This window comes from Niabella drilacis (genome assembly GCF_900101395.1).
Taxonomy (GTDB): Bacteria; Bacteroidota; Bacteroidia; order Chitinophagales; family Chitinophagaceae; genus Niabella; species Niabella drilacis.
Map to the genome: position 1 here is coordinate 1 of NZ_FMZO01000025.1, position 57,671 is coordinate 57,671.

Here is a 57,671-nt window from a genome sequence, read left to right on the forward strand (position 1 = left end):
TAGAATTATATACCCTCAAACGCTGTGTAAACATCATAGTGGAATTGGCAGGCAAGATCTCAAGTTCTATTGTAGCTATTGTACCCAACAGGTCTTTTGCCAGAAACCACAAGTTTAAACGAAAAAATCGCTTTAGTCCCATGTACAAATAAAGCACAATCAGCTGCTGAAAACAGGATCCGCTTTGCCAGAAAAGCCAGAAACCTTAAGGATCAGGCTCATGGTTGTACTATGCCCATTACCTACAATAGTAGCAACCATCGCAGATGCCTGTCTCCCTGGAAGGACGATCCTGGATACAGACTTTTCTTATTTTAATAGCATTGGTGTCCTCACAAACCACCAGTAATTACGCATTTTAATAAAATTGATTCCGGTTCATTATCAGATGTAAAAAACCAGTGGCCGGCTGTTAAGGACCTGCTCCGGGTGTAACGTTCAATGTTTCAGTTGGGGCGGTTTTATGCCTGACACTGGTTTCCCCTTTTGCTATTTCAAATACTGTTCCGAGGGTTCGGGACTCAAATCTGATTGATGGCTTTAAAACGCCGCCGGTTTCAGATTTAAACCAGCCCGCTCATCAAGGCCAAAAACCAGGTTCATATTTTGCACAGCCTGTCCGCAGGCTCCTTTCAGCAGGTTGTCCGCTGCAGAATGGACTACCAGTTTAGTACCTACTTTTTCCAGTTGGATCACCGCCTTATTGGTGTTTACGATCTGTTTCAGGAAAATGGGTGTACGGCTTACCACGGTAAAAGGATGCCCGTTGTAAAAGTCCTCAAATAAAAAATAGAGTTCTTCCAGTGACAGATCGGTTGTTATGGTGGAGCTGATGAAAATGCCGCGGGTAAAGTCGCCCCGCCAGGGCACAAAGCTTAAGTCAATCTCTGTTCCCGGTTGCAGCTGATCCAGCGATTCGCCGATCTCTCCCAGGTGCTGATGGGTAAGCGTTTTATAGGCCTGGATATTATTGGCCCTCCAGCTGAAATGTGATGTTGCTGCAAGTTTTTGCCCTGCTCCTGTAGAGCCGGTGATCCCCGTTGTATAAATTTCTTTAAGAACACCTGTTTTTGCAAGAGGTAACAGCCCCAGCTGAATAGTTGTGGCAAAACACCCGGGGTTGGCAATGTTCTGCGCCTTACGGATCGCCTCCCGGTTTAGTTCCGGAAGCCCGTAAACAAAGTTCCGGTTGATATCCGGTTGGCTGCTGTCTTTTCTTAAACGGAAATCATTCGCCAGATCGATGATCTTAACGGATGCATCAATAGGGGTCTCCTTTAAAAATTTTGTAGACTCGCCGTGCCCCAGGCACAGGAACAGTACGTCAATATCCTGTGAGATCTCGCCGGTGAATCTCAGGTCGATATCTCCCACCAGGTCCGCATGTACATCGGTAACGGGTTTTCCTGCATTACTTCGGCTGTGAATAAATGAGATGGTTACAAAAGGGTGATGGATGAGTAAACGGATCAGTTCACCACCTGTATATCCTGCGCCACCAATTATTCCAGCTTTTATCTTCATGCTTATCTGTTTTTTTATTGTGTACTTTCCGGGAATCACAAATTTAAGCGATCCTGTTCGGTTAACGGGTGAGAAAAGACCAGAAATTCCAGTTGCTCCGTTCCCTGGTTAAAGATCCGGTGCGGTTGCCCCGGAAAAATTTCGATTCCCTGCCCCGCATTTAGCAGGAAGGAACGTTGATCAATTTCAAAAGAACCCACACCGGTTATAATGTAAAAGAATTGAGTAGCCTTGTTGTGCAGGTGCAATTGCTCGCCTGTACCCGGAGGGATCTGTTCTTTTTTGATTGAAAAGCGTGGATTGCTGCTTAAAACAAATGCTTCACCACCTGTTCCCCAGTAATAGGAAGATACAGGGGCCGCATCGCTCACCACCTTATTTTCCCTCGTGGGCATTTTCTTTTATGATATGATAGATCGACGTTTGGTTACCAAATATCCTGGTAAAGCCTTTTACATCGTCACCGGTAAAGCTCCTGTTAGCTTCTCCGTAGCTGCCAAAAGCATTATTCATCAGATCGTACGGACTTTCAATTCCCAATACCTGGTAACGGTAGGGGTGTAGCTGCAGGAATACGTCGCCGGTTACATTGCGCTGACTGCTCAACAGGTATGCCTCAATATCGCGCATTACAGGATCCAGGATCTGCCCTTCATGCAGCCAGGTACCATAGAACTGGGATATCTGGTCTTTCCATTGTAGTTGCCATTTGCTTAAGACATGTTTTTCCAGAGCATGATGCGCTTTAATGATCAGGATGGGCGCGGCCGCTTCAAAACCGACACGTCCTTTGATGCCGATAATGGTATCGCCTACGTGGATATCGCGGCCGATGCCGTAAGGGCCGGCAATTTGCTGCAGATGCTGTATGGCTTCTGTCGGGTGATCAAATGCCTGGTCGTTCACTTTTTTCAGTTCGCCCTGCTCAAAGGTAAGCTTTACAGATTCGGTGCCGGTTTGGGTTACCTGTGTGGGCCAGGCTTCGTCTGGCAGGTATCCGTTGGAAGAAAGTGTTTCCTTACCTCCCACACTGGTACCCCAAAGCCCCTTGTTGATGGAATAAACCGATTTTTCAAAGTTCATGTCCACTCCTTTGCCTTTCAGGTATTCAACCTCTGAAGCGCGGCTAAGGTTCATATCCCGGATGGGGGTAATGATCTCCAATTCCGGCGCCATGATATGAAATACCATGTCGAACCGTACCTGGTCATTGCCTGCACCTGTGCTGCCATGTGCGATGGCATCTGCCTGGATCTCCCGGGCATAACCGGCAATGTGCAGGGCCTGGCTTAAGCGCTCGGCGGATACACTGAGGGGGTAGGTGTTGTTTTTTAACACGTTCCCGTATACCAGATAGCGTATAATAGAGTCGTAGTAGTTCTTAACGGCATCCACCGTTTTATGTGATTTTACCCCCAGGTTTTTTGCGTGTGCTTCTATCTTTTTTAATTCCTCCTCGCTAAAGCCCCCGGTATTTACAATAATGCTGTGTACCTCATATCCTTTTTCTTCAGTTAGGTATTTTACACAAAACGAGGTGTCTAAACCGCCGCTAAATCCTAATACAACTTTTTTAGCCATGGTAGTATGAACTTATGATTTGATTTATGATGTTGTTATAAATGAAACATATTCTTAAAAAAAGATTTCAATGTTCCGCTGCCGCTGCCGCCATCGGCTTTATCTTTTTTCCTGAAGGCCTTCAGAAATTTCCATTGTTTAAAACGCTGAAGCCGTTCGAGCCCCGTTTTGTTCTCTTCAAAAAAGGCCTTGGTCTCTTCCGGCTCATAATGGTCTTTGGGATCGTACAGCATAGCGGTGCACATGCAATTTTTCCGGTCCTTGCTCATGAGGATCTCGTAGTTGACGCAGCTTTTACAACCCGCCCAGAACTGTTCGTCCTGGGTCAGTTCCGAGTAGGTAACGGGCTCATATCCCAGGTCGCTGTTGATCTTCATTACCGCCAAACCTGTGGTCAGGCCAAAGATCTTGGCTTCGGGAAACATTTTCCGGCTGAGTTTAAAAGTGGTCTGCTTAATTCTTTTGGCAACGCCACTCTTACGGAAATGGGGTGAAACGATCAGCCCTGAGTTGGCCACATATTCTCCATGGCTCCAGGTTTCGATATAGCAGAAACCTACCCAGTCGCCACTTTCAGTGAGGGCGATTACGGCCTTTCCCTCATCGATCTTTTTTTCAATATATTCCGGACTTCTTTTAGCAATACCGGTACCACGGGCCTTTGCCGATGATTCCATTTCGTCCGTAATGATTTTTGAATATTTTTTATCAGCAGCTTCCGCTACTCTTACGATAATTTCCTGATTGAGATTGTCCACGATGTGTTGTTAAATGGGATTTGCGGGAGACCAGTCCTGAGAAGTTTTTTTCGGAGCTTTTTCACTGACAGGGCCCAGGTCAGGGGTTCGTCCTGTCAGCAATCAGGACAGCGCATCGGTCGTGGAAAACACACAGCCACGTCAAAACCGACGGCGTAAATCCCCGTGGTTATATTTGCATGAAATGCAACGTGTTTTGTATGTTTTAAAAAGTTATTCATTTAAAAACAAATTGTACTTTCGAACCACAAAAATAATGCAATATTGAATATTGCGCATTAAATTTTTTAATTAAACCATTTTTTATGGAAACCTTACCAATTGAGAACCAGAAGGGAGCAAACAAACGTTCGGGTTGTCGCAGGTATTTTTTTATGGTATTGCTGGTACTGATCCTTTTGGGTGGCGGATATGTTTACTGGCACTACTATAATGTGTTTGGGGATGGCGTAAAATCTGGTATCCTGAAGAATGTGGTGCGCAAGGGACAGATCTTTAAAACATTCGAAGGTGAGCTCATCCAGGCCGGTATCAAAGGGGCGGTTGGCGGAGGCGCCCAATCCAATAATTTTGTTTTCTCTATCGAAAGCAAGCGGATCTATGATACACTGGCCATTCATAGCGGCAAACGTTTTGACCTGCATTATAAGGAATACCGCGGCGCCTTGCCCTGGCGGGGCAATACGGTTTATATTGTTGACAGCATTATTGCGATGACCGACGCCGGGGTATCACCTTTTTAATAAAAAGATTGCGGGGCGTTTGTGCAGGTCAATGGTTCGTGTCTGCCATTGCTGAATGGTTTTTGTCTGGATGGATTCCTGATCGCCTGTAATGTCTACTGCCACGCAGAGTTTTGTTTGCGGGTGGCAATGCCTTAGCAGGGCCTCCAGCAACTGGTTGTTCCGGTAAGGTGTTTCAATAAAGATCTGTGTGCTGTTCCGGCGTTGGGATTCTGTTTCCAGTTCTTTGATGGCTTTGATCCGTTGCCCGTTATCGATGGGCAGATAACCGGTGAAGCTGAATTGCTGGCCGTTTAGACCGCTGGCCATCAGCGCAAGCAATATGGAACAGGGACCTACGAGGGGGATCACCTGTGCCCCGGCTTCCTGCGCCGCGGCGATCAACAGCTGGCCCGGATCGGCTACGCCGGGGCAGCCTGCTTCACTGATGATGCCGATGGTTTTGCCTGCTGCCAGTTTCTGCCTGAACTCCTTCAATACGTTTTCCTCTGCTTTCTGAATGCCGTACCATTCAAAGCCATCGATGACGATCTCCTTTTTCAATTGCTTCAGATAGCGCCGGGCGGTGCGCTCATTCTCTACAAAAAGTACGGTACATTTTTCAATGGCCTCCAGCAGATAAGCGGGCAATACCTTCAGATTGCTTTCATGCAGATAAGTAGGGATCAGGTAAATAGTAGCTGTCATAGGGCAATGTTACAATAAGCTTCGCAAAAAACCGCTACACAAAACCTGAAGTTTCGCATAGCGGTTGAATACGAATGCATATTTTTATGGCTCTTTACACAATACCCTGTGAGAGCATGGCTTCCGCAACTTTTACAAATCCTCCGATATTGGCGCCTTTTTCGTAATTGATATGGCCGTCCTTTTCGTGTCCGTGCTTCATACAAATGTGGTGAATGTCGCTCATGATCTCCTTCAGCTTATTGTCTACCTTGGTTCTCCCCCAGGAGTAGCGCTGTGAGTTTTGCGACATTTCAAGACCGGAAACCGCCACACCTCCGGCATTGGCTGCCTTGCCGGGGGCGTACAACACTTTTGCCTCATGAAAAGCGGCTACAGCCTCGGGCGTGCAGGGCATATTGGCGCCTTCTGCCACACAGATACAGCCATTTTGTATGAGTGTTTCTGCATCGGATAAATTCAGCTCATTTTGGGTAGCATTGGGAAGGGCAATATCGCATTTAATACCCCAGGGCTTTTCTCCGGGGAAAAACTCGCAGGAGTAACGTTGCGCATATTCTTTGATGCGCCCACGCTGATTGTCCTTAAGATCCTTGATATACTCCAGTTTTTCCTGGTCGATGCCCACGGGGTCATAGATAAAACCTTCAGAGTCGGACATGGTCAACACCTTGGCGCCTTTTTCAATACATTTTTCAGCAGCAAACTGAGCCACGTTACCCGAACCGGAAATGAGTACCCGCTTGCCTAATAATGAATCTTCCCGCACTTTCAGCATTTCTTCTACAAAGTAAATAAGACCATAGCCGGTGGCTTCGGGTCTGATCAGGCTGCCGCCCCATTCAAATGCCTTGCCGGTAAGTACGCCGTTAAACGTGCCTGTAATGCGCTTATATTGCCCAAACAGGTAGCCGATCTCGCGTTTTCCCACACCGATGTCCCCGGCAGGAATATCAATGTCATCTCCAACGTGCCGGTAGAGCTCCGTCATGAAACTCTGGCAGAATTTCATGATCTCATTGTCTGATTTTCCTTTGGGATCAAAATCAGATCCTCCTTTTCCCCCGCCCATGGGCAGACCGGTAAGACTGTTCTTAAAAACCTGCTCAAATGCCAGGAATTTCAGAACACTGAGGGTTACGGTCGGATGAAACCGCAGGCCTCCTTTATAGGGGCCGATAGAACTGTTCATCTGCACCCTGAAGCCGCGGTTTACCTGCACCTGGCCTTTGTCGTCGAGCCAGGGAACCCGGAAGATCACAACCCGTTCCGGCTCTACAATCCGTTCCAGGATCTTGCTGTCTTTGTATTTTGGCTGCGCCTCAATATAAGGGATGATTGATTCTGCAACTTCTGCAACTGCTTGTAAAAATTCCGACTCACCATGGTTTCTTGCACTTACCTTTTCGATAAAAGGCCTGATTGATTCATTCATATGTAAAAAATAACTAAGATGGATTTAGTGCGGAAAAGTACAAAAATATTTTTTTAACACGCATTAGTTTTTTTGAAATATTTATAGCGAATGTGGAAAAAGTTTAGCAGATGTTTAGTTTTTTGTACATTTTAGTGGAGTTCTGTTATGGCTCCTGTTGTTGATAAAACAAATTTTGGGTGACCGCTGCAGCGACCTAAAAAACGGAAAAGTGGTACCCGGCCGGCGAGCCGGGGCAACGCATTTTTACGATAGTTCAGGACAATGCCGGAGGAAAAGTTCCCCGGGGGCGCAGTGCTCTTTGATGTTCCATACCCGGCGTCTTTTTACTACAGGAGCGGTATGCGGTCAGTACTGGGCCTTGCCGCCAAATGCCAGGTCTCCGGCATCCCCCAGGCCGGGCACAATATAGCCCTTAGCGGTTATTTCATCATCAATATCGCCGCACCAGAGTTTTAATGCCGGCTCTTCGCGCAATACATATTCGATCCCCTCGGTACAGGCGATGGCTGCGGCCACGTGAATAAACTTCGGCCGGCCTACTTCCCGGAGATACTGAACGGTTTTTACCAGTGAAGCGCCGGTAGCCAGCATAGGGTCTGAGATGATCAGGATACGGTCCTCCAGTGTGGGGCTGCTTAAATATTCTACATTGATGGTAAAGCTGCCATCTTTATGATGCTTCCTGTAGGCAGAAACAAAGGCATTGTCGGCCTTGTCGAAGTAATTTAAAAGCCCCTGGTGCATTGGAAGCCCCGCTCTCAAAATGGTAGCCAGCACCGGCTGCTCGCTCAGTACCCGGGAACCTGATATGCCCAGCGGTGTATGGGTCTCTATTGTTTTGTAAGGCAGCTCCCTGCTGATTTCATAAGCGATCACCTCCCCGATGCGCTCCAGGTTCCTGCGGAAACGCATCCGGTCATTCTGGATCTCAATATCCCTCAGTTCGCTCACCCAATTGCTTACCAGGCTGTGTTGCTCACTTAAATTAATGACCATATTGTAGTTGTTTATATTGTTGTTTCCCGGGTAATAAAAGTAAGACAATATTTGAGAATAAAGCCGGCAGTGGTCAGCTTTCAGTTGTCAGTGGTCAACCACATTCAACAGTGTTCAATCATCTTAACCCTTAGCGGCCCGTGACCTGTGAGAAGAGGAACAGGGACCTGGCGCGAAGTCTGAAACAAATATTTGGGGCGTTTAGCATTCAGCAATCTGTTATTTTTGACAAATCTAAAAGTTTGACTATGATCTACAGGGCTATTGGAATCATGAGTGGCAGCTCGCTGGATGGGCTGGATATTGCATTGGTGGAGTTTCACGAAAATGGCGGTAAATGGCAATTTGAGATCCAGCAGGCGGACTGCCTGGCATATACCCCTGAGTGGAGATCAAAGCTGGAGCAGGCTGTTACCCTGAATGCATTGGACTACCAGCTGCTGCATACTGCGTACGGACATTATATCGGCGCCCAGGTAAATGCATTTATAGACCGGTATGATCTTCATTATAAAATAGCCGTGATCGGTTCCCATGGCCATACAACATTTCATGTTCCGGAACAGCGCATGACCGGGCAGATCGGCGATGGGGCGGCAATTGCGGCGGAAACCGGGTTGACAGTAGTTACGGATCTTCGTGCCATGGATGTGGCCCTGGGCGGGCAGGGTGCGCCCATTGTCCCCATCGGGGAGCAGCTTTTACTGCCGGGATACCGCTACTTTCTGAATATAGGAGGGATTGCCAATCTTTCGGTAAAGGATAGGGTTTATAGGGCTTTTGATGTTTGCGCGGCAAACCGGGTATTGAACCTGTTAGCCGGAGAGCTGGGGAGGGAGTTCGATGCCAATGGAGCGCTTGCTGCCACCGGAGAGGTGAACGAAGCTTTGCTGGAGGAACTGGATGCATTGGATTTTTATCAATTGCCGGCTCCCAAGTCGCTTGCCAATGATTTTGGAACCGATAGGGTTTACCCCATCCTGCAGCGCTATGGAGGCAGGGTAGAAGACCGGCTGCGGACCTATACAGAACATATTGTGCGGCAGGTAGCCCGGGCCCTGGAAACCGATAGCGGCTATGGCGCGGAGCAGCAGTTGCTGGTAACGGGGGGCGGGGCGCTCAATGGCTTTTTGATGAGCCGTCTGAAGCAGGTATTGAAGACTGCGGTAGTTGTTCCGGACGAAAAACTGGTATTGTATAAGGAAGCAATGATCATGGCATTGATGGCGGTGCTGCGCTGGCGTGAAGAAACCAACGTGCTGTGCTCGGTAACCGGGGCCAGCCGCGACAGCGCGGGCGGGGCCATGTGGCTGGGAACACAGGCATAATGGCTGAAGTTGTTATGTTCCAGGTTTAAATTTCAATGTTCCACGTTGGCTCGTTGTGCTACCCGATATTGGTCACGCTCCTGAATGTTCGGGATTCTAATTTCAAATGGCGCTGATCGCCGAATCTGAAGGCTGAAAACTGATAGCTTACGGCTGAAAGCGCAGATTCTCGATACGACCCTTTATCTTTGACAAATGGAAGTAAACGAAGCATTGATCGACAAACTGGCCCATCTTTCCAAGCTTAGCTTTTCTCCGGAAGAGAAACAGGAGTTCCGGGGAGATCTTGAAAAAATGATCGGGTTCGTGGAAAAATTGAATGAGCTTGATCTCAAAGATGTGGATCCATTAATGCATATGAGTGAGGAAACGAACGTGCTGAGAGATGATCGCGTTGAGGGGTCTATTACCCGGGAAGAAGCATTGCTGAATGCTCCCGCCACCGACGGTGTTTTCTTTAAAGTGCCCAAAGTGATCCGCAAATAATGTGACCCACTCCATTATCCATATCAATGACCTGCGCAAGAGCTACTATATGGGCCAGCAGGAGCTGCCTGTTCTGAAAGGTGTTTCATTGAACATTGACAAAAACGAGTATGTAGCATTGATGGGACCATCCGGCAGCGGTAAAAGTACCTTGATGAATATTCTTGGATGTCTGGATACGCCTACTTCCGGTATATATGTGCTGAATGGCAAAGATGTAAGTAAAATGGAAGATAACGCACTGGCGGAAGTGCGTAATAAGGAAATAGGTTTTGTATTTCAGCAGTTCAATTTATTACCCCGGCTTACAGCGCTTGAAAATGTGGCGTTACCACTGATTTACGCAGGCATCCGGAAGGCCGAGCGGAACGAAAAAGCCATGCGGATGCTGGAGCTGGTGAGCCTCACGGACCGCTACCATCATAAACCGAATGAACTGAGCGGCGGACAGTGCCAGCGCGTGGCCATAGCCCGGGCCCTGGTCAATGACCCTTCGCTGATCCTGGCCGATGAGCCTACCGGTAACCTGGATACCAAGACTTCCTACGAGATCATGGATATTTTTAACCGGATACATAGCGACGGAAATACGGTGGTGCTGGTAACACATGAGGAGGATATTGCCAATCATGCACGCCGGATCGTAAGACTCCGTGATGGGGTGATTGAAAGTGATCAGCCCGTGAAGAAAGTCAGTTCGCAGGTTTAAAGTTTTGCGTTCAATGTCCGGACAGGCTCCTGTCTATTCCCACGGTTCCAAATTTCCTCATTATCAAATTCTCAAATTTCAAGGCATGACTTTCCGTATTTATACAAAGACCGGGGATAAAGGTAAGACCGCGCTTATTGGTGGTACCAAAGTGTCAAAAGCGCATTTGCGAATTGAAGCGTATGGGAACGTAGATGAACTGAACTCCTGCATTGGGCTATGCAGGGATGTACAAACGGATCCTGCGGCGCTGGACCTCCTCCGGGAGATACAGGACCGCCTTTTTACGATAGGAGCCTTACTGGCCAGGGATCCCGGTAAGGACACTAAAATGATGCTGCCAGACCTGCATGAGGCAGATATCCTCCTGCTGGAAAAACAAATAGATGCCATGACCGCTCTTTTACCGGAAATGAAATCGTTTATTTTGCCGGGGGGGAGTATTGCAATTTCCTACCTGCACCTTGCAAGATGTGTTTGCCGCCGGGCAGAGCGCTCCTGCGTGCGGTTGGCGGAAGAAGAACCGGTGGATGGATTGGTGATCACCTACCTGAACCGGCTAAGCGATTACCTGTTTGTGCTGGCCCGGTATACCGGTCATTTAACCCGTATTGCCGATATTCCCTGGAGCCCCCGCAACCCTTAGACCGGTTTATACATACAGGAAATAACATATTGCCGGTTCCGGGCCCGCGGTAATGAAAGGCAGGGCTGCTATAGAGCCGGATACCCTGCATAAGCTCTTCCTGTTGCTTTAACAAAAATTTAAAAAAGGCAGCCTGCATCCACAGGGTTGATGCTGAGCGTCTTTTTTGCAACCTGCATTGGGCGGTCCGGGGCTTGGCATAAATCTTGAAACAGCTACAGCACAGCAAACTTTAAACCGTAAAAAAAGAAATATGAAAACAATTTCGAAAATGATTCTGGGTATCATGATAACAGGTGTCTTTTTCCTGGGCGCCTGCTCCCGTACGAAGGACGCGATAGGTACAGACACTATAGAAAACATGGTATCTGTTGGTAACTGGAAAAGTGTGATCACTGCAGCCGGGGTGGACCTGGTTCCTGCCGGTGGCCGCGCCGAGTTCTCAAAACAGGATCACCTGATCCATTACTACGACGTAAGCGGAGATCAGATCCGGACGGATCAATTTGCCTTTAGTAACGGAACAAAGCGAATGACCTGGAACAATGTAGCGTATGAAATAAAGGAGAACTTTGTGGCCTCCTCGAAAACGCTGACATTACTGGATCCGACTTCGAAAAAGATGGTAGTGGCATTTTACCGGGAACGGCAATAAAATTATAACGGGGATCAACCAGGAACGGCTCACAGAGCCGTTTTTTTTATACAATCAGGCCATCCTTCATGTGCAGGGTACGGTCGCTAAGAGTTGCCAGTTCCTCATTGTGTGTAACGATCAGGAAGGTTTGCTGAAACCGGTCGCGCAGATCAAAGAACAGGCGATGTAACTCCCTTGCATTGGTCGTATCCAGGTTGCCGGTAGGCTCGTCTGCAAAAATGATCTCCGGCTGATTGATCAGTGCCCGCGCAACGGCTACCCGTTGCTGTTCGCCACCGCTGAGCTCGTTGGGCTTATTTTCGAGCCGGTGATCAACGCCCAGTATTGCCAGCAGATCCCGGGCTTCCCGGGTAACTTCTTTTCTGCGGCGTCCGCCCAGCCAGGCAGGTATACAAACATTTTCAAGTGCAGAAAACTCCGGGAGGAGGTGGTGAAACTGGAAAACAAAACCGATATTCTTATTCCGGAAAGCCGCTAATTGTTTTCCGCTGAGCGTGCTTACCGGTATATTGTTCATGAGCACCGACCCGGTATCCGGTTTATCCAGTGTGCCCAATATATGAAGCAGCGTACTTTTGCCGCTGCCGGAGGGGCCAACAATAGAAACAACTTCTCCTTTGTTGATGTCAATATCGACACCCTTCAGCACCTGTACAGTGCCATAGGCTTTGTGTATATTTTTCCCCGAGATCATTGTGTTGATATATGACCGTAAATATAACGATTGTGCCGGTAAGGAGCGGGACTAAAACGGATAATAACGCAGGCCCACGGTTCCCTCGATCCGGCTCAGGCTTTCGCGCTGCTTATCGTCCAGCTGTACGGTTTGTCCCTGGCGGGTGATAGAGGAAAGGCTGCCGCCATAGAGGCTGAATTTCAGGCCGGCAAAAAGACCGCGTACAATGCGCAGATCGCTCCCCAGCTCTACCATTGTACCAAAGGTGCCGCCTTTGATAGCAGCACTTCCCTGGTCAAAAACAGCATTGTCGCGGTAGCTCATATATCCCAGAGAAAGCCCTGTTAAAAAATGGAACTTTTCCGAGCGGCTGATCAGCCGGCTCTGATAAACCGGGCCAATGAACCGGATCTTAATATCGCTGCGCGCAAACTGACCGGTAATGAGATTGCCCGAACCGAAACTACTGAATTCGGAGTACCGGATCCCCATGCCGGACTGGCGGCTGAAATAGTAATACAGCCCCCCATCGAGCACGGACCCCCGCGAAATATCTTTATAATAATCGCTGGAAGCGGGTTTTTTACCCAGGCGGAAGGCATAGCCTCCGGAGGCTGCTATCTGGAACTTCGGAAAGGGGTCTTCACCTTGCTGGGCATAAAGGGTTGTAAAAGTTGTTATCGCCAGCAGGCAGATGATGATCTTCTTACACATCTAGGGTATTTTTTAGCTTTGGTGATCATTAGAAAAAAGTGTTTTTCTTAAAATTTTCCGGGTAAAAATAAGTATTTTTTAAATTGTAGAATACAGTTACTTTTGCAAAAATTTGAAAATACCATGAACCTTGTTTCAGGTATCCTGTTAATATCTAAAAACCGAATATAGTATGTTTTGGACACTTGAGTTAGCCTCTTATCTAGAAGATGCCCCTTGGCCAGCCACCAAAGACGAGCTGATCGATTTTGCGATCAGAAGCGGGGCGCCCATTGAAGTGGTTGAAAATTTACAGGAACTGGAAGATGAGGGCGATGTTTATGAAACCATCGAGGACATTTGGCCCGACTATCCAACCCAGGAAGATTTTCTGTTTAACGAAGACGAATACTGACATCCTGAGAAATTAAAGATTCTGAAAGCTGCTCCGCAACGGGAGCGGCTTTTTTTTGTCCCCCGGTGCCCACTCCCCGGCATCTCCCGTTAATGGTGTCAATTCCTGCAGCGGTTCTGAACCAGGCGTGCATGCAAGCCTCGGGAACCGCATGAGGGGGAGGGGCTTTTGAGATCGCCACCTGTGCCGGAAAAATAAGGCCAAAGTTAGCTGCAGCTTCCGTCCGGTGTGCAGGACGGGCCTTCTGTTATTTCCAGTGCCGGCGCCGGGTTTGCCTTTCGCCATTCTGCAAAAGCCCGGTCCAGCGTTTCTGTGAAAGCCTCCGGAGGCTGGGCGCCCGAAACGGCATATTTACGATCAAATACAAAAAAAGGAACACCGCGTACCCCGATCTGCTGTGCTTCGTAAATATCACGGTTCACCTTGCCCGCGTATACCTCACTGGTAAGGGCTTCGTTTACATCTTCTTCAGTAAGACCGATCTCCTTTCCCAGTTTGGTAAGGGTTTCCCGGTCGGCAATATCATGCCCTTCGGTAAAATAGGCACTAAAAAGACGCTCTTCTGCCGCATCACCCAATCCTTTTGTTTTGGCCATCTGGATCAAACGATGGGCATTAAAGGAATTGACCGTTACTACTTTCTCAAAATGATAATCGAGCCCTGCCTGTTTTGCGGATTGACTTACGTGGCCCAACAGGGATTTGACCTGCTCTTTAGGCAAGCCCTTGCGTTCGGTAAGGTATTGTTCATGATCGAGTTCTTCCTTTTCGGGAAGCGTAGGATCCAACTGAAAACTTTTCCAGGTGATCTCCACCTGTTGATTGTCTGTAAATTTCCCGAGTGCCGTTTCAAAATGCCGCTTGCCAATATAGCAAAAGGGACACATAACATCACTCCATATTTCAACCTGCATTTTATTCGTACTCATAATTGCTACATTAACGTATTTGCAGCGATAAAAGTTGCGTTAATTGCCACAGAAGCGCTGAAACACTGAAAGTAGACATTTTATGTATGCCTAAAAAGCCGATTTTTGCTGAATTAAAACAACCGGGATTGCATCTGTTGAGAAGCATAACATTTTTTTTTCTTTTTCTTTGTATGGCTGCCGGAATATACGGGCAGGAAGGGGCTGCTTCCCGGCCGTTATCGAACCTGAGGACCCGGCTGGTCCCCGTGCTTGAAGACCCGGTACAGCTCGACAGTTTGAGTATCATCCCGCAGAGTTTCAGGATGGAAGGCATAGACAGCAGCGCTTACCGCCTGGACTATGTGAACGCCTTGTTATACTGGTTACATAAGCCCGCAGCCACGCATGTAAAGGTATACTATCGCGTATTTAGCCGGAAGCTGAACCCGGTAGTACAGCGGATGAATTTTGACAGCCTGCTCCGGAACTCAGCGCCTATTGCGCCGCCCGTTGCCGAAAGCCGTGGCCGCAGCGCGCTGTTTAATTTTGGGAATATCAATGCACAGGGCAGTTTTGGCCGGCAAATGGGGTTCGGCAATAATCAAAGCCTGGTATTAAATTCCAATCTGAATGTGCAACTGAGCGGGATGCTGGCAGACAGTATCGAATTGCAGGCCGCCATCACGGATAACAATATTCCCATACAACCAGATGGGAATACGCAGCAATTGAATGAATTTGATGAGGTGTATATCCGGTTTAAGAAGAAGCGCTGGCAGCTGAATATCGGGGATATGGATCTGAGAGAGAACCGCAGCTATTTTCTTAACTTTTACAAACGCCTGCAGGGTGTATCGTTTCAAACGGCCAGTGATCCTTTAAAGAAAACGACTTCCAATACTTTGGTAAGCGGTTCTGTAGCCAAAGGAAAGTTTACCCGCAATGTGTTTCAGGGATTGGAGGGTAACCAGGGGCCGTACAAATTACAGGGCGCCAATAACGAGCTGTTTTTTATAGTGCTGGCCAATACGGAGCGTGTTTTTATCGATGGTGAACTCCTGCAGCGGGGGGAAGACCAGGATTATGTGATCAACTATAATACTGCGGAAGTAAGCTTTACCCCGCGCCGGATGATCACCAAGGACAGCCGTATCCAGGTTGAGTTTGAATATGCAGACCGGAACTTCCTGAATACAAACGTATATGGGATGCAGGAGCTTAATTTTAATAATAAGCTGAAGCTGCGGGTGGGCTTTTTTAATAACAGTGATGCTAAAAATTCTTCTATTAACCAGGTATTGGACAACCGGCAGAAGCAGTTTTTATCGCAGATCGGCGACAGTATCCAGAATGCCCTGTATCCCTCGGCCGTGTCCGATACATTTGCTGCGGGAAAAGTGCTGTACGCGCGGGACTATATTATGCAGGATACGTTGATCGTTGATTCTTTTTACCGGTATACAACCAATCGTGATTCTGCCCGGTACAATGTGTCTTTTACAGACGTAGGTTTTGGGCGGGGGGATTATGTTGTGGATAACACGAACGCCAATGGAAAAGTGTTCCGGTATATGCCGCCGGAAAATGGCCGGAAGCAGGGGAACTATGCCCCGGTGATAGCCCTGGTTACGCCTAAAAAACAGCAGGTGCTTACATTGGGGATTGATTATGCGCTTACCAAACGGACAATGCTGAAGACCGAGGTTGCCGCCAGCACTTACGATGTAAATACATTTTCCAGGCTTGATAACGGCGATGATAAGGGATTTGCCGCAAAGGTTAACCTCACTAATACAGCCCCGCTTAATGAAAAAAATAAGCTGCAGCTGGTATCCTCACTCGATTATGAGGTGGTACAGGCCCGGTTTCAGCCGGTAGAGCGCCTGCGAGGCGTGGAGTTTACAAGAGACTGGGGGCTGCCGCTGGTTACCGGCCGTGTAGATGAGCACATCATCCGGGCCGCTACAGGGCTGGAGAATGAAAAGGGCAACCGGCTGCAATATCATTTTACCAACTATAACCGCAGCGATCATTATACCGGTTTTCAACACGCAGTAACCCAGTTTACCCAATGGCGGAACTGGACGTTTAACAATGATGTTACGGCTACCCGCTACAGCGGCGACCAGGATAAAGGCTATTTTCTGCGCCCTGTAATTGACATCAGTAAAAAGATCCCCGCGCTGGATAACTGGAGCGTTGGCGCACGTTATGCACTGGAGCGGAATGACAGCCGCAACAAGGCCGCGGATACACTGAATGCCACTGCATTTTCGTTTGATACCTATACCTTCTTTATCAAATCGGATGAGGCAAAACAAAACCGGTATGGGATCAGTTTCTATACCAGGGAGGACCAGTATCCCTTATACAGGGATCTTGTAAAAGGCGACCGCAGTTATAATCTGAATTTTAAAACCGAATTGTTGGCCGGCAAAAACCGCCAGCTATACTTCAATACAACATTGCGCAAATTAAAAGTGCTCAATAGCGCTGTAAGCCGGCAGCAGGAGGAAAATACCCTGCTGTCCAGGGTTGAGTATAATATGACCGAGTTCAGGGGATTTCTTACCGGTAATGTATTGTACGAGGCTGGCTCGGGCCAGGAGCAGAAAAGGGAGTATGCTTACCTTGAAGTGCCGGCTGGTACGGGTCAGTATACCTGGATCGATCTGAACCAGGACAGCATCCAGCAACTGAATGAATTTGAACTGGCTGCTTTTTCGGACCAGGCCCGGTTCATCAGGATCAATACACCAACCAACCAGTATATAAAAGCGAACTACAATACGCTGAACTATAGCCTGGGACTGAACCCCAAGTTGCTTTGGAATGAAAAAACAGCAGGGGGGGCTCAGCGTTTTTTATCCCGGTTTAACTGGACCAGCACCCTGCAGGTATCGCGGAAGGCGCAGGCTGCAGGCTTTATTGAGCTGAATCCTTTCCGGTATGCGTTAAATGACACCAGCCTTATTGCTATGAGCTCCGTACTGGTCAATACACTTTCGTTTAACCGGCTCAGTACGGTTTGGGGACTGGATATCAGCAACCTGCAAAATACAGGAAAATCGCTGCTGACCTATGGTTACGAAAGCCGCAAGACAAAGGAATGGTCGCTGAAATACCGGCAGTTTTTTGGCAGCAGCCTGACGCTGAACCTGGATGCCCGCAGCGGTATACAGGCCCTGTACTCGGATAATGAGCAATTTGATAACCGCAATTATGAAATTACAAAGAACAGCGCAGCGCCCTCGCTTTCCCTGATCCGCGGAACCACGTTCCGGGTAACGGCAGGTTATAAATACGAAGTAAAAAAGAACAGGCCGGCTTATGGCGGGGAAAAAGCGGTTTCCAATGCCTTCACTGCCGAAACGAAGTATAATATTCTTCAGAGCGCTGCATTGACGGCACGTTTTACACTGGATGATCTCAACTATGCGGCCGCTGCTGCCAATACCACCATCAGTTATATCATGCTGGACGGATTACAGCCGGGGAAAAACTATCTATGGAATGTAATACTGACCAAACGGCTGATGAGTAACCTGGAGCTCAATATTCAATACGATGGCCGCAAGCCGGGAGCCACAAAAACGGTGAATACGGGAAGGGCTTCGCTGACGGCAATCTTTTAGCGTGTGCTCCTGTTTGGTCACTGGCCCCTGACGGGCTTAGGGTTTATGATGGGACAGGTTTTTTGAAGATCGTTCACTGAAAACACTGCTGGCCGCCGGATCAACAGTCCCCGGGCGGAGCTTCGCTGGATGCTTGTGGAGTGGTTACCGCGGGGGATGGAATATTCCTTTGCGTAAGCAGGAAGAACAGGTCGGCAATGCAAAACCCGATCCAGTATAAATAGATACCCAGGTGAAAACGTTCGCCCAGCCACCGGTGCGAAAGCGAATGGCGAAAATCGGAGTACGTTATAAAAAGGCCGCCCAGGAATGCAAAAAGAAAAGTAAGGAGCAGGAGGATACGTTTGCTTCCTTTGAATTTTTTGTCGATCCCGTAGAGCAGGAGGGCAACCAGGACCAGCAACAGCAGGCATACAAGCGCTGCCTGCCACCATATTTTAAAGAACCGGTAATTCTTATAAAAAGTATTAACACCAACACGCCCGACTACTGAAATACCGGATGTTAAAATGCCCGATAAAAACGCCGTAAGCAGCAGGAGTGCAGATAGGATATAATAGCTCCTTTTCATGTGTATCTGTATTGTTTTGATGAACCTTATTTGGCAGAGACAAGCGGTGAAAGGGGCCACCCGTACCCGGTTGAGATTGTTCCTGCTGATCGTTCTGCGTTCTGAAAGCGATAAACCATACTGTATTTTAATCAAAAACCGGGGTTACCGCATAACCCTTTTCTTTTAAAAGCCGGATCAACCCGTTTGGACCTCCAAGATGGCCGGCACCTACGGCAAACAGGGTCGCGCTTTTTTTCATTTTACCGGGGAGCAGCTGTGTCCAGTTATCGTTACGTTCTTTGAGCAGGCGGGTCTGCTGTACGGTACTCATAAATGAAGGATCACTCATCAGGCTGGTTAAACGGGGAAGGTCCTCTGTTTTGTAAACCTGGACCAGGTCTTTTATAAAATGCGGCGCATCCTTCATACCCTTAAGCGTGCTCAGGAGCTCGTCGATCGTATTCATCGACCGGATCACCTGTATCTGGAAGTCGACGGACTCCAGGTGGTCGATCTGTAATGAATCGTCCTGTGCCCAATTATAGAGCTCTTTTTCCATCATTTTTACTTCGGAGGCATCGGAACAATTAAAGCTTTTCAGTGTCAGCACCGAGGTAACCCCAAAGGGCGACATGTAATTCAGTACATCTGGTGTAAGTTGGTATGCTTTCAGCAGGCTGTCCAGGGCCCTGCGCTGTGCCGGTGGTGTTTTTTCCAGGATCCCGGGCACGGGCTTCATCAGGTCCATCAGCTGGCTGGTACCATCCATTGCAGCAATGTCTGCTTCAAATGTTACCGTATGCACTTTCTTCAGCACCGTTTTTAATTTGGGGGAAATCTCAAAATCCTCCCCGCAAACCAGGTGCATGGTGCCCAGGAGATAGGACGGGGCCTGTAAATGATTACCGCTGATCTTCCAGAGCAACGATTTTGCCTCCTGCGCGCGTAGGGAAAGGCCTGGCAGCAGGCAGGCAAAAAAAAGATACAGCGCGATACTGATCTTCAGAAAATAGACGGGTCTGCTTCCCTGCCTCTGGCCCATGTTTGTCATTAAAAAAACTTTGTGCATCAAAAAAAGCGGCCAGGCTGCGGCCACTTTTTCTGTGCTATCCTTAAATGTATTATTTTGACTGTACTACCTCGTATACTGTTTTGCCATCAACAGTAACCTCTTTATAATAAGTGCCTGCGGGAGAGCGGAACCGGCTTTTGCCATCAACTGTTACCCTGGTGGAGTTTCTGGGCAGCTGATCAAACTGGTCTCCTGCCTGGGGCCGGGTATCATAAACGGCATCGCTGGTATCCGTGTTATGGGGGTTTTGTTCCGCCGGTTCGCTGCTGTTCTGTTCATCACCCCGGTTATCATCCATGTAGCCCCGGTCGTCACTATAAGGCTGTGCTCCTGCTTCTTCGGTGTCCAGTGTCCCGTTTCGTCCAACTACCACGTATACCCGCTCTCCATCCTCATCAACATCCGGACGGTAATATGTACCGTTGTACTCGTAGTAGGTATTCCCGTCAATTTTGCGCATACGAGCCCCCCTGGGCAGGCGTGGGGATGTGGATCCCAGGGGAGGGGCCACTACTTCATAGCCACCTTTTTCCCGCTGAACAAAATATAGATCATTGCGGTAATAGTAGGGGACGCCACCATAATAAACCCTGCGTGCTCCCGGCGGCAATGTGTAAATAGTAGCGCCAATAGGGGGCAGGGCAATGCCTACGGAGACGCCTATATTCGGACCATATCCATAGCGGTAATAGGGGGCTGGCCAGCCCACAACACCGCCGATACCGATCGAAACCCTTGGCGCCCGGTGATAGGAGTAAACCCGGTGCGGATAGCGCCGGTATTGCGCAGAACTATCCAAAGCCAAAAAAAGGCTGGCTCCCAGCAGGAACATTCCCAGTTTTATAAAATTTTTACTCATTCTTTTTTTTGTTATATTTATTGGACGATAAAAAACGGAGAAATGGTGGCAGCCGGAAGCCGTGTTTTGTAAAAAAAATGCTAAAAAAAACCTTAAAGAATTTATGCGATCCAGCGCAACAACAGTAGCCAGCTACCTGAAGGAAATACCCGCAGCGTGGCTGCCTGCAATGCAAAAACTGCGGACTGTGATCCTGGAACACCTGCCGGAAGGCTATGAAGAAGTGATGAGCTATGGTATGATCGGTTATGTGGTGCCGCACCGCCTTTATCCTCCGGGATACCATTGCAGCCCGGAGCTGCCATTGCCTTTTATGAACATTGCTTCTCAAAAAAGCGGTATTGCACTTTATCATATGGGTTTATATGCAGATACCGGCCTGATGGAATGGTTCCTGAACGCGTACCGGGAGGTTTCGGTAAAAAAACCGGATGTGGGCAAAAGCTGTATCCGTTTCAGCAAGCCGGAGCTCATTCCTTTTGACCTGATCGGGAAACTATCGGAACGGGTTTCGGTACCGGACTGGATCGGCCTCTATGAACGGAGTTTCGTTCCCAATAAAAACCGCAGGTCTTCCGGAAAATGACCTGCGGCTTCAGCTACATCTGTCTGCATTGCCTATCTCCTGGAAGACCGGCTGTTATTACTTGAGGACCGGCTGTTATTGCTGCCAGACCGGCCCTGGCTGGAATTGCCTCTTGGCGCCTGCTGAACGCTTCTTGATGGAGGGGGACTGTAAGAACGCTGTGGCGGGGTATTCCTTGACCGTACCTCATTGGAACGGCTATTGGTACCGGACCGGTTGTTAGTAACCGGAACCCGGCTTCTGCTATTGTTTTGCTGGCGATAATACTCGGCGTTGTTCCGGTTGTTATTGACCCGGTAGCGATCCCTGCTGTTGCTGTATGTCTTTCTCCGGTCATCATATCTCCTGCGGTCATATTTCCGGTCGTACCGTTTATTCCGGTAGTAGCGGTTATTGTAGTAACCGCCATTGCCGTAATAGCCATAATAGCCGGGGGAGTAATAGTAGTTGGGATAATAGCCATAGTATCCGTCGTCATAATACCTGCCGGAGGGATAGTAAGTGTCTGCACAGGAGCTCAGCCCTGCCACAAGGGCAATCAGGACGCCGGCAACCAGCAGACGGGTTTTATTAATGAGTGGAAATTTCATGATGTCTATTTTGCGTTATAAAATATTAATACCTGTAATAACGTTTATTATGTCCCGGTGCAAAGTCCCGGGCTGATTTTGCGCCATAGTATTTTTTTGCCTGGCCGGGGGGCATGCGCCGGTAGTGTTGCCCGCGATCATAATAGCCATAGGACGGATAATAAACCTCTGTACAGGAACTAAGCCCGGCCACTGTCAGCAGCGCTATCATCCATATCACCAGCCGGGATTTATTCAATTTTAAAGTCAACGTATTCATACTGTTTTTTTTAACGGTTAGGAAAACAAACTTTATACCAACAGTCAAGCCACCTGGAAAGGTGGCGACTGTAAAACCAATTTAAACCTTATGAATCATACACTTATCCTTAGTAATAATGTACGCGTTTGTGATGCTTGTGATGCCGGTAATATTTTTTCGCTTGCCCCGGAGGCAGGTGGCGATGATGCCGGTAACGGTAGTGCTGCCTGTAGGCCGGGGGGTAAGACCTGCCGGTGTTATAGTACCGGGTGCGGTGTACGACGGGGTAATATACCACAGCCGCAGGCCGGTAGCTTTTTTTATAATATTTGCTGGATTTTTTTTCGTACCGGTAATGCTGGGCTTCTGATTTTGAAACACCCGCTATCAGCAGTACGAACGCCAATAAGATCAGTTTCACTTTCATAATAGTTGTACTTAGGGATTAATGATTAAAAATGTCTTCAACTATATGACGCTAATGTGATGCTAACGGCTGTTAACGAAAGTTAAATGTTTTGAACTAATGATAAGACTGTGCTATGCGGGCAATATTAAGGCTGCGCGCAGAGGCATTGAATATTTCGCGATAGGTTCCGTTAAGGGCAACGAGCTGCTCGTGGGTGCCGCTTTCTACTACGTGTCCCTGTTTTAATACATAGATCGTGTCGGCATCAACGATCTGGGAAATAGAGTGGGAAATGATCACTACTGTTCTGTTTTGTTTGATCGCGTCCAGGCTGTTCTTGATCTGTTCGGTAGCAATGGCATCCAGGCTTGCGGTGGGCTCATCCAAAAAGATTACAGGCGGGTCTTTCAGAAACAGCCGGGCAATGGCAATGCGCTGTTGCTGGCCGCCGCTCAGCGACTGGGCATCACTTGCGTATTGCTGCGGCAGCTCCATGATCTGGTCGTGCAGGCTGGCTTTTTTTGCGGCGGCGATGATCGCCTCCTTTGTGGCGTCCATTTTTCCATAGCGGATATTGTCTTCAATGGACCCCTTGAAGATATGATTCTTTTGTAACACCAGCCCGATCTCGCTTCTCAGTACCTGGTTGTTATAGGCATTCAGATCGATCCCGTCCAGGACAATGTTGCCGTTGTCGGGAACATAGAACTTATTGAGCAGGTTGAGAATGGTACTTTTTCCTGCCCCGCTCAGTCCCACCAGCGCTGTGGTCTTTCCGCCCTCAATTTTCAATGAAACGTTGTGCAGGGCTTTGGTACCATTGGGATAGGTAAAGTTTACCTGCCGCATTTCAAAGTTGCCCTTTACCACTTCTTCTTTATAAGAACCGGATTGTTCGGTGGCTTCCTCCGCATCCAGTATCTGGAAATAAGCCTCGGCATAAATGAATGCATCGTTTACCTCATCATAAATACGGTGCAGCTGGCGGATGGGGGCCGATACGTTATTGAAGAGCATAATATGCAGCATAATGGCACCGATGCTGATCTGGTGACCCAGTACCAGGTAGGTAGTAAGGATAATAATGAGTACCACGCCGATCTGCTCAATAAAAGACTTGATGCCGTCATAACGGAAATTGGTTTTGCGGGTATAAAGCTGGTCCTGTGTGAGCTGGTCCTGTATCTCGAGCTGTTTTTTTTCTTCATAGGTTTCCCGCACAAAGCTCTTGATCACGGTGATGGACTCAATAAGGTTCAGCAGCCCATTGTTCTTGTTTTCCCTTCCCCGCCGCAGTTGCCGGCGTACGCCCTGCAGCTTTTGCGCCTGCCGGCTGCTTACATAAAAGTATGCGGGCAGGATCACCGTGGCTACCAGTCCTACTTTTACATTGGCCAGGTACATGATCACCAGGGCGAGGATGGCATTGGAAAACAGGGGAAGGATATCAATAAAGAAGTTTTGTACCAGCCGGGTCAGGCTTTCCACACCGCGGTCGATCCTTGTCTGCAGGCGGCCGGACTGGTTTTCCGGGGCGGCATAAAAGGACATGCCATAGCCGAGGATCTTTTTGATGGCTGCTTCTGAAAGCAGGTTGCTGACATTGATCCGGATCTTTTCGCCATAAAATTTCTGTCCGAACTGGATGAAAATATTTACGATTTCTTTGGTGAAAAGGATGATGGAAATATAGAGCAGGAGCCGCAGCCCTTCCTGCATCGGATCGGGTTTTTGCAGCAGCAGGTCTACATGATCAACGGTATACTTCAGGATAAGCGGGTTTACCTGTGCCGCAAGTGACCCGATGAGGGTAAGTGCCAGTGTACCAAAGATCATGGTACGGTAGGGCCTTACAAAGGGCCAGAGCTGTTTTACAATATTGGCGAGATTGAGCGTTTTTGTAAAGGGTTTGGACATAGAATAGTAAATAGGCAATAGTGAATTGTGAATGGGATGAACCCTGTGCCACAGTTGAACGGAGCGTCGCAAGATCGCCGCCACCTGTGCTGCTGCTGGTTCAAAAAAAAACCGGTTTACCGTTATGCACGGCGAACCGGACTTTTAGACGATAAAAAAATTAAAAACGTTCGATGATACCGGCAATTCCCTGTCCGCCACCCACACAGGCAGTAACCATACCGTATTTTTTGTTCAGGCGTTTCAGGTCTCCAAGTACCTGGATGGTGAGTTTACAGCCGGTGCAGCCCAGGGGATGTCCCAGCGCAATAGCACCTCCGTTGATGTTAACGATATCAGGATTCAAACCCGTTTCCCGGATCACGGCCAGGGATTGTGCGCCAAAGGCCTCGTTTAATTCGATCAGGTCAATATCGCCCAGGGAAAGGCCTGCGCGGCCCAATGCTTTTGGGATGGCTGCTACCGGCCCGATGCCCATAATGCGCGGATGTACCCCGGCCACAGCGCTGGCTACCAGCCTGCCGATGGGCTGCAACTGCAGTTCCTGCATCATTTTTTCACCCATCACGATTACAAAGGCGGCCCCGTCGCTGGTTTGCGAAGAATTGCCGGCGGTAACTACCCCATTGGCGGCAAAAACCGGCTTTAATTTCTGTAAGGCTTCCATGGAAGTATCTGCGCGGGGGCCTTCGTCCGTATCAACCACAAATTTCTTTACCTGCCGTTTCCCCCGGGTATCTACAAATACTTCTTCTACTTCTATGGGGAGGATACCCTCTTTAAAATACCCGTTCTGTATGGCGTGAATGGCTTTTTGGTGGGAGTGATAGCTGAAGGCATCTGCATCTTCCCGGGAGATGTTGAACTCTTTGGAAACGGCTTCGGCGGTTAAACCCATATTAAGGTAATAGTCCGGGTCATCGCTGGCAATGGAGTAGGAGGGAACGGTTTTCCATCCGGATGCGGGTACCATGCTCATGCTTTCAGTACCACCGGCAATAATGCAATCGGCCTGGCCGGTGCGGATCTTGGCAGTGGCCATAGCAATGGTTTCCAGGCCGGAGGCGCAGTACCGGTTGATGGTGGCACCGGGCACTTCAATACCCAGGGCCCGGGCCGAGATAATGCGTCCTACCTGCAGCCCCTGTTCAGCCTCCGGTACGGCATTACCTACCAGGACATCATCCACCCGGGCGGGCTCCAGCTGTGGAACCGAGGCCATTAATCCTTTGATTACGGTAATGGCCAGGTCATCGGGACGGTAAAAGCGGAACCCGCCTCTTTTGGCTTTACCTACTGCGGTCCTGTAACCGGCAACGATATATGCTTCCTGCATAGTGCGTGATTTTATCGTGTTGAAAATGGTTGTTTATGCAACTTTCTTCATCAAATATAATTATTTTTTCTGAACAGTAACCTTGCTGTTATGCACAGTTATGTGCAGGGATGTCCTGTTTTTTGCTTTTTTTTTTGAGATTTTGCGACTTTTTGCTGTTTTCTTATTTATCTTTAGGAATAAATTAACGGTTGTGTTAAAGAAAGAACGACAAGCATATATTTTACACCGGCTGGATCTGCACAATAAGGTATTAAGTGCCAAGCTTTGTGTGGATATGAATGTATCTGAGGATACCGTTCGGAGGGACCTGCAGGAGCTTGCGGAGGCCGGCCGGCTGATCAAAGTACATGGCGGGGCGTTATCGCTGGCGTTTAATGAGGTACATTTTAGCAGCAGCCCGGTATACTCGCAAACCCAGAAAGCGGTGATTGCGCAAAAAGTGATCGGGCTGATCAGGGAAAATATGTATGTGCTCACGAGCGGGGGAACTACGATCATTGAGATGGCCAAGCGGCTGCCTCCCCAATTGCGGGCCACTTTTATTACCGGAAGCATCCCGGCGGTGAATGCCTACATCGCGCACCCCAATATCAATGTAGTGGTAGTGGGCGATAAAGTGAACAAGGAGTCCAAGATCACGGTTGGGGCCAGTGCTATTGCAAAGATCCGGGAAGTAAATGCCGATCTGTGTATCCTGGGTACCAATGCCATCGACCTGCGCCGGGGGATCACAGACAGCGACTGGGAGGTGGTGGAACTAAAAAAAGCGATGATAGCGACCTCTGCGAAGACTGTATGTTTGACCATCGCAGAAAAACTGAACTCTTTTGAGGCGCTGCAGGTATGCGAACTGAAACAGATCGACTACCTGGTTACGGAGCTGGATCCAACGGATCGATTACTGCTGCCCTATATAGAGGCAGGGGTAACTGTTTTGTAATTATTAATATTAAATATGAGAAAATGAGAAAACCAACTCAATTAGTTCTCTTGTGGGCGGTTTTATTGGCTTTGCTGCCATTGTGGACCAATGCGCAAAACAAAACGATAACGGGTTTTGTATATGATGAAGGGCATAACCCTTTACAAGGCGTTACCGTTACTATTGATGGAACTGCAAAAGCGACCAGTACTGCAAAGGATGGATCCTTTACCATAGCCGGTGAAGGGGCTTTTACACTGATTTTTACCCATGTCGGGTATACAACGCAAACAGCCCGCGCGGAAGGTAAAACCCAACTTGAAGTGATCCTGCTGGCGGATAAAGGATCACTGGATGAGGTAGTGGTTACAACCGAATTCGGGATGAAGCGTATCGGCCGGGCGGTCGGATCTTCGGTTCAGGTAATAGATGGCAAAACTATTGCGGAATCGGGCAGGGATAATTTCATTTCTGCTTTACAGGGCCGCGTGCCGGGATTGAATGTAACGTCAACCAGCGGATTACCCGGCGCGTCTACAACAGTAGTGCTCCGCAATCTCACTTCTATCTCCGGTAATAATCAGCCTTTATATGTAGTGGATGGTATCCCTATGAATAATTCTACGTTTGATCCGCTTAAAATGGGACAAACCACCGAACTTTTGTCGGTTCGGAATATGGACTATTCTTCCAGGGGCAATGATTTTAATCCTGAGGATATTGAATCAATCAGTGTATTAAAGGGCGCTGCGGCGGCTGCATTATATGGTTCTGATGCATCAAATGGCGCCATCATCATTACCACAAAAAAGGGACGTGCCGGTAAAGGCCGTGTAACCTATGATAATGCATTTCGCTGGGACCATGCTTACGGATATCCTGATATGCAAACAAAATATGCAGAGGGCGCCTACGGGACCACCAATTATTATTATACCTCCCGTTATGGCGGTCTGTATCCCAGCGGCACGCAATTGTATGATAATGTTGCCGCGATCCTGCAAACCGGTTTCTCGCAAAGACACAGTGTATCTGTTGAAGCGGGATCCGAAAAGGCAACGTTGCGGGGGAGTTTTTCTTACCTGGACGGGCAGGGGGTTGTTAAAAATACCGATTATGGCAGGATGAACCTTAGTCTGGCCGGTAAAGCAGATATTACCAGCTGGCTGAAGTTTGAAAGCTCTATGCAGTATGCGCATTCAACCAACGATAAAGCACTGCTGGGTACGGACGGCCCGCTGGCAAGAGCCATGCTTTGGCCTATTGTGGATAATATGGCCAACTATCTCACACCAGATGGTACGCATATGCGTTTACCAGACTACTATACAGACCTGGATATGCTGAACCCTCTTTTTGCGATGAACAGAAATAAAAATTTCGATAAATCGGATCGTTTTATCACCAACGTGGCGTTTACAGCTGTTCCTGTTAAGAATACGTTTTTGAGGGCCCAGGTAGGATGGGATGTGGGTATGCAAACCTATGTATCATCCAGGCACCCGTATTATTCGACCAACAATGCGGGAACAGGTACCTACAGCCTGGTGCATTCTAATTTTTCTGATCCCACATTGAATGTATTGGCAGGGTATAATAATAAGTTTTTTAATGATAAGTTTTCTTTCTCTGGCCAGGTAGGTTATCACCAGCTTGAGAATGGTGTTACCATGCAATCCACGATCGGGTCAAAGTTTATCATTCCCGATTTTCAATCAATCAACAATACGGATCCGGCAACGGTCACTTCTTCACAAAGCAATACCAAGCGAAGGATACAGGCGTTTTCCGGCCAGTTTGAGTTCGGGTATAACAACATGGCCTTTATTACAGCCAGGGGGCGCAATGACTGGTCCTCTACATTACCACTGGATAATAACCGGTATTTTTACCCGGCAATAGAAGGCTCGTTGATCCTGTCTGAACTGCGTTTTCTAAAAGGCAATAAGATCGTTAATTTCATAAAACTCAGGGGATCCATTGCCCGTGTAGGTAAAGATGCACCACCCTTGTCCATAGATCCCCAATTACAGCCTACCTATATGACCGGCGGCGGGTTTAAATATGGCTTTACCGGGCCTAATCCAAAGTTAAAACCGGAGATGACCACAGCACGGGAGATCGGGTTTGATACCCGCCTGTTCGATAACCGGGTAAATACTTATTTTTCCTATTTTACCACTCAGAATGCAGATCAGATTGTAAAAGGATTCCGTTTGAGTTATGCCACTGGTTTTGTGCTGAACACGATGAACGTGGGATCTTTTAAAACATGGGGCTGGGAAGCGCATGTTGACGGGGATGTGATCCGGAATAAAGCAGGGCTTACATGGAATGTAGGCATTAATGCATCACATGGCGGCTCAAAAGTCGTTTATCTTCCTGATAATGTAAGTGAGTATTATAATCCGTATACCTGGAGCTCTGGTAATATCCGGAATGGGATTATGGTTGGCAACCCTATTACTACGGTAACTGGTCGTGCTTATATGCGTAATAACAAGGGGCAGGTACTCATCGATCCAACCACGGGTATACCCGTAACCAGTGATATATGGAGCGTTATTGGAGATCGCGAGCCCAAGCTTCGGTTTGGCTTGGTAAGCAGTCTGACTTATAAAGGCTTCCGGTTGTCTGGTTTGTTTGCCGGCAGGTATAAGGCCACCGTTATTAATGGAACCAAGCGTATTATGATGACAAATGGTACAAGTTGGGAATCGGTGGATTTGCGTGAAAGAGGCCCCGTGGTATTCGATGGTGTTCTGAAAAATGGAAAAGAAAACTCAGATAACCCCACCGTTAATAATATTGCTGTTGACTATCACTTGTATGGAAGCGGCATATTTGCGGGAGGAGATGAAAACTGGCTGGAGAAAAATGTGAACTACTTGCGCCTGCAGGAGTTGCGGATGTCTTATTCGCTGCCGCAGCGATTATTGGCGGGCAGCAAGTTTATCTCCAATATTGATGTTTACATGGTTGGGAATGATTTGTTCACTTTTACCAATTATTCAGGCATTGATGCCGTGGGTAATAATGTTTCGGCAGCAGCCGGAGGCACGGGAGGAGAGGGGATTGATGTATGGTCGTTACCCAATCCGCGCGCAATTACTGTGGGGCTTAGTATTTCACTCCGTTAAAAATTAAATTATGAAAAAGACGATATTGTTTTTTATAGTGGTGGTTGCTTTTTCTTTAACCGGATGCAAAAAGTACCTGGATGTAAATAAGAATATAGACGCACCGGATCACGTGGATGGATACCTGTACCTTGCGGGTATACAGCAGCAATATGAAGGCATTTACTGGGACACGAGGGCCATTGGTGCATTAACCCAAATGATGGGTACCAATAGCTCCACATATAGCACCTACGCGCTGAATTCGTATATACCGGGCAATGATGCAGCCGGGGAGACCTGGCGTATGGTATATTGGAACCAGGGAATGAACCTGGAGAACCTGATCAATCAGTCGTTAGCGGCAGAAGACTGGACGCTGGCAGGAATTGGATATGCAATTAAGGCCTTTTCCTGGGACCTGATGGCAAAAGTGAATGTGGATGCTCCAATGAAGGAAGCCTTTGTTCCTGGGGTGTTAACACACAATTATGACTACGAAAAAGACATCTATGCACAGGTACGGGCATGGGCTTATAAAGCCATTGAATTACTGGAAAAAACCGATGATCATATTTACGGAACTAAAATAACAGCAAACGATTACATCTTTGGCGGGGATAAAAGCAAATGGATCAAATTTGCTTATGCAGTTATCGTACGTAACCTTTCATCACTTTCTAATAAGACCGATTTTTCATCATCTTACGCACAGGAGCTGATTACTGCGGCCGGCAAGTCTTTTCAAAACCCGGATGATGACGCTACGCTAAAGATAGCGGGAGGATCACAGTCTGCTCCCTATTCAGATTACAATAATTTCTGGGGAACGGCCAATGCTAATCTTAGTTACACTTATTTTCAGCATGAATATGCGGTACAGTTATTTACCGGTACCGTTCCTGAATATGATGAGTCTACAGGAGAAAAAGTGCGCGGGGTGGAAGGGAATACCTATTACCCCTATAAGCTGGCTGCTGATCAGATTGTTACAGATACGCTTAAGAACAGCATGGGCCACTATGACCCCAGGGTGGCTGTTAAACTGGGAACAACAAGCAACCCCACTTTCCTCAATCAGGATAACGCAGATAGCGTAAAGGCTTACAGATATTATGGAGGAACATTTACCAGTACTGCAGGGCCCATCGGAACAGCACCTTCCTACTATGGAAGGAACGCCGCTTCCTTATATAGCGGTACCGTTCATGATGGAATTGGCCGGTGGATTTACCGTGATGATGCGCCCTATATTTTAACAACGTATGCCGAAATTCAGTTTTGCCTGGCAGAAGCTTACTGGAAATTAGGAAAAAAGGCAGAAGCTTTTGCTGCGTTTAAAGAGGGGGTGAAAGCGGATATGGTAACCACCGGGAGATATATTTATCCAGGTAAGGCGGGGAGCGCTACGGGCGGAGATAAGATTAGTAAAAGTTTGTTTGCCTCTCTTGCAGACCAATATGTTTCAGGTCCGTTTGTCAATGGCCTGGCCAATTTTACGCTGTCTCATATTATGATCCAGAAATGGATTGCACTTTACCCCTGGGGTGCTCCGGAAGCGTGGGTCGATTTGCGCAAATACAATTATGATATAAAGTACAGCGGCGATTATCCCAAGAGTGGAAATGGCTGGACTGCTACAATGGTTGATCAAAAATGGGATTCTGATCCGCAGAAAGTGTATAAAGGATTCTATTTAATGCCGGCACAGGTTCAGGGAAGAAAGGGAAGTTATGACATTAAAAACCAGGGTGCGCCTTGTTACCGCCTTCGTCCGCGTTATAACTCGGAGTATATGTGGAATAAAGGTTCCCTGAGCGCACTAAAACCAATACCCGGTACTGCAGATAATTATCAGACTTCTATTCCCTGGTTCGCTTATCCGGGAGAACTGCCCAATTGATCTACTTACCTAATTGTTTAGTATTAATATTCAGTGTATGAAAAATTTAATAAGACTGTTGTCGTTTATAATGGTTGTGGCGTTAGCTCCGGCATGTGAAAAGCATGTGGTGGAGTACAATGCTCAGCCCGTTGCAGAAAATATGGCCGAATTTCAACTCCACTACTTTGTTCCGGTAACCACAGGTGCGGCAAATAATATTTATAAGGTAGAGGTGAACGGGAAAGTTTTTGCCGATTCAACGAACACATTGTCTACCTATAATGCCATTCCAAGTGGTGGTGTGGGCCGTTTTTTTACAGCGAATCCGGGCGCAACCGGGCTCAAGCTGTATAAAGGCGGTAATGTGTTGGTGTATGACCAAAACTGTAATTTAAAAAGCGGTAAACAAAATGTATTTGTTTATGACTTTAACAAACCGCCTATTGTTTTTGACAACGGCTTCCCATATCCTCTTAACATAACCCAGAATACGGATAGCACTTCCTGGGTGAAGTTTTACAATTTTTTATATGAAAAGGCGGATGTAACAACAGATTTGAAACTTCAGTATCAATACCGGGTTATTACCGGAACGGATACTGCATGGATCAATGTAGGTAAACCAGTCGCTTTTGGAGAAGCTACGGGTTGGGAGCCGGTTAAAGTTATCAAAAGTATCTTTAACTCCTCGGGCTATGCTACCATTTACTACCGGTTGAGGGTTATCGGCAGCAACGGTTCCGACCAGGGAAGTTTGAAAGTTCGCAATTCATCCGGGAGTATGGTAGACTATTCAGACTTCTGGACCACTTACATAGGGCGGGCCTGCCATCATGTATTTGCGGGTATGCGGGCGGCTACTCCTATTTCCTCTGTAAGATTGTTTTATGCCCGGTAATTAAAAATATTGTCCGGTGAACAGCAAACACGTTCACCGGCGCTCGTATTAAGAAGAAGCCGTTGCACAACCAGGCAACGGCTTCTTCTTATATCATCAATAGTATAAATGCGACAGGTTACAGCGGTTGCACGGGTTGTTGAAACGATTTTAATATCCGGCAATGAGTGCCCCTCAGATCAGACCATATGTGCCGGGCAAAGCTGCGGAACCCTGAAGGCTTAAATAGATTGCAGCCTTTTTCCTATCCGAATAACCACTCCACATCTTCCTGCTCCAGGTTTTTAATAAACCCTTCGCCGGTAGCAATGAGGTCTGCAGAAAGTTTCTTTTTGCGTTCCTGTAACTGCAGGATCTTTTCTTCGATGGAGTCTTTACAGATCATCTTGTATGCAAAAACATTTTTGGTTTGACCGATGCGGTGCGTGCGGTCAATAGCCTGTTGCTGCACGGCCTCGTTCCACCAGGGGTCAAACAGGAATACATAGTCCGCGGCAGTAAGCGTCAGCCCGGCATTTCCGGCTTTTAAGCTGATCAGGAAAAGATTTACGTTGTTATCTTTGTTTTGGAAGTCTTCCACCATCTTTGCCCGTTTTGCTGGAGGTGTTTGTCCGTCAAAATGGTAATGTGCTATTTGTTTTTGCCCGCAGGTGGCGGCCATCATATCCAGCATCCGCGTGAACTGGGAAAAAACCAGCACTTTATGTTCCGGCAGCAATTGTTCCAGTTCGGCAAACAGCATATCCAGTTTTACGGATGCGGAAGATTGCGGTTCGGCTTCTTCGACCAGCAGGGGCGTATTGCAAACCTGCCGTAGTTTTAGAATGCCATCCAGTACGTTCAGCCTGGCCCGGGCCAGGCCGTTTTCCCGGATACCGGCTAAAACATTGCTTCGGATCTGGTCCTTTAAATTTTCATAGGCCAGCCGCTGGTCATCACCCATTTCGCACCACAATACCATTTCTGTTTTTTCCGGCAGGTCTGCGGCCACCTGCTCTTTGGTTCTTCTGAGTACAAACGGGGCAATTAATTTTTGCAGCGCCTGCTGTTTAGTTTCGTCAGCAAAGCGGTCGATAGGGTCTGCATATTCCCGTTTAAAAAATTCCCTGCTGCCAAAAACACCCGGCAATACCGTATTGAGCTGGGCATAAAGATCAAATGTATTATTAACAACCGGTGTGCCGCTTAATGCAAAGCAATGGTCTGCGTTGATCTTTCCTACGGCCTGGGTGATCCGGGCTGCGGGGTTTTTGATGTTATGGCTTTCGTCAATAAAAGCGGTTTTATACGCAATAGCTGTCAGGAGCTCTTCATCGGATCGCAGTGTTCCATAGCTGGTAATGAATACCTGTATGGAAGCGTCGCTCACAGCAGAGGGATCCCGTTGTGCGCCATGATATACCCTTACAGACAGCCCTGGTGCAAATTTTTTCAGTTCCTGCTCCCAGTTATAGATCAGTGAAGCAGGACATACCACCAGGCTTTGTGCGCCGGGGAACTGTTCCTGAACCCTGGTTAGAAAGGAAACGGCCTGGAGGGTCTTCCCTAATCCCATATCGTCGGCCAGGCAGCCGCCGGCACCGGCGTCAGCCATCAGGCACATCCATTCGTATCCCTGTTGCTGATAGGGTCTTAAAATGGCGTTGACCGTTTTTGGTATGGGATAAACAGGTTTATGTTGTTGCCAGTCGCGCCAGCGCTGCCACCAGTTCTTTTGTTCTGTTTGAGTGTCCTGTCCGTCGCCCGCCTGCAATGATAGTTGCAGCCACCTCGATACCTTCAATTGCTGTTGATGTACTTTTCCGTGTTTGAGCACTGTTGCGTATTGCTGCATCCAGTCGGCACTTAGCAGGCCCAGCGTTCCGTCTTTTAACAGCACAGCGGTTTGCCCTGCCCAAAGTGTTTTTTGCAGTTCGGTTACAGATACCTTTTCGTTGCCAAAATGCACCGTGAACCTGTAGGTATAGCATTGCGTATCCTCTTCAACCAGCTCCATTACTGTTTCCGGTAAGAAGGTGGAGAACCGGAAGTGCTGCAGCATGTCCATCCCGGTGATCTCAATATCGGATACCAGCAGTTTATGATATACTTTTTGAAACCATTGCCGTTTTTGTGCTTCAGCAAAGGGGAGGTAATAATAGCCGTTGCGCTGTTCCGGAAAGCGGGCATGAAAGGATTCCAGCAGGGTTGTCAGCGCTGACTCTTTCTCCAGGTCCCGTTCAATAACAACCGGTGTTCCGTGCGGGTGTATCGTTGTCTGTGCTTCCCAGGCGCCTTCAATAACATAGCCATCATAAGTCCATTGGGGGGTCAGCATCAGGAAGGTATTGCTGAGCTCGCTGAGCAGTACACGGGGTACCGGAGCCGTACGGATGGCCCGGTTTTCCTCGGGTATATCCCGTTTTACCGTATATTTTCCTTCCAGCCGGGAAAGCAGCGTGTCGAGTTGTTCCCGTGTATACGGGGCCATTGCACTTTCTCCCTCCAGCCAGTCGAGGGTCTGGTGATCCGTCAGCGACAGCAGGAAATATTCCTGTTCTTTTCTCAGGAAGAAGTAGTGGCGTTCAAGATCTTTTACGGCGTGGTCGGTGCCGTTGAGCTCCACCGCGGACTCAATATGGTACCGGCCACCGGTTTCGGTAACAGTGAACTTCAGAAAAGGCCGGTGGCTGCTGAGGGTGCAGGGGGCTGTTACCCAGCGGTCATGGGCGCCCTTGCTGCTGTAGTACCACTTCAGCTTGTCGAATTGCGGTTTTAGCTGGCGGAAAAGATCGTAATGATATTTTACCAGCTCCCGTTCCATGAATTCGCGGTAAGGAACAGTGCCTCCCTGTACTTCGAAGTAGTGTCTTATTGCCGGAAGGGTCCGGGCCATACCACCCTCGCCAAAGGCTTGCAGCACTTTTACCTGATCGGCCGGTAAGAGGGGCCTGAACAGGCTATTGATGGATTTATTGGAGAGCCCGATGGTTTCAAAAACAGGAGGCTTGCTGCTTTTATCAATGGACAGTATTTGTAAGAGTCCCTGTTTTTCCCCGGCTTTCCGGGCGGAGATCAGTATTGCGGTAATCTGCTGTTTTGCCATGTTGGGTTGCTTTGAAAAAATAGCGCCGCGCAAGATAGGCAGAATATTTTTTACCAGCTCAGAAGCTTTGTTGACGATGGGTGAAGGTGGTCGAACGGTTAAAGCCGGGCTGCTATGTCCCTGTTGAATGCCCCGTGTTCCCTTTCCACGGTTCCTCTATTTCCCTGTTCCCACATCTTCAGATTTTCTGCATGCTCCCGCTCAATTGCCTGATTGGCTTGTTTTTGCAATATTGATTGTGTATACGAGTGCTTCCGTTATAAATCCTGCCTTTTGTGAACGGAGGCCCTGCCTCTTGCTGTTCCCTGTTTGGGTGCATTCCTCATCGGGGCAATATAGTCCGGCTTGCCGCTACTTAAGTTATAGCGGGTTGTCCTGCCCGCCGCGGATCAGCGTCTATTGACGGATAATGATCGTTGGATGCCGAAACAATCCGGTTGCTACCGGTACGGCAAGACAAAGTAAAGGCCTGGGAATACAGCCACGGATCTTTTTAAACAGGGGGGCATACTGCCCGGCCCCCCGGCTATCGTTATAACCCCTGCAGGAAGCTGTTGCTGATATACCGGCCTACTTCCGTAAGGTCCCCGGTTTGCTCAAACAGGGCCAGCTGGCGGTCTGCACCGGTACCTTTTTCCAGGATCTTGTGCACGTACTCAATACGATGCCGGCTGCCGAGGTGGTCAATAACGGGGTCCAGGAAATCCAGCAGCTCATAGATCAGCGCGCGGGTATTGACTTCTTCTTCCTTCCCGAAATCGATCAGGTGTCCGTCAATACCATAGCGGCTGGCCCGCCACTTGTTTTCGTTGATCAGGGGGCGCGAGTACTGGATGAAATTGAGATTCTTGCTGCGCAGCATATAGATCCTTGCGCATACAGCCTGGAATAGTGCGGCAATAGTGATCGTTTCATCTACGGTCATGGGGATATCGCAAATGCGGAATTCGACCGTGTTGAAAAAAGGATGTACCCGCAGATCCCACCATATTTTCTTTGCATTATCGATGCAGTTGGTCTTGATCAGCATCTTCACATAGTTGTCGTATGCTTCAATGCTTTCAAATGCATCGGGGATGCCGGTACGCGGAAACTTGTCAAATACCTTGGTGCGGTAAGATTTATAACCGGTGGTCCGGCCCTCCCAGAAAGGGGAGTTGGTGCTCAGCGCAAAGATATGGGGCAGAAAGTACCGGGTGGAGTTGGCAATATGATTGGCCAGTTCCCGGCTCTCCATACCTACATGCACATGCAGCCCGAATATAAGGTTGCTGCGTGCGGCTTCCTGCAATTCGGCTACGATCTCGTTATACCGGATATGATCGGTGATCAGCTGCTTTTCCCAGTGGCTGAACGGATGCGTGCCCGAGGCTCCCAGGGTAAGGTCCAGCGTGCCGGCGATATCGGCAATGGTCTTTCGCAACAGGGCCACGTCATTGTAGGCTTCGTCAATATCCTGGCAGATATCGGTACCCACTTCCACCACGGCCTGGTGCATCTCTGCCTTCACCTTATCCTTAATGATCTTTTGCCCCTCCTGTACGATCTTTTGCTCATGGCTTTTTAATTCGAAGGTCTGGTTATCCAAAACCATGTATTCTTCTTCCACGCCCAGCGTGAATGTTTTGTAGTTGATGCTCATTGTATCAATGTGAAAATATCGTGATTTGAAAATCTGCCCGAAGTTCCCTCCGGAGAAAATGAATTGACTTTTGTAAATATGGATATTGCTGGCCCCGGCTAATAATTGTCAAATACGCTGGCCAATAGCAGCGCTGTAGTTGACGCTGTGCGACGCAACTCTGCTGCTATAAGCACTGCAGGTGGGTTAAAAATGATCCACATTCCTCCTATTCAATTTTAAAATTCATTTTCCGGCGCTTCCCTTCACATATTCCCCCCAGGTCAGGTTATCGCCGCCATTATTGGCCTGTGCTTTTTCGATGGCATAGCTGGCTGCGGTTTCTACCACCCATTCAAAATTTTCAGCACCTACGCTTTTTATATCTGCATCCGGCGCGGGGTTGCAGAAATCGATGGCGTAAGGAACCCCGTTCCTCAAAGCCAGTTCCACAGTATTGAAATCGTAGCCCAGGTACCGGTTTATCTTCAGCACAATGTTCGTCATCTCCTGCAGTTTTTCTGCCGAAGGCGTAAAGTCAGCTACATAGCGCAGGTGATGCGGGTTACGGGGCTCATAAGGCATAATGCGTACATGCTTGCCCCCGATGCAGTAACAGCGGTAATATTCTTCAAAAACAATTTCTTCCTGGAGCAGCATTACCAGTTGGCCCGTTTCCCGGTGCTTTTCAAAAAACTCCTCTTTATCATGTAGTTTGTACACATTTTTCCACCCGCCTCCGGCAAAAGGCTTCATATAGGCCGGAAATCCAACCTCGCCGAAGATGCCCTCCCAATCGAGCGGATAAGCAAGGTTGCTGAAGGATTCGTCGGAAGTGTCATCCGGGCGGTCGTGCGAGGGAAGGATCGCCGTTTTGGGAACGGGTACCCCGATCTGGGTCATCAGGCAATTGTTAAAGTATTTATCATCAGCGCTCCACCAGAAAGGGTTGTTGATCACCGCTGTTCCGGTCAGGGCCGCATTCTTTAACCAGGTGCGGTAAAAAGGTACATCCTGGCTGATGCGGTCGATGATCACCGAGTAGCCGGAGGGCTGACCCTGCAACGCTTTGTCGATCCGGACAGGTTCTGCAGTAATACCATCTATATTTTTACTGTTGATCCGCTGCACAAATGCTTCCGGAAAGGAGCGCTCTTTCCCAAATAGAATTCCGATTTTTTTCATGTTCTTGTTGTTTGTTGTTCTGCTGTACAGAACCGGTTTAACGTGATTTCATAGCCCGGCAAAGGGAGAAAGCAGTCCTGGCTTTATGCCGCTTTTACAGGCTCCATTTTTGTTTTGTTTAATTTGAGCCTGAATTTAAGGTATTCTCCATTCCCTGCAAAAAATTATTGCCCGCCGTAATATTTAGATTAAGGATAGGCGTATTTTACTACTTTTGGGCAAATGAATACTGTAGAAGAACGGCGTTGCCTTACGGAACGGGCAACAGTTTTATCCACTCATTTAAAGAGAGGGGTGACGGCTGATTTTTATTTACCCGCTGGTGTAGAAGAGGTGTCCGGCCTTGGTTTGCTGTTGATCAATGACGGCCAGGATCTGCCTGTAATGGGATTACAGCAGATGCTGACTGACTTATATACAAGGGGGGAGATCGCCCCGGTTTTATGTGTGGGCATTACCGCCGGAGCCGACCGGAAACGAGAATATGGAGTGGCCGCTGAAGCAGATTATCTTGGCCGGGGCGACCGGGCAGAAAATTATAGCCGCTTCATTATCGAAGAGCTGATCCCGTATGTGCTGGATAAATATAAGACAACTGGTTTTCGCGACCTTGCTTTTGCCGGGTTCTCCCTGGGCGGGCTGAGTGCATTGGATATTGTCTGGAATCATCCTCAATGGTTCTCAAAAGCCGGTGTGTTTTCCGGTTCGCTTTGGTGGCGGAGCCGTGATCAGGATGATGCTGCTTATGATGATGACCGGGACCGCATCATGCAACAGCAGATCCGGAAAGGCCATTACCGGCCGGGCCTGAAATTCTTTTTACAGTGCGGCCTGATGGATGAAGCGCACGACCGGAATAATAATGGGGTGATCGATGCCGTGGATGATACCCGTGATATTGTAAAGGAGCTGATGAAAAAAGGATACCAGCCGGAAGATGTTTCCTACCTGGAGCTGGACGACGGAAAACATGACGTAGCTACCTGGGCAAAGGCCATGCCCGTGTTCCTGAAATGGGGCTGGGGGAGATAGCGTGTCAAAATGCGGGGTGCAGCGCTTTTTATGCGGGGTTTATTGAAATTTGATGGTCACAGCCATTGATGGTGAACAACAGATGCCCGCTTTAAATAACCGGCATATCCTCTCAAACAAAAAACTTCTAAATAACCTTTCACAAAAAGGCATCTCACTACAAACATCTCACTACAAACATCTCACTATAAACATTTCACTACAAACAGCTCACTCCCCACATGTCCAATCATCTCATAAACGAAACCAGTCCTTATTTATTGCAGCATGCGCATAACCCTGTAGACTGGTATCCCTGGGGTGAAGAAGCGTTGCAAAAGGCAGTAGCGGAGGACCGGCCCATCTTGGTAAGCATCGGCTATGCGGCCTGCCACTGGTGTCATGTAATGGAGCGGGAAAGCTTTGAAGACGAAGAAACGGCAGCGCTGATGAATGCGCATTTTATCAATATAAAGATAGACCGCGAGGAGCGCCCGGACCTGGATCATATTTATATGGATGCGGTGCAAACCATGACGGGGAGCGGGGGCTGGCCCTTAAATGTGTTCCTGACGCCGGATAAAAAGCCCTTTTACGGAGGTACCTATTATCCTCCCCGGCCTTATGCCAACCGCCCTTCCTGGAAAGATGTTTTAATGGCCGTAGCGGAGGCATTTCAGCAAAAACGGCAGCAGATCGAAGACCAGGCAGCCAACCTGACCCAACACCTGGTGGATGCCAATTCCTTTGGATTGGATGAGGCAGGCATATTGAAATTTTCTATCAATGATATTGATACCGCCTGCTCCAATATCCTGAAACAGGCCGATACCGCCTGGGGCGGTTTTGGGAGGGCCCCGAAATTCCCGCAAACCCAGGTGATCCGTTATCTGTTGCGTTACAGTTTGCTGGAACAGGAACGCCCCGAAAGCCTCTCCGCCAAAGCGCGGGCGCAGGCATTGCTGAGCCTGGATAAGATGATGGAGGGGGGGATCTATGACCAGGTTGGCGGCGGGTTCGCCCGCTATGCAACGGATACCGAGTGGCTGGCGCCCCATTTCGAAAAGATGCTTTACGACAATGCGTTACTGGTGATAACGCTCTCGGAAGCCAGCCAGGTAACCGGTGATGAGCGGTATAAAACCTGTCTGGAGCAAACGCTCAGCTTTGTGGAACGGGAGTTGCTGCATCCGCGGGGTGGATTTTATGCCGCGCTGGATGCAGATAGCGAAGGGGAGGAGGGAAAGTATTATGTCTGGAGCAAAAAGGAAATAGAGGACCTGTTGGGTGCGGACGCCACCCTGTTTGCCCGCTACTATGATATTTCGGAAGCAGGGAATTGGGAAGGAACAAATATCCTGCGGGTTTTAAGACCGGCGGCCGAGGTGGCCCGTGATAACGGCATCAGTATGCAGGAGCTGGAAGCGCTGCTGGCAAGAGGCCGGTTGCGGCTATTAGCAGCACGGGAAGAGCGGGTACGCCCGGGGCTGGATGATAAAATTATTCTTGGGTGGAACGCCCTCATGAATACGGCTTACAGTAAGGCATTTGAAGCCACCGGCAACGAAGCATATAAAGCCCGGGCTATTCATAACATGCAGTTCCTGTTGCAGGCCTTTAAAGATGCGGAGGGCCGCTTTTTGCATGTATGGAAGAATGATGTGGCCCGGTACCCCGCATTTTTGGATGATTATGCCTACCTGGTGGAGGCATTGTTGCAATTATACCGCATTTCAGCAGACAGCTCCTGGCTGCTGATTGCCGGCGACCTGTGTGAAAGCGTGCAGCAGGATTTTATTGAGAAGGAAACAGGGTATTTTTATTATACGCCCGGAGACCAGGAGGATGTGATCCTTCGTAAAAAAGAAGTATACGACGGCGCCACGCCTTCAGGAAATGCAGTGATGGCACAGAACCTTCTTGTTTTGGCGTTACTGTTGGATAAACCGGCCTGGCGTTTGCAGGCAGAGCGTATGATCGCGCAATTGAGCAATGCGGTTATAAAGTACCCTACCTCGTTTGGTGCCTGGATGCTGGACTTTTACCTGGCGTATAAAGGCTTTAAAGAGATCGTTTTACTGGGCGATTACAGCCGGGTGCAGCAGGCACTCCTGCGTCATTTCCTGCCACATAGCGTTATAATGGCCGCGAACGCAGCTGATGACCGGTTCCCGCTTTTGGCAGATAAAACGGCAGGCGCCCCGCTCCGGATCTATCTTTGCGAAAACTATACCTGCCGGCAACCGGTTCAGACCTTAGAAGAATTATTACAACTGATCAATGTAAATGACCATGGCGGAGTATAAACTGTTTTATCTTTTGCTGGGGTGCACACCCCCCGGGCGGCATACCGAGCAGCATGATGTTTTTTTTGGTATCGGAGATGAGCTGGCAACACTCATTCCGGACATACAGCGTTTCTGGCCGGAAGCGAACGGGAAAATTCATATCGACGCCTGGCGTGAAGTAGCTGCTGTTGATGGTTACCGGGTCCGTGTAGAGGCAAGGGCAGACAGGGACCTGCAGCAGGAACAATTATTTTTTATCAATCTCGGGGGCTACCTGCCGGGTAGCTTTGAAGAATACCACCATAAGCTGATCACCATTGCCGGCAGTATGGGCGCCGCTGTTCAGCGGGCAAAACAGACCGCCTTCTATAAAGATTACAATGCCGCGGCAAAGGCCGGCAGCCATATAGACAATAAGTATGGGGTAGATGTGGATGATGTATGCAACGTGGAGGACATCCTGCCGGGCTATCAGAAAAAAAGATTTATGCTCACTCTTACCAAAGAGGAAGGGTTGACCGAAGATGCTGTTGGTATTGGTTACCTTAAGCTGGATCAATTGCGTGGAGGATTGGTTTAAAAGCCATTAGCGCATTGATGGCCCTTGCAGGAATGCCGGGCTGTGTTACCTGTTACCCTATCTTCTGCCTCCCGGGGCTGGTAATATACGACCGGCTGCGGGCCCTGTATGTAAAGAGCCGGCCGGCCTGGCCCCCTGCGTTGAGGCCTTCAGATCCTTTTTATCCACAACTGTGCATATTTAAGGCTGGGAATCCTGGTTTTGTAAAAGTAAATTCGTTATTCACGCTTCAGTGTTTTTAACCTTAACCAAACTTTTATAAAATGGCGCCAACGAAAAAACAAAACCGCAAAGGTCTGAGTTTTACCCGAAAATTCACGCAGGATGGAGTTAGTCCCTTCGATATGTTTCAATATGATTACCGTAGTTCAGTGATCAAGAACCCCAACGGGGAAGTGGTGTTTCAGCTGGATGACGTGGAAGTGCCCCGGCAGTGGAGCCAGATCGCTACGGATATACTGGCGCAGAAATATTTTCGCAAGGCGGGTGTTCCGCAGGCTGATGGCAGCCTGGGCAGGGAAACCAGCGTAAAACAGGTTGCCCACCGCCTGGCGTATTGCTGGCGTATGTGGGGCGAGCGGTATGATTATTTTGCTTCAACAGAAGATGCGCAGGTCTTTTATGATGAGCTGGTGTATTCGATCCTCAATCAATCCTGCGCTCCCAACAGTCCGCAATGGTTCAATACCGGGTTGCATGAAGTATATGGTGTTACCGGTAAACCCCAGGGACATTATTATGTAGATCAGCGGGATGGCCGGCTTAAAAAATCGACCTCTGCCTATGAGCGGCCGCAACCCCATGCATGCTTTATCCTTAGCGTTGAGGACGACCTGGTTAATGAGGGCGGGATTATGGACTTGTGGGTGCGCGAAGCCCGCATTTTTAAATACGGAAGCGGGGTGGGCACCAATTTCAGCAGCATCCGTGGCGAGGGGGAAAAATTAAGCGGGGGAGGAACTTCCAGCGGGTTGATGAGCTTTCTGAAGATAGGCGACCGTTCTGCGGGCGCTATAAAAAGCGGTGGCACAACAAGGCGGGCCGCCAAAATGGTTTGCCTGGACCTGGATCATCCGGATATCGTGGAATTTGTTAACTGGAAAGTGGAGGAAGAAAAAAAAGTGGCAGCCCTCATCGCAGCGGGCTACTCCAGCGACTATGAAGGAGAAGCATACAGAACGGTGAGCGGACAAAATAGTAACAACTCGGTGCGGATCCCCAATGCGTTTTTTAAGGCCCTGGCAGAAGATGGAGAATGGGCGCTGAAAGCAAGGAGCACCGGCAATACCATGCGTACGGTTAAGGCAAAAGCACTTTGGGACCAGATCAATTACGCCGCATGGCGTTGTGCCGACCCCGGTACCCAATACGACACTACCATCAACGAATGGCATACCTGTCCTGAGGGAGGGCCTATCCGCGCCAGCAATCCCTGCAGTGAATATATGTTCCTGGATAATACAGCCTGCAACCTGGCCAGCGTGAACCTGCGTAAATTTTTTGATGAGCAGGAAAACCTGTTTGATGTGCCCGGCTTTGAATATACCTGCCGGTTGTGGACCGTGGTACTGGAGATCTCCGTGCTGATGGCGCAGTTTCCCTCAAAAGAAGTGGCGCAGCTGAGTTATGATTACCGCACGCTGGGATTGGGCTATGCCAATATCGGTTCAATGCTGATGGTCAACGGCATACCGTACGACAGTGAGGCGGCGCGGGGCATTGCAGGCGCTATTACCGCTATCATGACGGGCGTGGCCTATGCAACCTCTGCGGAAATGGCCGGTAACCTGGGGGCGTTTCCCCGGTACGAAGCAAACAAAACGCATATGCTGCGGGTCATGCGCAATCATCGCGCCGCTGCATACGATGCCAATGATGCCTATGAGGGTCTGCAGATCAGGCCACAGGGTATTAACGCAGCACATTGCCCGGATTATCTCTTAAAAGCGGCCACCAGGGCCTGGGATGCAGCCGTTCGGCTTGGCGAGCAGTATGGCTATCGCAATGCACAAACCACTGTTATTGCCCCAACAGGCACCATCGGGCTGGTAATGGATTGCGACACTACCGGGGTGGAACCGGATTTTGCATTGGTGAAATTTAAAAAGTTGAGTGGGGGCGGCTATTTTAAGATCATTAATCAAAGCGTACCCCAGGCTTTACGTACCTTAAAATATACAGAGGAGGAGATCGGGACAATCGTAAACTATGCCAAGGGCCATGCTACGCTAAAAGGAGCACCCTATATTAATGAAGAAACACTGGCTGCCAAAGGGCTTACGGTTGCGGAAATACAGCAGCTGAATAATGCCATGGCTACCGCTTTTGAGATCCGGTTTGCCTTTAATGTATTTACCCTGGGTGAAGCCTGTTTACAACGGCTGGGCTTTAAGCCGGAGGCGTACAATGATTTTAACTGGAACATGCTGGAAGCGCTGGGCTTCTCAGAAAAAGAAATAGAGGCCGCGAATATCTATGTGTGTGGTACAATGACCGTGGAAGGGGCACCCTATTTGAAGGATGCGCACCTGCCTGTTTTTGATTGTGCCAATAAATGCGGGCAGATCGGCCGGCGTTATATTCACGCGCATGGTCATATCCGCATGATGGCGGCTGCGCAGCCGTTCTTAAGCGGCGCCATCAGCAAAACTATCAATCTCCCCAATGAAGCCACTGTGGAAGAAATTGCGGACTCTTATAAGTTAAGCTGGGAGCTGGGATTGAAGGCCTGTGCATTGTACAGGGATGGCTCCAAACTCAGCCAGCCCCTGAGCAATAAGGCCGATACTGCCACAAAAACAGAAGGAGAAAAAGAAACCGCAGAAGAAGATACACCGCAGGCTGCGATCATAGACCTGGGTAAGCTGACCATTGATGAGTTGCTGGAAGAAGTGAATCACCGGGTACAAAACAGCGCGGATACCTCGTTAAAACGCCAGCTGGCCATGATCGTGGAACGCCGGTCGCTTCCCGCCAAACGGCGTGGATTTACACAAAAAGCAAAGATCAACGGGCAAACCCTCTTCCTGCGCACCGGCGAATACAGTGATGGTACCCTGGGTGAGATCTTTATTGATATGGCCAAAGAAGGGGCTACCATGCGCAGCATGCTCAACTGTTTTGCGATTGCCGTTTCTATAGGATTGCAGTATGGTGTTCCTCTTGAGGAATTTGTAGAAAAATTTGTATTTACCCGGTTTGAGCCGGCCGGAATGGTACAGCATCCGAACATAAAATCGACCACTTCTATTATTGACTTCATGTTCCGCGCACTCGCTTACGAATACCTGGGCCGGGCGGACCTGGTACACGTGCTGGACCGGCATAAGGAACCGGCTCCCGGTGAAGTGCCGGATGAGGACTGGGAGGACGGTACTCCGACGATTGGAGAGCGGAAGCCCGAGCTGAGCGACGTAAGGGTAGTGGGCAGCGCCGCTCCTGTGCCGGTCATGGATAGCAGTTACCGGCCCGGCGCCCAGGCAGGGCTGGATGCGGTGAATGCCGCAGCAAAAAACATGCAGGGCGATGCTCCCGCCTGCAACGTATGCGGTCATATCACCATCCGCAGCGGCACCTGTTATAAATGCCTCAATTGCGGTAACAGCCTGGGATGTAGCTAAGGGATCAGTAAACAATAGATAGCGGATGCTGCCGTGAGGGAGCATCCCTTTTTTTTGCGGCCGGGGGTAGGCCGGACATTTTTTATGCAAAATATGTAGCGGACGCCCTCTTGCGGTAAGGAGCTTAACAGTAAAAGCAGCGCGTAATAAGAATGTTATGTGCCGATGGATGTACCAAAAATGTATATTTTTGTTCTGTAATGGAAACTTACTATAAATCAGCGTGGCCTATATGAAGCGGGGGAAAGTTTACAACATTTGTTCCGGAACCGTTTTCCTTTCATTACTGATCTTTTTGGTTGTATTACCGGCCGCTTCCCAGAACCTCAGGATGGTCAAAATGTTCACAGTAAATGAAGGGCTGGCAAGCAACCTGGTTTATTCCTGCATGGAAGACAGCCGGGGCTTTTTGTGGGTAGGTACCGATAACGGTGTATGCCGGTTTGACGGTAAATATTTTAAACGCTATGCACAGCCGGAGGGGGTACCGGACAATGATGTACTGGAAGTGATCAGGGAAAATGACGGCACCATCTGGATCAATACCTTCAAACAGGGGCCCTGCTATTATGATGAGGCTGCCGACCGCTTTGTTAACCCGCTGAAGGATGCGGGGATCCCAAAGGATATTATAAAGCTGGTATTATGGGGCAAGCGGCTTGATGAAGGTGGTGTTGTTTTTTTTAATACGGCAGGGGAGCTTGTTTTTAAGAACCGGAAGCTGGTGCCTTCGGCCGCTAAAGTTGCCAACCGGTTTTATGAAGGGAGCGAGCCTTACTGGTTATACACCGGTAAAACGGAACGATCTGCCAAAGAAGAGGTATATGTATATCTGAAGAGCCGGAACCGGGTAGATAGCCTTTCCCTGTTTGTAAATAAAGAAAAAAAATCAGTATATGAGATCTCCGGTGTGCTGAAGAATAAATTATACCTGCTCCAGAATACCGGAAAGATCTATATCGTACAAAAAAAAGAAGGAAGGGACCCGTTCCGGGTAGTAACGCAGCAAATTGATGAGAACCCGATCCTGATCCGTAAAAACGGCAATGATGTCAATATTTCAACCGTTAAGGGGTCCATTTATGTTTTTGATTTTGTAACGGACACCTTAAGGTACAGGATCTCCGGCAGTTTTTTTGCTAACTCCACCTTCCGGGATAGTGAGGGCAATGTTTGGGTGGCCACTGTGGATAAGGGGCTGATCCTTTTCCGGAAAAGCAGCTTCAACATGTTCAGGCCCTTTGGAGACCCGCCAACCAGGAATAACTTCAGGTCGGTTTTTGTGGATCAGAACGGAACACTCTTTGGAGGGAATAACTATGGAGAGATCGTGGAACGAACACCCGGTAACCGGCTGCGGTTTCACAATATCAGCGAAACCGGCAGCGGGGGAAGGGTACTGGGAATGCTCGTTTCCCAGAATAAATTCTTTGTCATGTCCGAGGGAGGAGGGATCATTGATTTTAAACGGCGGATCCTGCTCGAAAACTCGGAACCGCTCCGGCAGCTGAAGCGGGGCATGGTTTACAATGATAGCGTCCTCATCGTTACCGGCGTGGACCCCCGGGGAGGCCTGTACAAGGTTAATACGATAACCGAGAGGGCCCGGCGGTTAAAGATCCCCTGGCTGCGGATCACCACGCTTGTAGCCCAGGGCAGGTATATTTACCTGGGCACCACGGAAGGACTGTTCCGGTACGATTATGAAACGGGTGCATTGTCAGAAACAGGCAGCAGCACCCCGCTGAAAGGATCCCGGATCCTGTCTACCGCAGTGTCTCCCGATGGGTTGCTATGGGTTTCCACCATCAATAACGGCGTTTTTGTTTTGAAGAACAACACGGTTGTATACCAGGTTTCTGATCCGGGGTTTCTGAATTTTTCTGTGATGAAGCTCCAGGAAACGGACCGGCCGGGCGCTTTATGGGCTACTACCCGGAGGGGCGCAGCTTATATCAGCTACAGTATCAGGGGCGGCAAGTTCAGTTATACGATCACCAACTTAAACCATGAGGAAGGCGTTTCCAATAATGTGATCAGCGATATCTTTTACCGGAAGGATTCCATATACCTGGCTGCAGAGAGCGGCATTGCCGTGATACCGTCCAATATGACGGTTCCGCGCTTTGATATCAAAACCTATCTCACAGATATAAAAGTAAATCAAAAGCCCCTTCGGGTGGATTCTTCCTATGACCTGCCCAGCGGCGACCGGGCGCTTACCCTTACGTTTTCCGGTGCCAATATCTCGGGCTATTTTGATCATTTTATTTATTCGCTCAATGAAGATTCTTCTACGTCGGAGATCGTGGGAAATACGCTGAACCTTCAGCTGGAGCCGGGCCGCCATGTTTTGAAAGTGAGGGCGGTAAATGTTAATGGACTGGTCAGCCGGCATGTGCTGGTTTTACGTTTTAATCTCCGGGGCCCCTTTTACCGCAGTGCCTGGTTTGTATTTATAGTGGCCTCATTAGCTACAGGGCTCTCTTTTTTGGGACTGAACCGGTTGAAAACGATAAGGCAGAAAAGAAAACAGGCGCAAAGAAACAGGATTGAAACGGAAAGGAACCGGATCACGGAAGACCTGCATGATGATATTGGCTCTACGCTCAGCAGTTTGAAGGTATACAGCGACGTGGCCTCCAGCCTGATGGAACGGGATGTTTCAAAAACCAAATACCTGTTGGAGCAGATCTCCGTTAACTCTTCAAAGATCCTGGAGGATATCGGGGATATTATCTGGAGCATGCGGACCGACAAGCAAAACATGCTTACGGTGGATAGCCGTATAAAGAACTTTGTTTCTGAAATGCTGGGAAGCAGGGAGATCGATTATCATATCCAGATAGCGCCGGGGATCAACGATATGGTGCAGCATATGACGGCCCGGAAGAACGTGGTACTGATCGTTAAAGAAGCGGTCAATAATATCGTAAAGTACAGCCAGGCAAGCCATGTGTCGATCCATATTTACAAAAAAGAGGAGATGCTCCGGATCGAAATTGTTGATAATGGGATCGGTTTTTACGAGGATGCAAAGCCAACAGGGAACGGGTTGCGGAATATGAAAAAACGGACAGAGGAGCTGGGTGGCGTTTTCCAGATTGCTGGTTTCCCCGGAAAAGGGACCAAAATCAACGCCGCTATCCCTGTCACGAATATTAGTGACAAAGGCGTATAACGAACTGTTTTATCTTTGCTTCAGCAATGCCAATCAGGGTTTTTATATATGATGATAATATCGCCAGGAGAGATAGTCTAAAGAACCTGATCCAACTGACAGACGACCTTGAGTATGTTGGTGAGGCAGAGAATTGTAAAGATGCCGTTGCAGACATGGAGACCACCCTGCCTGATGTTGTACTGATGGATATCAATATGCCGGAAGTGAACGGACTAGAAGGCTTAAAAACGATCAAAACTACACGTCCTGAGATCAAAGTGCTGATGCAAACGGTCTTTGACGACAGTGAGAAGATCTTTACCAGTATCCGTAGCGGCGCCAGCGGATACGTATTGAAAAACGACTCTTCCCAAAAACTGCTGCAGGCCATTCATGATGTTCATGAAGGAGGCGCTGTTATGAACCCCGGCATTGCATTAAAAGTGCTGGATTATTTTAAACCGCCGGCAGTTGCCTCGTCGTTGAGCGAGCGCGAAGCCGAGGTGTTACAATTGCTGGCGGATGGACTGAGTTACAAGATGATTGCCGAGAAGTTGCAAATCACGCTTAACACAGTGGGCACCTATACGAAAAGAATTTACGAAAAACTGCATGTTGCTTCTTTAGGGGAGGCGATATCGTTTTATTATAAACATCTTAAATGAGAGTAACCGGGATGAAAAATACCCTTTTTTATTTTTTACTGCACCAGGGCCATCTTAAATGGCCTTTTTTTTATCCTGTAAAAGCAGCGTAAATCCCGGGGCCGGATGATGTATTTGACAGGGAGTAATCCATGCATGTGGGAGCAGGTCCGCCCGCAGAACTGTAAGATCCCGCGGCGTCTGTTGCACCCCGTCGCTACCTGAGCTGGATCTTCCCAAACTCGCTCCTGATGGAGATCTTACGATCGGTCCTGGATGAAGGCGCGGTATATTTCATTTCGGTTAACCGGCCTCCGTCCTTATCGGTCAGTTTAAGGTCGCTGTTGTTCATGACCTTCCCGAAATTGGTTATAATATCGATATTGGCGTCGAAGGGTTTGGGAAAAGAGATCGTCAGGTCAGAATATTTGGTCTCAATTTTTACATTCCTGATCGCCGGGGTAAAACTGATCGAGGGTTTGGTACAAAACTGGAAGTTTCCATCAAAATTGCCCGAGAGTTTTCCGATCTCCACCTTTGAAAATTTTACGTGCACCTTGGTGTTCTCCAGTTCCCGGGCGATCAGCTTCCCGAAATCGACAGATAGCCGCTCGGTGTTGGCCAGGGTACCGGTAGTCAGGTCTCCGTATGACTGGGACAGCTCGGTGGCACCCGAACGGTCAGGTATCGTTGTGTTGCCAAAGGAGTTGGTTACTCTCAGGTTGGCGGTGGATGGCAGGGTCACCACATAGTTGATCTGCATGGATGAGCTTTTGCCGCGGCCGGTATTGTTCCGGGACCGGATTTTAGTTTCAAATGAAACATCTGTGCCACTGCTTTCCTCAATATGAATACCATCAAGGATAGCGGAAGCTGCCTCGTCGCTGTTGGCTTTAACCGTGATGGTTACTTCTACCTTGACTTCGTTTTTGTTCCAGTTGACTACGGTTACGTTCCCAAAAGAATTTTTGATAGAAACCCGGGAGCGATCCGTTAGGGGGTACGACCGGGAGATCGTTTTCCTTTTTTCGGCATTCCATTCATCGCTATCGTTATAGGCCCTGGCGTTGGAAACCGCCAGCAGTAACAGGAGCAGGCTAAATATTTTTATATGATGCTTCATTTTTTTGTTGTTTAAGTTTCTTGGTGATCTCCAGTTGCTTATTCAGGAGTTCGGTTTGCAACTTCAGGTTCTCGATCATGGCGGTTAAAAGCTGCTCGCTGTTCAAACCCTCATCATATTTGTGTTTCAGGGTAGTATACGAGCGGTCGAGGGTGGTAAGATCTTCAGAAAACTGTTCAAACAACTCCGGGTAATTGTTTTTTAGTGTTGCGATTTCCTTTTGCTTGATCTCGATCAGGCGGGTATAATGAAATAATTCCTCTTTAACCTCATTTCCTGTTTGCAGATCCCTGGCGTGCGGGTCCTCTTTTTTGGGATCATTGCCGGATGAGGGGCGATGTGTTTCATCATATGCCATAACCGGGCTATTGGTTGTATGCTCATTGCTATCTGTTCCTGCAGGCATATGGGCCGGTTCGCTCTTCTGAATTGCGAGGCCCGGGCCACCGGAAGCGGGAGCGTCCGGCTTCCAGTAAGGTTTGCTTAAAACACCGGCGGTGATCAGGATCATAGCAGCTGCAGTCCATTTCCACCAGTTGATTTTAACCACTTTGGCCACCGCGGGTTCCACGGACCGGACCGGTTCCGGGTCAGGTTTCTGTATTTTTTTTTCCAGACGCTTCCAGAGGGCCGCAGAGGGCTCCTGGTCGTCAAAGGCGGCTTTATTCTTTTTTATAAAATCCTCCAATCGATTACCCATGATCTTTCGAATTTAATATGTCCAGCACTTTTTTCTTTGCACGGTGATAGATGGTCCGGACATTGTTATGCGAAATATTCAGGAGTGAAGCAATTTCATCCTGCTTCAGCTCATCAATAACAAACAAATTAAAAATGACCCGGTAGTTCTCCGGTAGCTCCCTGATGGCTGCTTTTACCCGCTGCAGATCAAATTCAAACTGGTCCTCGGGAGTCTCTTCGGGTGCATCCGCCGCTGCATCCGAAAGGTCAATATCGGCCCAGGTGATCTTTCGTTTCCGGAGCAGGCTGATGGACTTATTGATAACAATTCTTCGTAGCCATGCCTCAAATGAACTTTTGTAGGTAAAGGACTCCAGGTTGTTAAAGGCATCAATAAACGCTTCCTGTACCATGTCTTCCGCATCAGCAATGTTGTTCAGGACGCGCATGCTGCTGTTCAGCATGGGTTTGGCGTACCGCTCATAGACACTGAAATAGGCGCTGTTGTCTCCCTTTTTGCAAAGTTCAACCTGCTCATCTCTCGCTATTTCTATGGTCTGGTCCAACAAAGTAATTTACCCTTTACCTAATAATAGCAAAAAGTTTTAAAATGTTACACGTCGGGTGTGCTATTTTTTTAGACAAATAGCAATATGCTGATATACAGTAAGATACCGTTCTCCTGGAGCAGCAGTTGCCGGGCGCCGGTAACAGGAGCGGCTCCTTTCCTCAAGCGGGATGCGTTGTGCCGGTCGCAGCAGATCTGCTCCATTGATCTATCTTTGTTTCATATGACCAAGAGAATGAAGCCGCTGTTGCTAAAGTATGTAAACAAGGTTTGGAACAGTATCGTCAACGTTGGAATACAGCCCGCTATGCCCTATGTTGAGTCGAGGCGCACCAAACTGTTGAATTTGTTGGCGCTGCCCAGTATCCCTTTTATGTTTTTTTATACCGTGGTCAATTTTGTACAGGGACGTTATATGTTGGCGGGGCTTAACCTGGCAAGTACCCTTTCTGCCCTGATGGTGTTTGCTATGCACAGGCGGCGCATGTACCTGGGGGCGCGACTGGTGTTGATCGGCGTCAACCTGCTGATTTATACTTTTACGGGATTGTATTTTCATAACGGCGCGCAGTATTTCCTGCTCAATATTCTTATCATAGTCATTTTAGTCAATGATAACCGCAGGGTGGTGATCGGGCTAAGCCTGTTTATTATTATTGCGCACCTGCTGATCCTCTTTTTTCCCCAGCCTCCTGTTTTCGGACTGCCGGTACCGGAGGAGCGCATCTGGAGCAATGTGGCCACAGCCTTACTTTTTGTTGTGCTGGCCCTGCTCTTTTTTAAATCCATACAATCAGATTACGAGCGTGAAATTGAAGGACAGCGGCAGGCGTTAACAATTATGAACCGGGATAAGGAGCGGTTGTTTTCGATTGTGGCTCATGATATCCGCAGCCCGGTTGCAACGCTGGATGGTCTGCTGGAACAGTTCCGGAACGGGTTGCTCAGTAAAGAAGAAATGGGGGCTGCCACTGCGGTGCTTCACGACCGGGTATCGCGGCTGAGCAACACGCTGGATAATTTGCTGCGCTGGAGTGCCCGTGGAATGCAGGGGATACAAATGACCCCCACCCATTTCCTGCTGGCGCCGCTGCTGGCGGAATTGGAGCTTTTTTTTGAACCTGTTGTGCAGCAGAAAAAGATCCCGGTAAGCATCAGCGTGCCATCCGGCGTGGCTTTGTATGCAGACCGGGACCAGATCTCCGTGGTGTTCCGGAACCTGTTCAGCAATGCCATTAAGTTCAGTTTTCCCGGCGGGCAAATCGAAATAGCGGCGGCAGTTCAGGAAGGGCAGGTGGTTATTACCATTACAGACTATGGCATCGGAATGGATGCGGAGCTGCTGGAGCGAATGTTCAGCGGCCCGCAGGACCCCGCTTATGGCACCATCGGGGAGCGGGGCGCCGGCGTTGGATTATTGCTTTGCAGTGAGTTTGTCCGTCAGAATAAGGGAACAATCAATGTGGAAAGTGCCCCGGGCAAGGGATCCCGCTTTAGTATCGGGCTGCCAAAAGGAGTTGCTGCTCCGCACGGTGCAATATCCACAGGCGCTGAAACATGAAGAAAAACCTTAAAGATAGTACCAGGGGTTTCTTTTAGAAGAATGGATATAATTTTTCACGTTCTTGAAAAAGGCCAGGATCATGTAGATAAGGATGGGTGAGCCCATCGTTAAAACCGAAGTATAAATAAAATATTGCCGGATACGGCTGGGGGAAATATTCATCCGGTTCCCGATGGAAGAACAAACGCCGAAAGCGTTCCATTCAACAAAGCTTTTAAGACGGTTCATAGTTAGTGTGCTCAATCAATATTGCACTGCGAAATTATTTAATATTTCTTAACCTGCAATAATAAATTGTTAACTGCTGATTTTCAGGCAAAATAAAGGGAAATAGGATATTTTCGCTATGTAGAAATCTGGAGTGGCTAAGGAACAGCAGGAAATTCCGGCCTGCTGGATAAACTGTTTATATAAGCGACCCGCAAAAGTATTGGCTGCAAAATAAGCCCGGATAAAGTCAGATGGAACTTACAGAAAAAGGAATCCAGAAAACGCTGTTTTATGCAATTTACCTGCTGGTAGCCGCGGCGCTTTGCATAGGGGTGCTCATGCTGCTGGGTACCAGCTATGATGCGATAGTGCACCGGGCGGTCGCTATACTGCAGCGGCCCGACCTGGAGCAGGCGATCCGGGCTAAATATTTCAGCCCGCGGAAATTCAAACTGTTTAAGGCCATTTTTATTCCGGGCGGTTTAGCGCTGCTGGTTTTGATGCTGTTGGCTCTTTTTCGTTTTGGACCGCGTATGCTTGCCGCCTGGATCGGGGGAACGCGGCTTTGTTGCAGGAGCATTACTGCCGTTTTCAAAGCCCCGGCAGATTTAACGGGCGTTCCCCGATGCCTGTTCTGGTCAGGCTTGCTGGTTTATCTTGTTAAGTCGGTGGTTTATATTTTTTGGTTCCCGGCCCAGCATGATGAACTGTGGAATTACAATACCTACATTGTGCAGCCGTTCTATTATTCCTGCCTGGTCCGGAATAATTACCCGCTGCACAATCTTATACTGAACCTGGCCGACCTGCTTCCTTTTGAAAACAAAGAAGTGCTGATGCGGCTGCCCAATTTGCTGATTGGTACAGCACTTTATTTTTTTACTTTTTATGGCGCAAAGAAAATATCGGGCAACGCTTTCCTGGCCGCCTGTGCTGCTATTTTGATGTCGGTAATGCCGGTGGTAACATTTTATACCCTGTACGCGCGGGGAACCCTGCTGGCTTTGTTGTTGTCGGCCTTATTCTTATATGCGGCGTATCGTTATGTGATCTATAAAAACAGGTCTTCTGTTTTCTGGATAGTGGTTGCAACAGTATTGGGCTTTTACAGTATCCCTACCTTTCTTTTTCCTTTTGTGATCGGCGTGTTTTTCATTATCGCAGGCAGGGGTATGACCCGGCAGGTGATAAAGGGGCTCACTGCGGCGCTGCTGCTGGTAGCATTGCTGTACCTGCCGATGTTGTTGGGTGTGGGCGGCAGCGGTATCATAAGGGATGCTGCCGGCCGGCTGCCCTTTCATGAGTTGGCACTGGTGTTTAAAAAATTCAGCCTTGGTGTTATTGCTGCCTTTATGGGCGGGGCGGGGGAGGCTGTTGGCATTTTTTTGTTATTGCTGACCCCCTTTTTTTATGGAAAATTCAAAACAGGGGGGATGCTTTGGGCGTTATTGATGTTCCCGTTTTATAGCTTCTGGCTGCTGGGGTATCATGTGCCGGTAAGGGCAATGCCGTTTGTTGTGGTACCCGTGGTGACCGCCTGGGTATTATTGATCGGGCGTCTGCAACAGGTGAACAGGCTGTGTGCCGGAGTTGTTTTGCTGGTGCTGGTAGCAATGTATCACTGGAAAACGCATAACAGCGCTTATCTGAACTGGTCGGTAAAAAGCGACCGGGAAGGCCTGCACCTGAGAACATGGCTGGTGCAGGAGCAGAAGAATACCCTTATCGATCATACCCGCAGCTTTTTCTATTATTATCCTTCCATTGATTATTATACCCGGCAGAAGAATGCACCCGTGCAGATTGTTTCCGGTGATCCGCGAAGCAACCGGTACCTGCCCGGTTTTAAGGCGGATAGCCTGCATACTGTATGGGTGGTTGATAAGGACAGTGCCGCTGCTGTTGCCCGGTTTAAGGGCTGGCGTTACAGAAAAGCGGGTACCTCCTTCATTTTTTACCGATAGTACCCGACGGCGGTTTTGCGGGCCCGGAATGCGCATATGCTGCTCAATCTCTATGATCGTGCAACTGTTTACCGGCGGAACCGTACTGCATGTGAACCGGGATGGAGATGATGTTTGCAGTGATATTGCCCGGATTGATGACTCAGTAAAGCCAGATGAACTGCCCGTTGGAACAATGGTAGCGGTTGGCTCAAATGTGCCTGAACCTTTATCGCTGGGGGAAAATACGGCTCTAACGTTCAGGATAAATGAAAAGGTTCCCCAGATTAAGAGCAAGTGCCCCCTTGATCCTCAATTTGGGTTGGGTATAACCCTGGTTAACTGGTAAACACCGGGATTCGTAAAAGCCCCCGGCCTGGTTTGCCCCGCGGGGAGCCGGTTGTAAAGAAACCGGAATCTGCGGCGTTGATTTTATTATTCTGTCAGTTTTTTGTAAATTCGCCCCAATTTATTCACATCCAATAAACGTTTTTCTATGGCATTTGATATTGACCTCATAAAGAAGGTTTACGCCGAATTTGAAGGGAAGGTAAACGAGGCGCGTAAGCTGGTGAACAAGCCTTTAACCTTTACTGAAAAAATACTTTATGCACACCTGACCGCACCTGCCCGGCGGGCTTACCAGCGCGGGGCTGATTATGTTGATTTTGCCCCGGACCGGGTAGCTATGCAGGATGCAACAGCGCAAATGGCGTTGCTGCAGTTTATGCAGGCGGGGCGCGATAAAGTGGCGGTACCGTCCACGGTGCATTGTGATCACCTGATCATGGCACAGACCGGGGCTGCCCAGGATCTGGCCATCGCAAAAAAAGACAGCAGCGAGGTGTTTGATTTCCTGGCCTCGGTATCCAATAAATACGGGATCGGCTTTTGGAAGCCCGGCGCAGGAATTATCCACCAGGTAGTACTGGAGAATTATGCATTTCCCGGAGGGATGATGATCGGTACGGATAGCCATACCGTAAATGCGGGCGGACTTGGAATGATCGCTATTGGAGTAGGTGGCGCGGATGCCTGCGATGTAATGTCGGGCCTGCCCTGGGAATTGAAAATGCCCAAACTGATTGGTGTGAAACTCACCGGTAAATTGAACGGATGGGCCGCTCCGAAGGACGTGATCCTGAAAGTGGCAGGTATCCTGACGGTAAAAGGCGGAACAGGTTGTATCGTGGAGTATTTTGGAGAAGGCGCCCAGGCATTGAGCTGTACCGGTAAAGGTACCATTTGTAATATGGGAGCTGAGATCGGGGCAACCACTTCAACCTTTGCCTATGACGATAGCATGAGCCGTTATCTGAGAGCAACCGGACGTGAGGATGTGGCCGCTGCTGCAGACGCCGTTAAAACACAGCTGACAGCAGATCCTGAAGTGTATGCAAATCCTGAACAATATTTTGACCAGGTGATTGAAATTGACCTGAACGAACTGGAACCGCATCTGAACGGGCCATTCACCCCGGACCTGGCCACCCCGATCTCAAAAATGAAAGAGGCCGCTGCCGCTAACGAGTGGCCTACAAAAGTAGAAGTGGGGCTGATCGGAAGCTGCACCAACTCTTCTTATGAAGATATCAGCCGCGCGGTTTCGCTGGCCAAACAGGTAAATGAAAAAGGATTAAAAACGAAAGCAGAATTTACTATAACCCCCGGCTCCGAGCAGGTACGGTACACTATTGAAAGGGATGGCTTCCTGGATACTTTTGCCAGTATTGGCGCTACGGTATTTGCCAATGCCTGTGGCCCTTGCATTGGTATGTGGAACCGCGTGGGGGCAGACAAGCAGGAGAAAAATACCATTGTGCACTCGTTCAACCGCAACTTTGCAAAGCGCGCAGACGGGAACCCGAATACCTACGCTTTCGTAGCGTCGCCCGAGCTCGTAACCGCCCTGGCCATTGCGGGCGATCTGACCTTTAACCCGATTACAGATACGCTGGTGAATGAAAAAGGAGAAACGGTAAAACTGGATCCTCCAAGTGGTGAGGAACTGCCTGCCAAAGGTTTCTCCGTGGATGATCCCGGGTACCAGGCCCCTGCTGCAGATGGCTCCGGTATAGAGGTAAAAGTGGCACCGGATAGCAAACGCCTTC

At 48.7% G+C, this 57,671-nt stretch carries 47 protein-coding genes (1 of these 47 running past the window's edge); 22 read left to right on the forward strand and 25 right to left on the reverse strand.

Features of this window, described 5'->3' with window-relative positions; genetic code table 11:
• Positions 1–540: 540 nt before the first annotated feature.
• The 4 genes from argC to BLS44_RS24210 are packed head-to-tail and all read right to left on the reverse strand — an operon-like array spanning position 541 to position 3,863.
• Complete coding sequence (gene argC, locus BLS44_RS24195) at positions 541–1,524, reverse strand: N-acetyl-gamma-glutamyl-phosphate reductase (RefSeq protein WP_090393381.1); 984 nt, start codon at positions 1,522–1,524, stop codon at positions 541–543.
• Positions 1,525–1,559: 35 nt separating this feature from the next.
• Positions 1,560–1,919 (reverse strand): cupin domain-containing protein, encoded by a 360-nt coding sequence (locus tag BLS44_RS24200; RefSeq protein ID WP_090393304.1) that lies wholly within the window; start codon positions 1,917–1,919, stop codon positions 1,560–1,562.
• Positions 1,900–3,105: an argininosuccinate synthase gene (gene argG, locus BLS44_RS24205; RefSeq protein ID WP_090393306.1), complete on the reverse strand. Its 1,206-nt coding sequence runs from the start codon at positions 3,103–3,105 to the stop codon at positions 1,900–1,902. The genes BLS44_RS24200 and argG overlap by 20 nt, the downstream gene beginning before the upstream one ends.
• Positions 3,106–3,140: 35 nt before the next feature.
• On the reverse strand, positions 3,141–3,863 hold the full coding sequence (locus BLS44_RS24210) for a GNAT family N-acetyltransferase (RefSeq protein WP_090393308.1): 723 nt from the start codon (positions 3,861–3,863) through the stop codon (positions 3,141–3,143).
• A 305-nt stretch (positions 3,864–4,168) separates the two neighbouring features.
• On the opposite strand from BLS44_RS24210, the gene BLS44_RS24215 reads away from it, so the two are divergent.
• Positions 4,169–4,606, forward strand: a complete 438-nt coding sequence (locus BLS44_RS24215; protein ID WP_090393310.1) for a hypothetical protein — start codon at positions 4,169–4,171, stop codon at positions 4,604–4,606.
• On the opposite strand, the gene BLS44_RS24220 is transcribed toward BLS44_RS24215, so the two are convergent.
• The 3 genes from BLS44_RS24220 to upp all read right to left on the reverse strand — a co-directional run bounded on the left by BLS44_RS24220 (position 4,595) and on the right by upp (position 7,727).
• Positions 4,595–5,293 carry an SAM-dependent methyltransferase gene (locus BLS44_RS24220; protein ID WP_090393312.1) on the reverse strand — a complete coding sequence of 233 codons (699 nt, stop codon included), beginning with the start codon at positions 5,291–5,293 and terminating at the stop codon, positions 4,595–4,597. The genes BLS44_RS24215 and BLS44_RS24220 overlap by 12 nt on opposite strands.
• A gap of 94 nt (positions 5,294–5,387) precedes the next feature.
• Positions 5,388–6,728, reverse strand: coding sequence for an NADP-specific glutamate dehydrogenase (gdhA, locus tag BLS44_RS24225; RefSeq protein ID WP_090393314.1), 1,341 nt, complete (start codon positions 6,726–6,728; stop codon positions 5,388–5,390).
• Positions 6,729–7,076: 348 nt separating this feature from the next.
• Positions 7,077–7,727 carry a uracil phosphoribosyltransferase gene (gene upp / locus BLS44_RS24230; RefSeq protein ID WP_090393382.1) on the reverse strand — a complete coding sequence of 217 codons (651 nt, stop codon included), beginning with the start codon at positions 7,725–7,727 and terminating at the stop codon, positions 7,077–7,079.
• 248 nt (positions 7,728–7,975) lie between these two features.
• Between upp and BLS44_RS24235 the strand changes: the two genes are divergently transcribed.
• The 5 genes from BLS44_RS24235 to BLS44_RS24255 all read left to right on the forward strand — a co-directional run bounded on the left by BLS44_RS24235 (position 7,976) and on the right by BLS44_RS24255 (position 11,551).
• Complete coding sequence (locus BLS44_RS24235; protein WP_090393316.1) at positions 7,976–9,055, forward strand: anhydro-N-acetylmuramic acid kinase; 1,080 nt, start codon at positions 7,976–7,978, stop codon at positions 9,053–9,055.
• Positions 9,056–9,250: 195 nt separating this feature from the next.
• Positions 9,251–9,541 carry an Asp-tRNA(Asn)/Glu-tRNA(Gln) amidotransferase subunit GatC gene (gene gatC, locus BLS44_RS24240; RefSeq protein WP_090393318.1) on the forward strand — a complete coding sequence of 97 codons (291 nt, stop codon included), beginning with the start codon at positions 9,251–9,253 and terminating at the stop codon, positions 9,539–9,541.
• Between the two features lies 1 nt (position 9,542).
• Entirely contained in the window at positions 9,543–10,250 is a 708-nt protein-coding gene (locus tag BLS44_RS24245; RefSeq protein ID WP_090393320.1) for an ABC transporter ATP-binding protein, read from the forward strand.
• 85 nt (positions 10,251–10,335) lie between these two features.
• On the forward strand, positions 10,336–10,896 hold the full coding sequence (locus BLS44_RS24250; RefSeq protein WP_090393322.1) for a cob(I)yrinic acid a,c-diamide adenosyltransferase: 561 nt from the start codon (positions 10,336–10,338) through the stop codon (positions 10,894–10,896).
• A 253-nt stretch (positions 10,897–11,149) separates the two neighbouring features.
• Positions 11,150–11,551 carry a hypothetical protein gene (locus tag BLS44_RS24255; RefSeq protein ID WP_143019915.1) on the forward strand — a complete coding sequence of 134 codons (402 nt, stop codon included), beginning with the start codon at positions 11,150–11,152 and terminating at the stop codon, positions 11,549–11,551.
• A gap of 46 nt (positions 11,552–11,597) precedes the next feature.
• On the opposite strand, the gene BLS44_RS24260 is transcribed toward BLS44_RS24255, so the two are convergent.
• Together BLS44_RS24260 and BLS44_RS24265 are read right to left on the reverse strand one after the other, a co-directional pair.
• A complete protein-coding gene (locus BLS44_RS24260; protein ID WP_090393326.1) occupies positions 11,598–12,248 on the reverse strand; it encodes an ABC transporter ATP-binding protein in 651 nt (216 codons plus the stop codon).
• 51 nt (positions 12,249–12,299) lie between these two features.
• Positions 12,300–12,944 (reverse strand): hypothetical protein, encoded by a 645-nt coding sequence (locus tag BLS44_RS24265; RefSeq protein WP_090393329.1) that lies wholly within the window; start codon positions 12,942–12,944, stop codon positions 12,300–12,302.
• Positions 12,945–13,116: 172 nt separating this feature from the next.
• Between BLS44_RS24265 and BLS44_RS24270 the strand changes: the two genes are divergently transcribed.
• Entirely contained in the window at positions 13,117–13,338 is a 222-nt protein-coding gene (locus BLS44_RS24270; protein WP_018627833.1) for a DUF2795 domain-containing protein, read from the forward strand.
• A gap of 206 nt (positions 13,339–13,544) precedes the next feature.
• Here BLS44_RS24270 and BLS44_RS24275 read toward each other — a convergent pair whose 3' ends face one another.
• A complete protein-coding gene (locus BLS44_RS24275) occupies positions 13,545–14,267 on the reverse strand; it encodes a DsbA family oxidoreductase (RefSeq protein ID WP_245729413.1) in 723 nt (240 codons plus the stop codon).
• 173 nt (positions 14,268–14,440) lie between these two features.
• Here BLS44_RS24275 and BLS44_RS24280 point away from each other — a divergent pair, with 173 nt between their 5' ends.
• Positions 14,441–17,884 (forward strand): hypothetical protein, encoded by a 3,444-nt coding sequence (locus BLS44_RS24280; RefSeq protein WP_090393384.1) that lies wholly within the window; start codon positions 14,441–14,443, stop codon positions 17,882–17,884.
• A gap of 100 nt (positions 17,885–17,984) precedes the next feature.
• Here the strand turns inward: BLS44_RS24280 and BLS44_RS24285 are convergent, their stop codons facing one another.
• The 3 genes from BLS44_RS24285 to BLS44_RS24295 form a co-directional block, all read right to left on the reverse strand.
• Complete coding sequence (locus BLS44_RS24285) at positions 17,985–18,455, reverse strand: cytochrome d ubiquinol oxidase subunit II (protein WP_090393331.1); 471 nt, start codon at positions 18,453–18,455, stop codon at positions 17,985–17,987.
• A gap of 127 nt (positions 18,456–18,582) precedes the next feature.
• Positions 18,583–19,479 carry a TraB/GumN family protein gene (locus BLS44_RS24290; protein ID WP_090393333.1) on the reverse strand — a complete coding sequence of 299 codons (897 nt, stop codon included), beginning with the start codon at positions 19,477–19,479 and terminating at the stop codon, positions 18,583–18,585.
• Positions 19,480–19,558: 79 nt separating this feature from the next.
• Entirely contained in the window at positions 19,559–20,368 is an 810-nt protein-coding gene (locus BLS44_RS24295; RefSeq protein WP_090393335.1) for a DUF6515 family protein, read from the reverse strand.
• A gap of 103 nt (positions 20,369–20,471) precedes the next feature.
• Between BLS44_RS24295 and BLS44_RS24300 the strand changes: the two genes are divergently transcribed.
• On the forward strand, positions 20,472–20,954 hold the full coding sequence (locus BLS44_RS24300) for a DUF1801 domain-containing protein (protein ID WP_090393337.1): 483 nt from the start codon (positions 20,472–20,474) through the stop codon (positions 20,952–20,954).
• Positions 20,955–20,986: 32 nt separating this feature from the next.
• On the opposite strand, the gene BLS44_RS24305 is transcribed toward BLS44_RS24300, so the two are convergent.
• The 5 genes from BLS44_RS24305 to BLS44_RS24325 all read right to left on the reverse strand — a co-directional run bounded on the left by BLS44_RS24305 (position 20,987) and on the right by BLS44_RS24325 (position 25,447).
• The gene (locus BLS44_RS24305; protein ID WP_090393338.1) at positions 20,987–21,544 is read right to left on the reverse strand and encodes a hypothetical protein; all 558 of its coding nucleotides are present in this window, start codon (positions 21,542–21,544) and stop codon (positions 20,987–20,989) included.
• Positions 21,545–21,569: 25 nt separating this feature from the next.
• Positions 21,570–21,803 carry a hypothetical protein gene (locus BLS44_RS24310; protein WP_090393385.1) on the reverse strand — a complete coding sequence of 78 codons (234 nt, stop codon included), beginning with the start codon at positions 21,801–21,803 and terminating at the stop codon, positions 21,570–21,572.
• A gap of 109 nt (positions 21,804–21,912) precedes the next feature.
• On the reverse strand, positions 21,913–22,212 hold the full coding sequence (locus BLS44_RS24315; protein ID WP_090393340.1) for a hypothetical protein: 300 nt from the start codon (positions 22,210–22,212) through the stop codon (positions 21,913–21,915).
• 96 nt (positions 22,213–22,308) lie between these two features.
• Positions 22,309–24,111 carry an ABC transporter ATP-binding protein gene (locus BLS44_RS24320; protein ID WP_176954540.1) on the reverse strand — a complete coding sequence of 601 codons (1,803 nt, stop codon included), beginning with the start codon at positions 24,109–24,111 and terminating at the stop codon, positions 22,309–22,311.
• Between the two features lie 160 nt (positions 24,112–24,271).
• On the reverse strand, positions 24,272–25,447 hold the full coding sequence (locus BLS44_RS24325; RefSeq protein ID WP_090393342.1) for an acetyl-CoA C-acyltransferase: 1,176 nt from the start codon (positions 25,445–25,447) through the stop codon (positions 24,272–24,274).
• A 193-nt stretch (positions 25,448–25,640) separates the two neighbouring features.
• On the opposite strand from BLS44_RS24325, the gene BLS44_RS24330 reads away from it, so the two are divergent.
• The 4 genes from BLS44_RS24330 to BLS44_RS24345 are packed head-to-tail and all read left to right on the forward strand — an operon-like array spanning position 25,641 to position 32,274.
• Positions 25,641–26,390: a DeoR/GlpR family DNA-binding transcription regulator gene (locus tag BLS44_RS24330; protein ID WP_090393387.1), complete on the forward strand. Its 750-nt coding sequence runs from the start codon at positions 25,641–25,643 to the stop codon at positions 26,388–26,390.
• Between the two features lie 23 nt (positions 26,391–26,413).
• The gene (locus BLS44_RS24335; RefSeq protein ID WP_090393344.1) at positions 26,414–29,512 is read left to right on the forward strand and encodes a SusC/RagA family TonB-linked outer membrane protein; all 3,099 of its coding nucleotides are present in this window, start codon (positions 26,414–26,416) and stop codon (positions 29,510–29,512) included.
• 10 nt (positions 29,513–29,522) lie between these two features.
• Positions 29,523–31,394, forward strand: a complete 1,872-nt coding sequence (locus tag BLS44_RS24340; RefSeq protein ID WP_090393345.1) for a SusD/RagB family nutrient-binding outer membrane lipoprotein — start codon at positions 29,523–29,525, stop codon at positions 31,392–31,394.
• A gap of 37 nt (positions 31,395–31,431) precedes the next feature.
• Positions 31,432–32,274 carry a hypothetical protein gene (locus BLS44_RS24345; protein WP_090393347.1) on the forward strand — a complete coding sequence of 281 codons (843 nt, stop codon included), beginning with the start codon at positions 31,432–31,434 and terminating at the stop codon, positions 32,272–32,274.
• A gap of 244 nt (positions 32,275–32,518) precedes the next feature.
• Here BLS44_RS24345 and BLS44_RS24350 read toward each other — a convergent pair whose 3' ends face one another.
• The 3 genes from BLS44_RS24350 to BLS44_RS24360 form a co-directional block, all read right to left on the reverse strand.
• Positions 32,519–35,359: a DEAD/DEAH box helicase gene (locus BLS44_RS24350; protein WP_090393349.1), complete on the reverse strand. Its 2,841-nt coding sequence runs from the start codon at positions 35,357–35,359 to the stop codon at positions 32,519–32,521.
• A 532-nt stretch (positions 35,360–35,891) separates the two neighbouring features.
• Entirely contained in the window at positions 35,892–37,001 is a 1,110-nt protein-coding gene (locus tag BLS44_RS24355; RefSeq protein WP_090393351.1) for a carboxylate-amine ligase, read from the reverse strand.
• Positions 37,002–37,226: 225 nt separating this feature from the next.
• Positions 37,227–38,165 carry an ATP-grasp domain-containing protein gene (locus BLS44_RS24360; RefSeq protein WP_090393353.1) on the reverse strand — a complete coding sequence of 313 codons (939 nt, stop codon included), beginning with the start codon at positions 38,163–38,165 and terminating at the stop codon, positions 37,227–37,229.
• Positions 38,166–38,387: 222 nt separating this feature from the next.
• Here BLS44_RS24360 and BLS44_RS24365 point away from each other — a divergent pair, with 222 nt between their 5' ends.
• From BLS44_RS24365 to BLS44_RS24395, 6 genes are all read left to right on the forward strand, one after another.
• Positions 38,388–39,197 carry an alpha/beta hydrolase gene (locus tag BLS44_RS24365; RefSeq protein ID WP_090393356.1) on the forward strand — a complete coding sequence of 270 codons (810 nt, stop codon included), beginning with the start codon at positions 38,388–38,390 and terminating at the stop codon, positions 39,195–39,197.
• A 221-nt stretch (positions 39,198–39,418) separates the two neighbouring features.
• Positions 39,419–41,482 (forward strand): thioredoxin domain-containing protein, encoded by a 2,064-nt coding sequence (locus BLS44_RS24370; RefSeq protein WP_090393358.1) that lies wholly within the window; start codon positions 39,419–39,421, stop codon positions 41,480–41,482.
• Entirely contained in the window at positions 41,469–42,044 is a 576-nt protein-coding gene (locus BLS44_RS24375) for a DUF1543 domain-containing protein (protein WP_090393388.1), read from the forward strand. The genes BLS44_RS24370 and BLS44_RS24375 overlap by 14 nt, the downstream gene beginning before the upstream one ends.
• Positions 42,045–42,307: 263 nt before the next feature.
• Positions 42,308–45,664: a vitamin B12-dependent ribonucleotide reductase gene (locus BLS44_RS24385; RefSeq protein WP_090393362.1), complete on the forward strand. Its 3,357-nt coding sequence runs from the start codon at positions 42,308–42,310 to the stop codon at positions 45,662–45,664.
• Between the two features lie 232 nt (positions 45,665–45,896).
• The gene (locus BLS44_RS24390; protein WP_143019916.1) at positions 45,897–48,845 is read left to right on the forward strand and encodes a sensor histidine kinase; all 2,949 of its coding nucleotides are present in this window, start codon (positions 45,897–45,899) and stop codon (positions 48,843–48,845) included.
• Positions 48,846–48,871: 26 nt separating this feature from the next.
• Positions 48,872–49,492 carry a response regulator gene (locus tag BLS44_RS24395; RefSeq protein ID WP_090393366.1) on the forward strand — a complete coding sequence of 207 codons (621 nt, stop codon included), beginning with the start codon at positions 48,872–48,874 and terminating at the stop codon, positions 49,490–49,492.
• Between the two features lie 196 nt (positions 49,493–49,688).
• On the opposite strand, the gene BLS44_RS24400 is transcribed toward BLS44_RS24395, so the two are convergent.
• The 3 genes from BLS44_RS24400 to BLS44_RS24410 are packed head-to-tail and all read right to left on the reverse strand — an operon-like array spanning position 49,689 to position 51,841.
• Positions 49,689–50,594 carry a hypothetical protein gene (locus tag BLS44_RS24400; protein WP_090393368.1) on the reverse strand — a complete coding sequence of 302 codons (906 nt, stop codon included), beginning with the start codon at positions 50,592–50,594 and terminating at the stop codon, positions 49,689–49,691.
• Positions 50,569–51,294: an anti-sigma factor gene (locus BLS44_RS24405; protein ID WP_090393370.1), complete on the reverse strand. Its 726-nt coding sequence runs from the start codon at positions 51,292–51,294 to the stop codon at positions 50,569–50,571. Before BLS44_RS24405 ends, BLS44_RS24400 begins: the two co-directional genes overlap by 26 nt.
• Positions 51,287–51,841: an RNA polymerase sigma factor gene (locus tag BLS44_RS24410; protein ID WP_090393372.1), complete on the reverse strand. Its 555-nt coding sequence runs from the start codon at positions 51,839–51,841 to the stop codon at positions 51,287–51,289. Before BLS44_RS24410 ends, BLS44_RS24405 begins: the two co-directional genes overlap by 8 nt.
• Before the next feature lie 87 nt (positions 51,842–51,928).
• Between BLS44_RS24410 and BLS44_RS24415 the strand changes: the two genes are divergently transcribed.
• On the forward strand, positions 51,929–53,404 hold the full coding sequence (locus BLS44_RS24415) for a sensor histidine kinase (RefSeq protein WP_090393374.1): 1,476 nt from the start codon (positions 51,929–51,931) through the stop codon (positions 53,402–53,404).
• Positions 53,405–53,413: 9 nt separating this feature from the next.
• On the opposite strand, the gene BLS44_RS24420 is transcribed toward BLS44_RS24415, so the two are convergent.
• Positions 53,414–53,635 carry a PspC domain-containing protein gene (locus BLS44_RS24420; protein WP_090393376.1) on the reverse strand — a complete coding sequence of 74 codons (222 nt, stop codon included), beginning with the start codon at positions 53,633–53,635 and terminating at the stop codon, positions 53,414–53,416.
• 233 nt (positions 53,636–53,868) lie between these two features.
• Between BLS44_RS24420 and BLS44_RS24425 the strand changes: the two genes are divergently transcribed.
• Positions 53,869–55,581: a glycosyltransferase family 39 protein gene (locus BLS44_RS24425; RefSeq protein WP_090393377.1), complete on the forward strand. Its 1,713-nt coding sequence runs from the start codon at positions 53,869–53,871 to the stop codon at positions 55,579–55,581.
• Between the two features lie 475 nt (positions 55,582–56,056).
• A protein-coding gene (locus BLS44_RS24435) for an aconitate hydratase (protein WP_090393380.1) crosses the window boundary here: on the forward strand, positions 56,057–57,671 show its 5' portion. 656 nt of this gene lie beyond the right edge of the window; only the first 1,615 of its 2,271 coding nucleotides appear in the window; it begins with the start codon at positions 56,057–56,059; its stop codon lies off the right edge, out of view.

Coding starts and splice junctions, on each gene's coding strand:
- gatC (WP_090393318.1), top strand. CDS start 9,251: ATGGAAGTAAACGAAGCATTGATCGACAAACTGGCCCATCTTTCCAAG.
- BLS44_RS24280 (WP_090393384.1), top strand. CDS start 14,441: ATGGCTGCCGGAATATACGGGCAGGAAGGGGCTGCTTCCCGGCCGTTA.
- BLS44_RS24320 (WP_176954540.1), bottom strand. CDS start 24,111: ATGTCCAAACCCTTTACAAAAACGCTCAATCTCGCCAATATTGTAAAA.
- BLS44_RS24260 (WP_090393326.1), bottom strand. CDS start 12,248: ATGATCTCGGGGAAAAATATACACAAAGCCTATGGCACTGTACAGGTG.
- BLS44_RS24360 (WP_090393353.1), bottom strand. CDS start 38,165: ATGAAAAAAATCGGAATTCTATTTGGGAAAGAGCGCTCCTTTCCGGAA.
- BLS44_RS24265 (WP_090393329.1), bottom strand. CDS start 12,944: ATGTGTAAGAAGATCATCATCTGCCTGCTGGCGATAACAACTTTTACA.
- argG (WP_090393306.1), bottom strand. CDS start 3,105: ATGGCTAAAAAAGTTGTATTAGGATTTAGCGGCGGTTTAGACACCTCG.
- BLS44_RS24335 (WP_090393344.1), top strand. CDS start 26,414: ATGAGAAAACCAACTCAATTAGTTCTCTTGTGGGCGGTTTTATTGGCT.
- BLS44_RS24215 (WP_090393310.1), top strand. CDS start 4,169: ATGGAAACCTTACCAATTGAGAACCAGAAGGGAGCAAACAAACGTTCG.
- BLS44_RS24375 (WP_090393388.1), top strand. CDS start 41,469: ATGGCGGAGTATAAACTGTTTTATCTTTTGCTGGGGTGCACACCCCCC.
- BLS44_RS24345 (WP_090393347.1), top strand. CDS start 31,432: ATGAAAAATTTAATAAGACTGTTGTCGTTTATAATGGTTGTGGCGTTA.
- BLS44_RS24305 (WP_090393338.1), bottom strand. CDS start 21,544: ATGAAATTTCCACTCATTAATAAAACCCGTCTGCTGGTTGCCGGCGTC.
- BLS44_RS24290 (WP_090393333.1), bottom strand. CDS start 19,479: ATGGGCCAGAGGCAGGGAAGCAGACCCGTCTATTTTCTGAAGATCAGT.
- BLS44_RS24250 (WP_090393322.1), top strand. CDS start 10,336: ATGACTTTCCGTATTTATACAAAGACCGGGGATAAAGGTAAGACCGCG.
- BLS44_RS24370 (WP_090393358.1), top strand. CDS start 39,419: ATGTCCAATCATCTCATAAACGAAACCAGTCCTTATTTATTGCAGCAT.
- BLS44_RS24420 (WP_090393376.1), bottom strand. CDS start 53,635: ATGAACCGTCTTAAAAGCTTTGTTGAATGGAACGCTTTCGGCGTTTGT.
- BLS44_RS24405 (WP_090393370.1), bottom strand. CDS start 51,294: ATGGGTAATCGATTGGAGGATTTTATAAAAAAGAATAAAGCCGCCTTT.
- BLS44_RS24275 (WP_245729413.1), bottom strand. CDS start 14,267: ATGAGTACGAATAAAATGCAGGTTGAAATATGGAGTGATGTTATGTGT.
- BLS44_RS24255 (WP_143019915.1), top strand. CDS start 11,150: ATGAAAACAATTTCGAAAATGATTCTGGGTATCATGATAACAGGTGTC.
- argC (WP_090393381.1), bottom strand. CDS start 1,524: ATGAAGATAAAAGCTGGAATAATTGGTGGCGCAGGATATACAGGTGGT.
- BLS44_RS24295 (WP_090393335.1), bottom strand. CDS start 20,368: ATGAGTAAAAATTTTATAAAACTGGGAATGTTCCTGCTGGGAGCCAGC.
- BLS44_RS24350 (WP_090393349.1), bottom strand. CDS start 35,359: ATGGCAAAACAGCAGATTACCGCAATACTGATCTCCGCCCGGAAAGCC.
- BLS44_RS24395 (WP_090393366.1), top strand. CDS start 48,872: ATGCCAATCAGGGTTTTTATATATGATGATAATATCGCCAGGAGAGAT.
- BLS44_RS24415 (WP_090393374.1), top strand. CDS start 51,929: ATGCTGATATACAGTAAGATACCGTTCTCCTGGAGCAGCAGTTGCCGG.
- BLS44_RS24325 (WP_090393342.1), bottom strand. CDS start 25,447: ATGCAGGAAGCATATATCGTTGCCGGTTACAGGACCGCAGTAGGTAAA.
- BLS44_RS24310 (WP_090393385.1), bottom strand. CDS start 21,803: ATGAATACGTTGACTTTAAAATTGAATAAATCCCGGCTGGTGATATGG.
- BLS44_RS24270 (WP_018627833.1), top strand. CDS start 13,117: ATGTTTTGGACACTTGAGTTAGCCTCTTATCTAGAAGATGCCCCTTGG.
- BLS44_RS24220 (WP_090393312.1), bottom strand. CDS start 5,293: ATGACAGCTACTATTTACCTGATCCCTACTTATCTGCATGAAAGCAAT.
- gdhA (WP_090393314.1), bottom strand. CDS start 6,728: ATGAATGAATCAATCAGGCCTTTTATCGAAAAGGTAAGTGCAAGAAAC.
- BLS44_RS24200 (WP_090393304.1), bottom strand. CDS start 1,919: ATGCCCACGAGGGAAAATAAGGTGGTGAGCGATGCGGCCCCTGTATCT.
- BLS44_RS24300 (WP_090393337.1), top strand. CDS start 20,472: ATGCGATCCAGCGCAACAACAGTAGCCAGCTACCTGAAGGAAATACCC.
- BLS44_RS24340 (WP_090393345.1), top strand. CDS start 29,523: ATGAAAAAGACGATATTGTTTTTTATAGTGGTGGTTGCTTTTTCTTTA.
- BLS44_RS24385 (WP_090393362.1), top strand. CDS start 42,308: ATGGCGCCAACGAAAAAACAAAACCGCAAAGGTCTGAGTTTTACCCGA.
- BLS44_RS24390 (WP_143019916.1), top strand. CDS start 45,897: ATGAAGCGGGGGAAAGTTTACAACATTTGTTCCGGAACCGTTTTCCTT.
- upp (WP_090393382.1), bottom strand. CDS start 7,727: ATGGTCATTAATTTAAGTGAGCAACACAGCCTGGTAAGCAATTGGGTG.
- BLS44_RS24400 (WP_090393368.1), bottom strand. CDS start 50,594: ATGAAGCATCATATAAAAATATTTAGCCTGCTCCTGTTACTGCTGGCG.
- BLS44_RS24235 (WP_090393316.1), top strand. CDS start 7,976: ATGATCTACAGGGCTATTGGAATCATGAGTGGCAGCTCGCTGGATGGG.
- BLS44_RS24425 (WP_090393377.1), top strand. CDS start 53,869: ATGGAACTTACAGAAAAAGGAATCCAGAAAACGCTGTTTTATGCAATT.
- BLS44_RS24315 (WP_090393340.1), bottom strand. CDS start 22,212: ATGAAAGTGAAACTGATCTTATTGGCGTTCGTACTGCTGATAGCGGGT.
- BLS44_RS24365 (WP_090393356.1), top strand. CDS start 38,388: ATGAATACTGTAGAAGAACGGCGTTGCCTTACGGAACGGGCAACAGTT.
- BLS44_RS24355 (WP_090393351.1), bottom strand. CDS start 37,001: ATGAGCATCAACTACAAAACATTCACGCTGGGCGTGGAAGAAGAATAC.
- BLS44_RS24285 (WP_090393331.1), bottom strand. CDS start 18,455: ATGAAAAGGAGCTATTATATCCTATCTGCACTCCTGCTGCTTACGGCG.